The organism is Burkholderia sp. BCC1988, assembly GCF_905339895.1.
Lineage (GTDB): Bacteria > Pseudomonadota > Gammaproteobacteria > Burkholderiales > Burkholderiaceae > Burkholderia.
Map to the genome: position 1 here is coordinate 1 of NZ_CAJPHA010000037.1, position 57,091 is coordinate 57,091.

The 57,091-nt window shown below is 68.0% G+C and carries 52 protein-coding genes and 1 pseudogene; 31 read left to right on the forward strand and 22 right to left on the reverse strand.

Features of this window, described 5'->3' with window-relative positions:
* The first annotated feature begins 29 nt into the window (after positions 1 to 29).
* From U4012_RS33755 to U4012_RS33770, 4 genes are all read left to right on the forward strand, one after another.
* Positions 30 to 998, forward strand: coding sequence for an ABC transporter substrate-binding protein (locus U4012_RS33755; protein WP_321804090.1), 969 nt, complete (start codon positions 30 to 32; stop codon positions 996 to 998).
* Positions 999 to 1,059: 61 nt separating this feature from the next.
* Positions 1,060 to 1,680, forward strand: coding sequence for a nicotinamide riboside transporter PnuC (pnuC, locus tag U4012_RS33760; protein WP_321804094.1), 621 nt, complete (start codon positions 1,060 to 1,062; stop codon positions 1,678 to 1,680).
* 71 nt (positions 1,681 to 1,751) lie between these two features.
* Positions 1,752 to 2,930 carry a phosphotransferase enzyme family protein gene (locus U4012_RS33765; RefSeq protein ID WP_321804169.1) on the forward strand — a complete coding sequence of 393 codons (1,179 nt, stop codon included), beginning with the start codon at positions 1,752 to 1,754 and terminating at the stop codon, positions 2,928 to 2,930.
* Entirely contained in the window at positions 2,927 to 3,841 is a 915-nt protein-coding gene (locus tag U4012_RS33770; RefSeq protein WP_321804096.1) for a sulfurtransferase, read from the forward strand. The genes U4012_RS33765 and U4012_RS33770 overlap by 4 nt, the downstream gene beginning before the upstream one ends.
* 91 nt (positions 3,842 to 3,932) lie before the next feature.
* Here the strand turns inward: U4012_RS33770 and U4012_RS33775 are convergent, their stop codons facing one another.
* From U4012_RS33775 to U4012_RS33805, 7 genes are all read right to left on the reverse strand, one after another.
* The gene (locus U4012_RS33775) at positions 3,933 to 5,267 is read right to left on the reverse strand and encodes an LLM class flavin-dependent oxidoreductase (protein ID WP_321804098.1); all 1,335 of its coding nucleotides are present in this window, start codon (positions 5,265 to 5,267) and stop codon (positions 3,933 to 3,935) included.
* A gap of 29 nt (positions 5,268 to 5,296) precedes the next feature.
* Complete coding sequence (locus U4012_RS33780; protein WP_321804100.1) at positions 5,297 to 6,982, reverse strand: ABC transporter ATP-binding protein; 1,686 nt, start codon at positions 6,980 to 6,982, stop codon at positions 5,297 to 5,299.
* Positions 6,979 to 7,848, reverse strand: a complete 870-nt coding sequence (locus U4012_RS33785; RefSeq protein ID WP_321804102.1) for an ABC transporter permease — start codon at positions 7,846 to 7,848, stop codon at positions 6,979 to 6,981. The genes U4012_RS33780 and U4012_RS33785 overlap by 4 nt, the downstream gene beginning before the upstream one ends.
* Positions 7,849 to 7,861: 13 nt before the next feature.
* Positions 7,862 to 8,872, reverse strand: a complete 1,011-nt coding sequence (locus U4012_RS33790; protein WP_321804104.1) for an ABC transporter permease — start codon at positions 8,870 to 8,872, stop codon at positions 7,862 to 7,864.
* Between the two features lie 59 nt (positions 8,873 to 8,931).
* Positions 8,932 to 10,572, reverse strand: a complete 1,641-nt coding sequence (locus tag U4012_RS33795) for an ABC transporter substrate-binding protein (protein WP_321804107.1) — start codon at positions 10,570 to 10,572, stop codon at positions 8,932 to 8,934.
* A 63-nt stretch (positions 10,573 to 10,635) separates the two neighbouring features.
* Entirely contained in the window at positions 10,636 to 11,211 is a 576-nt protein-coding gene (locus U4012_RS33800) for a GNAT family N-acetyltransferase (protein WP_321804109.1), read from the reverse strand.
* Positions 11,208 to 12,377, reverse strand: coding sequence for an MsnO8 family LLM class oxidoreductase (locus U4012_RS33805; RefSeq protein WP_321804111.1), 1,170 nt, complete (start codon positions 12,375 to 12,377; stop codon positions 11,208 to 11,210). Before U4012_RS33805 ends, U4012_RS33800 begins: the two co-directional genes overlap by 4 nt.
* 339 nt (positions 12,378 to 12,716) lie before the next feature.
* On the opposite strand from U4012_RS33805, the gene U4012_RS33810 reads away from it, so the two are divergent.
* The 11 genes from U4012_RS33810 to U4012_RS33860 all read left to right on the forward strand — a co-directional run bounded on the left by U4012_RS33810 (position 12,717) and on the right by U4012_RS33860 (position 25,013).
* A complete protein-coding gene (locus U4012_RS33810; RefSeq protein ID WP_044848616.1) occupies positions 12,717 to 14,024 on the forward strand; it encodes an NtaA/DmoA family FMN-dependent monooxygenase in 1,308 nt (435 codons plus the stop codon).
* 183 nt (positions 14,025 to 14,207) lie between these two features.
* Positions 14,208 to 15,011, forward strand: coding sequence for a transporter substrate-binding domain-containing protein (locus U4012_RS33815; protein WP_059496937.1), 804 nt, complete (start codon positions 14,208 to 14,210; stop codon positions 15,009 to 15,011).
* Positions 15,012 to 15,015: 4 nt separating this feature from the next.
* Positions 15,016 to 15,750, forward strand: coding sequence for an ABC transporter permease subunit (locus U4012_RS33820; protein ID WP_321804117.1), 735 nt, complete (start codon positions 15,016 to 15,018; stop codon positions 15,748 to 15,750).
* The gene (locus U4012_RS33825; RefSeq protein ID WP_321804119.1) at positions 15,747 to 16,514 is read left to right on the forward strand and encodes an ABC transporter permease subunit; all 768 of its coding nucleotides are present in this window, start codon (positions 15,747 to 15,749) and stop codon (positions 16,512 to 16,514) included. The genes U4012_RS33820 and U4012_RS33825 overlap by 4 nt, the downstream gene beginning before the upstream one ends.
* A gap of 21 nt (positions 16,515 to 16,535) precedes the next feature.
* A complete protein-coding gene (locus U4012_RS33830) occupies positions 16,536 to 17,915 on the forward strand; it encodes an NtaA/DmoA family FMN-dependent monooxygenase (protein ID WP_321804121.1) in 1,380 nt (459 codons plus the stop codon).
* Positions 17,916 to 18,026: 111 nt separating this feature from the next.
* Positions 18,027 to 19,571, forward strand: a complete 1,545-nt coding sequence (locus tag U4012_RS33835; RefSeq protein WP_321804123.1) for a sugar ABC transporter ATP-binding protein — start codon at positions 18,027 to 18,029, stop codon at positions 19,569 to 19,571.
* On the forward strand, positions 19,568 to 20,623 hold the full coding sequence (locus tag U4012_RS33840) for an ABC transporter permease (protein ID WP_321804125.1): 1,056 nt from the start codon (positions 19,568 to 19,570) through the stop codon (positions 20,621 to 20,623). The genes U4012_RS33835 and U4012_RS33840 overlap by 4 nt, the downstream gene beginning before the upstream one ends.
* A 166-nt stretch (positions 20,624 to 20,789) precedes the next feature.
* Positions 20,790 to 21,860, forward strand: coding sequence for a substrate-binding domain-containing protein (locus U4012_RS33845; RefSeq protein ID WP_321804127.1), 1,071 nt, complete (start codon positions 20,790 to 20,792; stop codon positions 21,858 to 21,860).
* A gap of 60 nt (positions 21,861 to 21,920) precedes the next feature.
* Positions 21,921 to 22,451, forward strand: coding sequence for an OsmC family protein (locus U4012_RS33850; RefSeq protein ID WP_044848610.1), 531 nt, complete (start codon positions 21,921 to 21,923; stop codon positions 22,449 to 22,451).
* Positions 22,452 to 22,800: 349 nt separating this feature from the next.
* A complete protein-coding gene (locus tag U4012_RS33855) occupies positions 22,801 to 23,520 on the forward strand; it encodes a response regulator transcription factor (protein WP_124524332.1) in 720 nt (239 codons plus the stop codon).
* Positions 23,520 to 25,013, forward strand: a complete 1,494-nt coding sequence (locus U4012_RS33860; RefSeq protein WP_257774842.1) for a sensor histidine kinase — start codon at positions 23,520 to 23,522, stop codon at positions 25,011 to 25,013. Before U4012_RS33855 ends, U4012_RS33860 begins: the two co-directional genes overlap by 1 nt.
* A 221-nt stretch (positions 25,014 to 25,234) precedes the next feature.
* Here the strand turns inward: U4012_RS33860 and U4012_RS33865 are convergent, their stop codons facing one another.
* The gene (locus U4012_RS33865) at positions 25,235 to 25,624 is read right to left on the reverse strand and encodes a hypothetical protein (RefSeq protein WP_052664835.1); all 390 of its coding nucleotides are present in this window, start codon (positions 25,622 to 25,624) and stop codon (positions 25,235 to 25,237) included.
* A 144-nt stretch (positions 25,625 to 25,768) separates the two neighbouring features.
* Positions 25,769 to 26,869 (reverse strand): AraC family transcriptional regulator, encoded by a 1,101-nt coding sequence (locus U4012_RS33870; protein ID WP_321804133.1) that lies wholly within the window; start codon positions 26,867 to 26,869, stop codon positions 25,769 to 25,771.
* A 321-nt stretch (positions 26,870 to 27,190) separates the two neighbouring features.
* Here U4012_RS33870 and U4012_RS33875 point away from each other — a divergent pair, with 321 nt between their 5' ends.
* Positions 27,191 to 28,825, forward strand: a complete 1,635-nt coding sequence (locus tag U4012_RS33875) for an AMP-binding protein (RefSeq protein ID WP_321804135.1) — start codon at positions 27,191 to 27,193, stop codon at positions 28,823 to 28,825.
* Between the two features lie 305 nt (positions 28,826 to 29,130).
* Positions 29,131 to 30,192: an AraC family transcriptional regulator gene (locus U4012_RS33880; protein WP_321804171.1), complete on the forward strand. Its 1,062-nt coding sequence runs from the start codon at positions 29,131 to 29,133 to the stop codon at positions 30,190 to 30,192.
* A gap of 264 nt (positions 30,193 to 30,456) precedes the next feature.
* Here U4012_RS33880 and U4012_RS33885 read toward each other — a convergent pair whose 3' ends face one another.
* The 8 genes from U4012_RS33885 to U4012_RS33920 all read right to left on the reverse strand — a co-directional run bounded on the left by U4012_RS33885 (position 30,457) and on the right by U4012_RS33920 (position 37,801).
* Positions 30,457 to 31,713 carry an MFS transporter gene (locus tag U4012_RS33885; protein WP_321804173.1) on the reverse strand — a complete coding sequence of 419 codons (1,257 nt, stop codon included), beginning with the start codon at positions 31,711 to 31,713 and terminating at the stop codon, positions 30,457 to 30,459.
* 136 nt (positions 31,714 to 31,849) lie between these two features.
* Positions 31,850 to 33,277 (reverse strand): MFS transporter, encoded by a 1,428-nt coding sequence (locus U4012_RS33890; RefSeq protein WP_321804137.1) that lies wholly within the window; start codon positions 33,275 to 33,277, stop codon positions 31,850 to 31,852.
* Between the two features lie 207 nt (positions 33,278 to 33,484).
* Complete coding sequence (aroQ, locus tag U4012_RS33895) at positions 33,485 to 33,928, reverse strand: type II 3-dehydroquinate dehydratase (protein ID WP_044848489.1); 444 nt, start codon at positions 33,926 to 33,928, stop codon at positions 33,485 to 33,487.
* A 19-nt stretch (positions 33,929 to 33,947) separates the two neighbouring features.
* Positions 33,948 to 34,781: a shikimate dehydrogenase gene (gene aroE, locus U4012_RS33900; RefSeq protein WP_321804139.1), complete on the reverse strand. Its 834-nt coding sequence runs from the start codon at positions 34,779 to 34,781 to the stop codon at positions 33,948 to 33,950.
* Entirely contained in the window at positions 34,781 to 36,001 is a 1,221-nt protein-coding gene (locus tag U4012_RS33905) for a CoA transferase (protein ID WP_321804141.1), read from the reverse strand. Before U4012_RS33905 ends, aroE begins: the two co-directional genes overlap by 1 nt.
* Entirely contained in the window at positions 36,001 to 36,459 is a 459-nt protein-coding gene (locus U4012_RS33910) for a MaoC family dehydratase (RefSeq protein ID WP_044848448.1), read from the reverse strand. Before U4012_RS33910 ends, U4012_RS33905 begins: the two co-directional genes overlap by 1 nt.
* A gap of 2 nt (positions 36,460 to 36,461) precedes the next feature.
* Entirely contained in the window at positions 36,462 to 36,854 is a 393-nt protein-coding gene (locus tag U4012_RS33915; protein ID WP_044848449.1) for a VOC family protein, read from the reverse strand.
* Complete coding sequence (locus tag U4012_RS33920; protein WP_321804143.1) at positions 36,851 to 37,801, reverse strand: 2-dehydropantoate 2-reductase; 951 nt, start codon at positions 37,799 to 37,801, stop codon at positions 36,851 to 36,853. The genes U4012_RS33915 and U4012_RS33920 overlap by 4 nt, the downstream gene beginning before the upstream one ends.
* A 132-nt stretch (positions 37,802 to 37,933) precedes the next feature.
* On the opposite strand from U4012_RS33920, the gene U4012_RS33925 reads away from it, so the two are divergent.
* The 12 genes from U4012_RS33925 to U4012_RS33980 all read left to right on the forward strand — a co-directional run bounded on the left by U4012_RS33925 (position 37,934) and on the right by U4012_RS33980 (position 48,778).
* Complete coding sequence (locus U4012_RS33925; protein WP_044848491.1) at positions 37,934 to 38,854, forward strand: LysR family transcriptional regulator; 921 nt, start codon at positions 37,934 to 37,936, stop codon at positions 38,852 to 38,854.
* Positions 38,855 to 39,081: 227 nt separating this feature from the next.
* Positions 39,082 to 39,762, forward strand: a complete 681-nt coding sequence (locus U4012_RS33930) for a hypothetical protein (protein ID WP_321804145.1) — start codon at positions 39,082 to 39,084, stop codon at positions 39,760 to 39,762.
* A gap of 31 nt (positions 39,763 to 39,793) precedes the next feature.
* Complete coding sequence (locus tag U4012_RS33935; protein WP_044848452.1) at positions 39,794 to 40,291, forward strand: Lrp/AsnC family transcriptional regulator; 498 nt, start codon at positions 39,794 to 39,796, stop codon at positions 40,289 to 40,291.
* 150 nt (positions 40,292 to 40,441) lie between these two features.
* Positions 40,442 to 41,521, forward strand: coding sequence for a homoserine dehydrogenase (locus U4012_RS33940; RefSeq protein WP_321804147.1), 1,080 nt, complete (start codon positions 40,442 to 40,444; stop codon positions 41,519 to 41,521).
* Complete coding sequence (locus U4012_RS33945; RefSeq protein WP_321804149.1) at positions 41,518 to 42,948, forward strand: aldehyde dehydrogenase family protein; 1,431 nt, start codon at positions 41,518 to 41,520, stop codon at positions 42,946 to 42,948. The genes U4012_RS33940 and U4012_RS33945 overlap by 4 nt, the downstream gene beginning before the upstream one ends.
* Positions 42,949 to 43,028: 80 nt before the next feature.
* On the forward strand, positions 43,029 to 43,826 hold the full coding sequence (locus U4012_RS33950) for an ABC transporter ATP-binding protein (RefSeq protein ID WP_044848454.1): 798 nt from the start codon (positions 43,029 to 43,031) through the stop codon (positions 43,824 to 43,826).
* A 31-nt stretch (positions 43,827 to 43,857) separates the two neighbouring features.
* Positions 43,858 to 44,637 (forward strand): transporter substrate-binding domain-containing protein, encoded by a 780-nt coding sequence (locus U4012_RS33955; protein ID WP_124489178.1) that lies wholly within the window; start codon positions 43,858 to 43,860, stop codon positions 44,635 to 44,637.
* A gap of 72 nt (positions 44,638 to 44,709) precedes the next feature.
* Positions 44,710 to 45,387, forward strand: coding sequence for an ABC transporter permease (locus U4012_RS33960; RefSeq protein WP_124489177.1), 678 nt, complete (start codon positions 44,710 to 44,712; stop codon positions 45,385 to 45,387).
* A gap of 13 nt (positions 45,388 to 45,400) precedes the next feature.
* Complete coding sequence (locus U4012_RS33965) at positions 45,401 to 46,096, forward strand: ABC transporter permease subunit (protein ID WP_321804152.1); 696 nt, start codon at positions 45,401 to 45,403, stop codon at positions 46,094 to 46,096.
* A 44-nt stretch (positions 46,097 to 46,140) separates the two neighbouring features.
* Positions 46,141 to 47,310 (forward strand): aminotransferase class I/II-fold pyridoxal phosphate-dependent enzyme, encoded by a 1,170-nt coding sequence (locus U4012_RS33970; RefSeq protein ID WP_321804154.1) that lies wholly within the window; start codon positions 46,141 to 46,143, stop codon positions 47,308 to 47,310.
* Between the two features lie 104 nt (positions 47,311 to 47,414).
* On the forward strand, positions 47,415 to 48,344 hold the full coding sequence (locus tag U4012_RS33975) for a homocysteine S-methyltransferase family protein (protein WP_321804156.1): 930 nt from the start codon (positions 47,415 to 47,417) through the stop codon (positions 48,342 to 48,344).
* The gene (locus U4012_RS33980; RefSeq protein WP_321804158.1) at positions 48,341 to 48,778 is read left to right on the forward strand and encodes an Lrp/AsnC family transcriptional regulator; all 438 of its coding nucleotides are present in this window, start codon (positions 48,341 to 48,343) and stop codon (positions 48,776 to 48,778) included. The genes U4012_RS33975 and U4012_RS33980 overlap by 4 nt, the downstream gene beginning before the upstream one ends.
* A gap of 129 nt (positions 48,779 to 48,907) precedes the next feature.
* On the opposite strand, the gene pntB is transcribed toward U4012_RS33980, so the two are convergent.
* From pntB to U4012_RS34005, 5 genes and pseudogenes are all read right to left on the reverse strand, one after another.
* Positions 48,908 to 50,323, reverse strand: coding sequence for a Re/Si-specific NAD(P)(+) transhydrogenase subunit beta (gene pntB, locus U4012_RS33985; RefSeq protein ID WP_321804160.1), 1,416 nt, complete (start codon positions 50,321 to 50,323; stop codon positions 48,908 to 48,910).
* Positions 50,324 to 50,336: 13 nt separating this feature from the next.
* Positions 50,337 to 51,941 carry a Re/Si-specific NAD(P)(+) transhydrogenase subunit alpha gene (locus tag U4012_RS33990; RefSeq protein WP_321804162.1) on the reverse strand — a complete coding sequence of 535 codons (1,605 nt, stop codon included), beginning with the start codon at positions 51,939 to 51,941 and terminating at the stop codon, positions 50,337 to 50,339.
* 457 nt (positions 51,942 to 52,398) lie between these two features.
* Complete coding sequence (locus U4012_RS33995; RefSeq protein WP_321804164.1) at positions 52,399 to 52,989, reverse strand: dimethylsulfoniopropionate lyase; 591 nt, start codon at positions 52,987 to 52,989, stop codon at positions 52,399 to 52,401.
* Positions 52,982 to 53,413: pseudogene (locus U4012_RS34000) on the reverse strand (M24 family metallopeptidase); the annotation flags it as partial. The pseudogene U4012_RS34000 and the gene U4012_RS33995, both read right to left, overlap by 8 nt.
* A 13-nt stretch (positions 53,414 to 53,426) precedes the next feature.
* Positions 53,427 to 54,557, reverse strand: coding sequence for a hybrid-cluster NAD(P)-dependent oxidoreductase (locus U4012_RS34005; RefSeq protein ID WP_321804166.1), 1,131 nt, complete (start codon positions 54,555 to 54,557; stop codon positions 53,427 to 53,429).
* A 558-nt stretch (positions 54,558 to 55,115) separates the two neighbouring features.
* On the opposite strand from U4012_RS34005, the gene U4012_RS34010 reads away from it, so the two are divergent.
* Entirely contained in the window at positions 55,116 to 56,906 is a 1,791-nt protein-coding gene (locus U4012_RS34010; protein ID WP_044848464.1) for an acyl-CoA dehydrogenase, read from the forward strand.
* 34 nt (positions 56,907 to 56,940) lie between these two features.
* Positions 56,941 to 57,091, forward strand: a 151-nt coding sequence (locus U4012_RS34015; protein ID WP_124636892.1) for an FAD-dependent oxidoreductase, incomplete at its 3' end; no start/stop codon positions are given.

A 57,091-nucleotide genomic window follows, 5' to 3' on the forward strand; every position in this document is an offset into this window, starting at 1 on the left:
GCCGCGCACCGCGCGCGTGTCGTTGACCTATGATTTCTGATCGACGGCGTCGATCAGCCAATGGAGAACCTGGCATGACTCGCATCACTCTGATGCTCGAGTACTTTCACCCGTGGACCAATGCAGCGGGCTTCTATTTGGCCCGCGACGAGGGGTGGTTCGCGGAAGAGGGGCTCGACGTCGAAATCGTCGTTCCCGATCCGGCGCGCGGTGACGCGCTCGGGCATCTCGCGCGACACGACGTGGACTTCGGCGTGTTTCCGAGCAATCGCCTTTTCGTGCAGCGCGAGGCGGGTCACCCGCTCGTGAGCATTGCGGCGATCAACCATCGGGCGCTGGAGACGATCCAGACCGTGGCCGCGACGGGCATCGCCCGACCGCGTGACCTCGCCGGACGACGTCTGGCAATGAATCCGACGCCGCGCGGGATCGCGATGGTGCGCCATCTCGTGGCACATGACGGCGGTGATCCGGATGCGGTGACGATCGTCGACAGCGGCGTGCGTGAACTGCCGCCCGAGAGCTTTCTCGAGGGCGTGGCCGATGCGTCGTTCGGCAGCTATTGGGCATGGGATACGCTATTCGCATCGAGCGTACCGGACGGCGAACGCCGCATCTGGCCCGTCGATGAAATCGGTGCGCCGGCCTATCACAGCTACCTGCTCGGCGCGCACGAGGATACGCTGGAAACTCGCGGCGAGCTGGTGCGCGGCTTTCTGGCGGCGGCGCGACGCGGCTATCTCGCTGTCGCGCGGGAGCCGTTGCGAGGACTGCCGTCGCTCGAGCGCGTCATTCCTTATTTTCCGACATCGCTGCTGTGCCGCTCGCTGCCGCTGATCGGTGCGACATGGACGCACGAGGGCGTGTGGGGCGTGCAACGCGAGGCGCTCCTGAATCCCTACGCGCAGTGGCTCGGCACACATGGCGTCTTGCGCGATGCCTCGCAGAGCCGTTACGCATTCACCAACGCGTTCCTGCCCGACGACACCGGTCGCTAAGCTTGGGCCGCGCCAGGCGGCCGCCGGCGTTTTATTCAAGACAAGGTAACTGACACATATCATGTCCGCACTCGAAATCATCGGCGTCGCCGTCAGCGCGCTCGCCATCTGGCTCACGGCGCGTCGCAAGATGCTGTGCTGGCCGATCGGGCTCGCGTCGGTGGCGCTGTATGGCTGGATTTTCTTCGACGCCAGGCTGTATTCGGATGCGCTGCTGCAAGGCGCGTTCGCCGCGCTTCAGCTGTACGGCTGGTGGCGCTGGCTGGCGCAGCAACGGCGCGGCGACGATGCGGGGCGCGATGGCCCGCGAACCGTCGCGCCCGTCGGCGGCGTGCGCTTCGCACAGCTCGCGCCCGACCTGATCGCGGCGGTGAGCCTGAGCGCACTGCTCGGCGCGGCGATGGCTCGCTATACCGACGCCGCGCTGCCGTGGATAGACGCATCGCTCGCGGCATTCAGCCTCGTTGCACAACTCTGGACCGCGCGACGCTACATCGTTTCATGGACGTTGTGGATCGCCGTGGATGCTGTCTATGTCGGTGTATTCATCTACAAGGGCCTGTATCTCACGTCGGGGCTCTACGCGTTGTTTCTGGTTCTGGCGGCGCTCGGCTGGCGTGACTGGTCGCGTGCGGACACCGCACGGGAGACGTCGTACGTTGCATCGGGAAGCCGCATCTGATGGCATGCGATAGGACGAATCCAATGAAGTACCACACCGGACGCGCTCCGACGCCTTCCGTGAAGGCAGAGATGAACACGGGCGCACGCGATACGGGCGTGCTGGACGTACCGCCGCAATTCACCGTCGACGGCGAGACGTCGGTGCGCGATTGGCCACTCGTTACGCGTGATGACGTCGAACGGCTGTTCGCGGATTACGCAGACCTCGCGCCGCTCGCGAAGATTGCCTGGCATAGCCCCCGGCCGTTTTCGGCAGCCGTGCTTGCGCATACGCTCGATGGCCGCACATGGTTCGTGAAACGTCACCACGCCCGTCTGCGCAGCGCGCGTGGCCTCGCAGAGGAACACGCATTCATCGCGCACTTGCGCAACCGCGGCATGCCGGTACCCGACGTGCTGGCGGATCGTGCGGGCCGCACGGCGATTGCGTGTGGCGACTGGACGTGGGAGGTTCACGCGGCTGCGCCAGGGATGGACGCGTATCGCGGCGTGATGTCGTGGAAACCCTTCTTTCATCCGACCCACGCATGGTCGGCCGGCCGCACGCTTGCGCGCTTGCATCGGGCCGCGGCCGACTACGACGCCCCCGCCCGCGCATTGCAGCCGCTCCTGTCGAGCTTTCGCGTCCTTGGCAGTGCGAGCCTCGACGCCGCGCTCGACCGGTGGGTGGACGCCCAACCGGGACTCGCGCGGTCACTGGCATCGCGCGACTGGCGTGCCGATGTAGCCGAAACCATTGCGCCTTTGCACGCACGGCTCGTGCCGTTGCTGCCGGCGCTGCGACCGCTTTGGACGCACGGGGACTGGCACGCGTCGAATCTGCTTTGGACCGATGCATCTCCCGGCGCACAGGTACGTACGGTACTTGACTTCGGCCTGGCGGACCGGACTTGCGCCGTCTACGATATCGCACTCGCGATCGAGCGCAATACGATCGACTGGCTCGCCGCGCCTGCGGCACGCGTAGTCCAGTACGAGCATATCGCCGCGTTGCTCGACGGATACGAGTCGCTGGCGCCGTTGAGCGAGGCGGAGCACGAAGCGCTGGTCGCGCTGCTGCCGATCGTCCATACGGAATTCGCGTTGCTTGAAGTCGAGTATTTCGAGGATATTCTGGCAGACGCCGCAGGTGTCTCTGCCGCGTATGACGGCTATCTGATCGGTCACGCACGCTGGTTTCGGAGCCACGACGGGCAGCGGCTGCTCGCATGGCTACGGGCGCGGCGTCACAAGGAGGTGGGCAGATGAGCGGTGGAGCGTCCTTTGGACTGGAAAACCCGGCGGCAGATGCCGCTCGACGCGCACGTATCCTGGTCGGCCCGGACGAGCTTGCGGCTTGTCTCGATGAACCGGACGTGGTCGTGCTGGATGCCCATGTGGAGTTGCCGCCGCCGCGCTTCGACGGAGATTACCGGGTGACGAGCGGCCACGACGGTTGGCTCGCCCAGCGCATTCGGGGCGCACGCCATGCCGATTTCACGAGTGGTTTGAGCGCGCCGCACGAGACGCTTTCGTTCATGCGACCCGCGCCGGCGGTGCTCGCGCGCGAACTCGCTGCGCTTGGCGTGACCAGCACGTCGCGCGTGGTGGTGTACGACCGTGGCGACGGCTTGTGGTCTGCGCGGCTCTGGTGGATGTTGCGCTGGATCGGTCTCGATGCCCGGGTGCTCGATGGCGGCTGGCGAGCGTGGCGAGCGGCGAACCTGCCGGTCGATACGGGGCCAGCGAGCGCGGTGAAGCGCGGCCGCATCGACGTGCGCGAGCGTGCGGGCATGTGGGCCGACCGTGCTGACGTGGAAGCAATGCTCGCAGGCTCGGTACGCGCCTCGCTTGTTTGCGCGCTGTCGGCCGAGGTCTATGCCGGAACGGCGCCGAGCCGTTATGCCCGGCGCGGACATATTCCGGGGAGCGTGAACGTCCCCGCGCGGAGTTTGCTCGACGCTACCGGGCGTTACGAAACGGCGCCCGGTCTGCGGCGCGCGCTGGGTTCGCTGGATGCCGCGCACCCTGTCTGCGTGTACTGCGGCGGCGGCATTTCCGCCGCGGTGAATGCCCTCGCACTCACGCTGGCGGGGTACGACAAGGTCTCCATCTACGATGGTTCGTTACAGGAATGGGCAGCAGATCCCGCTTTGCCGCTCGTCTCGGTATTCCGATAACGCTCGGCATGCGCGAGATGCACTCGTCGAGTCAATTGACGAGGGCAGGGTCGCATTGGCGCGCCCGGCCACGCACACGATGCTCGCCCGCTCATGCCGCGCGGGCGTGCCGGTTCGGCGGATACGGCAGCCCGAGATGATCGCGCAGCGTCGCGCCTGCGTAATCGCGCCGGTACACGCCGCGCTCCTGCAGGATCGGCACGACCCGGGCAGCGAACTCGGCGAACGCGGCGGGCGTGCCGCCGCGTACGATGAAGCCGTCCGTCGCACGCGCGTCGACCCACGCCTGCAACCCGTCGGCGACCTGCTCGGGCGTGCCCGCGAAACTCGGGCGCGGCGTGGCGGCCTCGAGCGCGACCTCGCGCAGCGTCAGGCCGCGTTCGGCGGCGTCGCGCTTGATCGAGTCGGTCGTGCTGCGGAACTGGTTGCTGCCGAGGTCGCCGAGGTCGGGAAACGGTGCATCGAGTGCGTACTGCGAGAAATCGTGGTGATCGAAGTAGCGGCCGAGATAGTCGAGCGCGTTGTCGATCGTCACGAGCCGCGCGGTGTCCTGGTATTGCGCTTCGGCGTCGGCGGCCGACGCCGCGACGATCACGCTGATGCCCTGGAACACCTTCAGGCTGTCGGGCGCGCGGCCGCGCGCGGCGAGCCGTCGCTGAACGTCCGCGTAGAACGCCTGCGCGAGCGGGATCGTCTCCTGGCGCGTGTAGATGGCGTCCGCGTGTTCTGCCGCGACGCCCTTGCCGTCGTCCGACGCGCCGGCCTGGAACAGGATCGGGCGCCCTTGCCGCGAGCGGCCGATGTTCAGCGGGCCGGCCACCGAGAAGAATTCGCCGACATGATTCAGCGTGTGCAGCTTGGCCGGATCGAAGAACACGCCGCTTGCCTTGTCGCGCACGAATGCATCGTCTTCCCACGAATCCCAAAGCCCTTTCGTCACCGTCAGGAATTCCGACGCGATCCGGTAGCGCAACGCGTGCTCCGGGTGTGCGCCACGCGAGAAATTCTTCGCTGAACCTTCGAGCGGCGACGTGACGACGTTCCAGCCGGCGCGGCCGTCGCTCAGATGATCGAGGCTCGAGAACTGCCGCGCGACGGTGAACGGATCGCTGTACGACGTCGACAGCGTGCCGACCAGCCCGATCCGCTCGGTGACGAGCGCGAGCGCCGACAGCAGCGTGAGCGGCTCGAAGCGGTTCAGGAAATGCGGAATCGACTTCGCGTTGATGTGCAGCCCGTCGGCGACGAACAGCAGGTCGAATTTGGCCGCCTCCGCCTGCCGCGCGAGCGTGCGGACGAAGTCGACGTTGATGCTCGCGTCGGCGACCGCATCCGGATGGCGCCACGCGGACATGTTGCCGGATGCGCCCTGGATGATGGCGCCGAGATGGATCTGGCGGGGAGTAGTGTGGATCGGTTGACTCATGGTGGCGGTTCGGTGAGGACGGTCAAGGTTCATGCGAGCGCGGCGAGCGGCGGCGCGGCATGCGCGCCGGCCAGCGGCGGCAGTGTCGGCAGCGCATCGAGCAGCGATGCGGTGTACGGGTGCGACGGCGCGCCGAACACGCGCTCGACCGGGCCGCTTTCGACCACGCGGCCGCCGCGCATCACGAGGATCCGGTCGGCGACGTGATGCACGACGCCGAGATCGTGCGAGATGAACAGCATCGCGGTGCCGTGCTCGGCCTGCAGATCGGCAAGCAGATCCAGCACCTGCGCCTGGATCGACACGTCGAGCGCGCTGACGGGCTCGTCCGCGACGAGCAGCGCCGGGTTCGACGCGAACGCGCGCGCGATCGCGACGCGCTGCCGCTGCCCGCCGGACAATTCGCGCGGGTAGCGGTCGATGCAGCCGGCGCCGAGTTGCACCTCGTCGAGCAGTTGCAGCACGCGGCGGCGGCGCGCATCGCCGCGGATACCGGCCGCGTCGAGGCTTTCGCCGACGATCTGCCCGACCGGGTAGCGCGGGTCGAACGAGCTGTACGGGTCTTGCGCGATCAGCTGCAGCCGGGCGCGCCGGGCGCGCCGCGCGGCTTCCGGCACACCGCTCCACGGCTGGCCGTCGAGCGCGACGGAGCCGCTGTCCGGCTCGACGAGCCCGAGCACGATGCGCGCGACCGTGGACTTGCCGGAACCGGATTCGCCGACGATGCCGAGCGTCTCGCCGCGTGCGAGCGTGAACGACACGCCGTCGACCGCGGCCGGCGCGGTGCGATCGCCGTAGCGTTTCGTCAGCGCGTCGACGGCCAGTACCGGTGCATGCGCATCGATGCGCTTCGGCGGCAGCGGAACGCGCGCGGCAGTCGCGAGCCGGAACCCGCGCGATGCCGCGGTGGGAATCGCCGCGAGCAATTCGCGCGTGTACGGATGCGCCGGCGCGGTCAGCACGTCGCGCGCCGGCCCCTGTTCGACGACCTGGCCGGCGCGCATCACGAGCACGCGATCGGCGAGCTCGGCGACGACCGCGAGATCGTGGCTGATCAACAGCACCGCGTCGCCGGCATCGCGGCGCGCGCGCAGCAGCGACAGGATCTGGCGCTGCACGGTCATGTCGAGCGCGGTGGTCGGCTCGTCGGCGATCAGCAGCGATGCGCCGCCCGCGATCGCGGTGCCGATCAGCACGCGCTGCCGCAAGCCGCCGGACAACTGGTGCGGATACTGCGGCAGCCGCCGCTCGGGGTCGTCGATGCCGACCGCGCGCAGCAGGTCGGCGCTGCGCGCCGCGACGTCGCGCCCGCGCGTGTCGCGCAGCGCCTCGGCCACGAGGTCGCGCACGCGCCACAGCGGATCGAGCGACACCAGCGCGTCCTGCAGCACGTAGCCGATCCGGCGCCCGCGTATCGCGCGCCAGTCGCGCTCGCGATGGCCGCGCGCATCGGCGCCGGCGATCTCGAAGCGGGCGGCGTCGAGCACCGCGTGTGGTCCGTTCAGCCCGACGAGGCTGCGTGCGGTGACCGACTTGCCGGAACCCGATTCGCCGACGAGCGCGACGCATTCGCCGGCATGCACGGCGAGCTCGAGCGGCCCGACGACGGGCCGCGTGCCGTGCGCGCCGCGAAAGCCGATCGTCAGGCCTTCGATGCGGACCAGTGGCGCGGCGCGCGCCGGCGTTGCCGGCGCAGTGGATGCAATCGTGCTCATGCTGCCTCCCGGCGTTCGAAGCGGGCCTGCCAGTAGCCACCGAGCGCATTCACGGCGATCACGGCCGTGGTGATCGCGAGGCCGGGCCACACCGCGATCCACCACGCGTTGTACAGATAGTTGCGGCCCTCGGCGAGCATCAATCCCCATTCCGCCGCGGGCGGCTGCGGCCCCATGCCGAGGAAGCTCAGTCCCGACGCGCCGATGATCGCGGTGCCCAGTCCGATCGTCGCGAGTACCGGAACCTGCGCGATCGCATGCGGCAACACGTGCCGCCACACCAGCACCGCCGGTGCGAGGCCGAGCGTGCGCGCGTGCTCGACATGGCCGGATGCCGCGACGACGAAGGTCTGCGCACGCACCACGCGTGCGAAGCGCGGCACCGACGCGACGCCGAGCGCGAACACGAGATTGACCGCGCCGGGGCCGGTGAACGAGATCAGCATCAGCGCGAGCAGCAGGTCGGGGAAGGCGGACACGACGTCGAGCACGCGCGTGATCAGCTCGTCGAGCCAGCCGCGCGCGAGGCCGGCGAACAAACCGAGCACGGTGCCGAACACGGTCGCGACGCCGATCGCGGCCGCGCTGATCGACAGCGAGTAGCGGGCGCCGTACACGACCCGCGAGAATACATCGCGGCCGAGCTGGTCGGTGCCGAGCCAGTGCGCGGCGCTGCTGCCGAGCTGCGCGGACAGCGGATCGGCCGCCAGCGGGTCGTAGTGTGCGAGCCATCCGGGTGCGACGACGGCAACCACGTTCAGCAGCAGATAGACGGCGGCGAGCGCGAGGCCCGGGTGGCGGCGCAGCCAGCCGGCGGCGCCGGATGTCGCCGGGGCGCGCAACGCGAGATCGACGGGAGTGGACATCGAAGCCTCCGGTTCAGCGGGCTGCGCGGCGATCGCGCAGCCGGGGATCGATCAGCAGGTACAGCAGGTCGACGGCGGTGCTGAGCGCGACATAGATCGCCGCGGACAGGAGCGCGATCGCGAGGATCACCGGCATGTCCTTCGACAGCACGGCGTCGACCGTCACCTTGCCGAGGCCGGGCCGGCCGAACACCTGTTCGGTGATCACCGCGCCGCTCAGCAAGCCGCCGACGAGCCATCCGGCGAGCGTGACGGCCGGCAGCGCCGCATGGCGCAGCGCATGGCGCACGCGCAGCGCGAGCCCGCCGACGCCCCACGAACGCACCGTGAGCGCGTACGGTTCGTCGAGCGCGCGCTCGATGCCTTGCCGCAGCACGCGGCCGATCACCGCGCCCTGGGCGAGCCCGAGCGACAGCGCGGGCAGCACGAGCGACGCGAAGCCGCGATCGCCGGCCACCGGGAACAGCTTCAACGTGAAGCTGAACACGAACAGCAGCATGATGCCGAGCCAGAACGAAGGCGTCGACGCGAGCAGCAGCTCGACGCCGGACGCGGCACGCCCGGCCCAGCGGCGGCCGGCGGTCAGCACCGCGAGGCCGACCGAGAACGCGATCGTCACGACGAGCGCCGCGCCCGTCAGCTTCAGCGTCGGCCACAGCTGGCCGAGCACGAGCGGCGCGACGTCGGTGTTCAGGATGTACGAGCGGCCGAACTCGCCGTGCAGCACGCGCCACAGGTAGTGCACGTATTGCAGCGGGAGCGGCTCGTCGAGTCCCCATTCCTGGCGGATCGCCGCTTCGATCTCCGGCGTGCTCAGCTGCTCGCCGATCAGGATGCTCACGATATCGCCCGGTGCGAGATGCACGGCCGCGAACGACAGCGTGACCGCGGCCCACAGCACGAGCGCGCCGGTCGCGAGCCGCGTCGCGACCGGCGAACGCGGCCAGCGGCGCCAGGCAGCCGGCGGTCGTGCGGCCGGCCGCGCGTCCGGCACGGGGACGGGAGCGGAAGGCGAAGGGTTCATGTGAAATCTCCTGTCGGTTCGGCGCGGTGTGCGGGGCAGCGTGGTCGACGCGCGCCCGCTTACTTCTTCACCCACACGTCGTACGGGTTCTCGGGCATCTGCGCGAACGAGCGGAAGCGCAGCCCCTGGACCGCCTTCGCGGCGGCGATCTGGTCTTCGGGCTCGTACAGCGGCACCGCGTACGCCTGCTCGTTGATCGCGAAGTGCTGCAGCTCGCCGTACAGCTTCCTGCGTTCCGCGACGTTCTGTGTGCGCGCGGCCGCCCGCAGCCAGCGGGTCAGCTCGGGCGCCGCGGCACGGCTGTAGTTCAGCGCGCCGCCGCGATCGACGGGCAGGTAGTGGCCTTCGATGTCGATGCCGTCCGGCGGCGTGTTCGAGTTCGCGATCGAGCCGAACTTGCCGCTCTTGCGCGCTTCGACGTACGTGCCGTCGTCGACGTACTGGATCTTCAGGTCGACGCCGAGTCGCTGCCGTGCCTGCGCCTGCAGTGCCTGCAGCAGCACGTCGCGCTGGTCGCGCACCGTCGCCTGCGCCTGGATCACCGCGATCGTCAGCCGTTCGCCGTTCTTCGTGCGGTAGCCGCCGCTGTCGCGGACGTTCCAGCCGGCTTCGTCCAGCAGCTGATTCGCGAGCTTCGGATTGTTGCCGTAGGTCTTCTCGATCGACGCGTCGTAGAACGGATCGATCGGCGACGTGATGCCCCATGCGCGCGTGCGTTCGCCGCGATAGATCGACTGCACGATGCCGCTGGTGTCGAGCCCTTCGAGCAGCGCGCGGCGCACTTTCACGTCCTGCGTGGGACCGTACGCGACATTCAGGAACAGCGAATAGGGCGTGCCGGTGTTCAGCGCGCGGCGGTAGGTGAAATCGGCGTTCTTGCGGATCAGCGCCGCGTCGTTGCCCGACACGCCTTCGATCACGTCGACCTGGCCCGACAGCAGCGCGCCGGTGCGTACCGACGATTCGGGCAGGAACCGGTAGACGACCCGGTCGAGATACGCGGGGCCCTGGTGACCCGCCGTCGGCGGCGCCCAGCGATAGTCGGGATTCTTCGCGAACTCGATTTCCTGTCCTTTCACGTAGCGGCGCAGGATGAACGGGCCGGTGCCCGCGATATCGGTGCCGCCCGACTTCAGGCTTGGCCGCTCGAACGCGTTCGGCGACAGCAGCGGCAGCCGGCCGGCGAACGTCAGGAACGGCGCATACGGCGCGTCGAGCGTGATCGCGACCGTGCGCTCGTCGGGCGTCTTCACGTCCGCGACGTGCGAGATCAGCCGCGCGAGCTGGCTGCCGGCCGAGTACGACAGTTCGCGCGCATTCAGGAAGTTGCGGGCGACGGCCTTCGCGTCGAACGGCGCGCCGTCGGTGAACTTCACGCCGTCGCGCAGCGTGAACGTGTAGGTCTTGCCGTCGGCGGAAACCTTGTAGCCGGTCGCGAGCCACGGCACGTAGCTGCCGTCCGGCTTCTGCGCGAGCAGGCTTTCGTACGCGTTGCGCAGCAGCAGCTCGACCTTGTCCTGGCCGTTCAGTTGCGGATTCAGCGTGCGCGGCTCCGTCTCGACGCCCCAGGTCAGCGTGCCGCCGGAGACGGGCGTGCCCTGTGCGAAGGCCGCGTACGGCAACGCGAGCGCGAGCAGCAGCGCGGCCGAAGCGGTGCGGCGCGAAGCGCGGAGAGTGGAATCCGGAAATGCGAATGTCATGCGTGGAAGCCTTTCACGAAGGAGGTAGCAGGGGGTGGTGTGCGAAGCCCGGCGGACGGGGCGTCACGCGTTCGCGTGGAGCGGCGCGCCGTGCGCGTTGGTATCGTCCGCCGCCGGGTCCGGACAGAGATCCGGGATCAGGATTTTGCGCAGCCAGACGAGCGGCGTGCCGAGCGCGTTCGTCGAGCGATCGAACGGCACGTAGCCATTGCGTTCGTAGTACGGCTGCAGCCACGGATGGTTGGTCGCGGTCGCGAGACAGGTCGCGGGTGCCTTGACCTGCGCCGCGAGGAACTGCGTCTCGACGTGCGCGAGCAGCGCGTGTCCGAATCCCCGCCGCTTGAGCGCGGGGGCGACCGCGAACCAGTGCAGGAACGGATACGGCGTGCGATGGCGTTCGCCGGATACCCACGGAAACCGCACGGTCAATGTGGCCGCGAGGGCCGGACGGCCTTCCGGTGTCGCGTGTTCGAGCACGAACGTGGTTTCGCGCGCGACGGTCTGCGCGACGCGTTCGATCGGCGAGCGCGTGATCGTGAAATGCACGCCCTGCGGCACGAGCGGCGCATACGCATCCTGCAGCAGCGCATAAAGGGCCGGGACGTCGGCGGCGCCGGCGATGCGGATCGTATCGGTCATCGCGCGGTGCCCTCGAAGTCGGGTTGCCGCGCCGTCGCGCGCTCGCGCGCATCGGGCCGGTGCCGCGCCGCCGCGCCGCGCTCGTCGGCCGACGCGCCGGCCAGCAGCCGCAGCGACGCAATTCGCGGTGCGGCATCGGCGAGCGGCGTGTCGACGATGAATTCGACAACGCCGTGGCGGCGATGCAATGCATCCAGTTCGTGCAGCACGTCGTCGCGCGTGCCGTGCACGATCCGCGTTTCGCGCGGATCGATCCGGTGCGGGCCGCCGCCGGCCTGGCGGATATAGGCGTGCGCCTGTTCGAGGCTGCCGACGTTGACGGCGGGCGTGTCGCCCACCTGCACGCGAAAGCCCTGATGTCCGTGCGCGAGTTGCGTGGCGGCGTCACGGGTTGCCGCGACGATCGCGGAGACCGCGAGCAGCGGCGTGCGGCCGCCGGACGCGCTTCGATACGCGTCGAACGCGCGTTCGAGATCGATGGCGGACGCATTCAGGTGCGACGCATAGACGAATGCCCAGCCGAGCCGTGCGGCGAGCTCCGCGCTTTGCACGCTCGCACCGAGCAGGAACGGTCGTGCGGGTACGGGCGGCAGCGGCGTCGCGTGCGGTGTCGTGCTGTCCGCGTCTGAGGTGTCCGATGCGTCGGGCTGTGTGCCGTCGTGTCGAAGATGACGATTCAGCGCGTCGGCCAGGTCGGCGAACGACGCGCGCCGGGCCGGATCGTAGCCGGCCTGCAGCGCGCGCGTCGACAGCGGCAGGCCGCCTGGCGCCTTGCCGATACCGAGATCGACGCGGCCCGGTGCGAGCGACGCGAGCAGGTTGAAGTTTTCGGCGATCTTGTACGGACTGTAGTGCTGCAGCATCACGCCGCCCGAGCCGACGCGGATGCGCCGCGTATGCGCGAGCACGTGCGCGATCAGGATCTCCGGCGACGGGCACGCGAGCGCGGCGGTGTCGTGATGCTCGGCGAGCCAGTAGCGGTGATAGCCGGCGGTGTCGGCGAAGCGCGCGAGCGATACGCTGCGCGCCAGCGCGTCGGCGGCCGTTTCTCCCGGCGCGACCGGGCTCTTGTCGAGCACGCTCACGCGGAACGGCAACGCGGACAGGGCGGACAGAGCGGACGGAGCGGACGAATCGGAGTCGGAGCGGATGGCGTCGAACGTCATGATGAAGCGATCGGCGCGAGTCGAAGCGGCCTGATCAACGGGTTTGGCATGCCGAATTATTTTGCGCCGCCGTTCGCACGGTCAAACAATCAAGAAGAATATCGAAAGCCGAAAATATTCGTTCCGGCCGACCGGGGCGCTTGCGTTATGGTCGGTGGCTGCGCGCCCCGCGGCGCGTTCCCGGCGCATGCGGGACGGTCCGGCGCGAGCGTGCTCGCCGTCGCGATGCCGGCATGCGGCCGCCGATCAAACGAAATCACGAGGAGTGCAGATGAACGATCCACGCGAACGAAACGCGACGCGCAGCGCACGCCATCGCGCGACGAGCGGAGCCGCGTCATGAGCGGCGCACGCAGACGACTGAAGACGCTCGTCGGCGCGGCGAGCGTGCTGTACGCGCCCGGCGACCCGGATGTCGCGCACGGTGTGCGACGCGCGGCGTCGCTCGCACGCAAGGCGGAGGCCGAGAAGATCACCGGCCTCTTTACCGCCGACCTGCTGCAGGCCGATGCGGCCGGCCTCGCCGGCACCACCGGCAGCCAGGAGCCGATCGTCGCGCTGGCCGCGCTGAGCCAGGCGACCTCGGCGATCGGGCTCGTCGCGACGGTATCGACCACGTATCACCATCCGTACAACCTCGCGCGGCTGATCGGCACGCTCGATCACGTGAGCGGCGGGCGGGCCGCGTGGAACGCGGTCACGTCGTCGGTCGGCGAGGAGAATTTCGGCGATGCGGCGCTGCCCGACCCCGAACGGCGTTACGCACGGGCGGCCGAATTCGTCGAAGTCGTCAACGCGCTGTTCGATGCGAACGATCCGGGCGCGACGCGGCGCGCTCAGGGCGGCGGCATTTCGGTCGACCCGCGCAAGCTCGGCGCGATCGACTACCACGGCGAGCACTTCCAGGTGCAGGGCCCGCTGAACGTGCCGCCGTCGCCGCAGCGCAGGCCGGTGCTGTTTCAGGCCGGGCAGTCGGCCGGCGGCGTAGCGCTTGGCGCGCGGTACGCGGAGGTCGTCTACACGTCTCAGCCGACGCACGACGATGCGCGCGCGTTCGTCGCCGCGCTGCATCGGCAGGCTGCCGCGTTCGGCCGCGGCGACCGGCTGCCGCTCGTGATGAACTCGTTTCATTCGGTGATCGGCGAATCCGATGCCGACGTCGCGCGACGGCTGCGCGACAAGCATGAACGCATCGATTACGAACAAGGCAGGCTGAAGCTCGCCGACATGCTCGGCGGCGTCGTCGACCTGCGCGGCCTGCCGCTCGACCAGCCGTTGCCGGCGTCGCTGCTGCCGGCCATCGACAGCGTGCATCGCCGGCGCGGGCGGGTTGCGATCTTCGTCGGCTATGCGCGCCAGCGGCTGACGCTGCGCGAGCTGATCGTCCGCGCCCAGGAGACCGGCCACTGGTTCGTCGCCGGCACGCCCGAACAGCTCGCCGACGCGATCGAGGCGCGCTATCGCGCGGGGCTCGTCGACGTGCTGTCGCTGCACGGGCTCGGCCAGCCCGACCAGGAAGACCTGCTGCTCAACGGCTTGCTGCCCGAGCTGCGGCGTCGCGACCTGCTCGATACCGACTACGTGGGCGGCGATTTCCGCGCGAACCTGGAGCTGCCGGCTTTGCAGCGCGAAACGGCGCTGGCGTGAGCGGGCGAACGGCCGAACGGTGCACCGTGCTTCGCGTTCGGCGGTGCGCCGTTGCGCCATATCGCGCAATCAGATATCCATCGAAAAAATAACCATTTGGTACACGCTTGCGCGCGCTTTACAGTCTGGCCTCCTGCCGGCTGCAACGCCGGTCGTTTCGACGTTATTTCAGAAATGCGCCACATGAATCGTTTGATGCGTTCCAGGGTCCGCCGTGCCGCGGCCGCGCTGTTCGTACTCGGCCTCGTGCCGGCTTCCCATGCAGCCCAGCCGACGTTGCGCGTCGGCATCGACGCCGAGTCGTATCCGCCGTTCTTCTCGAAGGACGCGGCCGGCAAGTGGAAGGGCTGGGAAATCGACCTGCTCGATGCCGCGTGCGGCAAACTGAACGTGCGCTGCGAGCTCACCGACATTGCGTGGGACGGCCTGATTCCGGCATTGCAGAACCGCAAGATCGACGTGATCTGGTCGTCGATGACGATTACCGGCGAACGGCAGAAGGCGATCGATTTCAGCCGTGCCTATTACGAGTCGCCGACGGTGTTCGTCGGCGCGAAGAGCGACCGGCGCCGTGTCGATTGCGCGGTGCCCGCGAGCTTCAAGGGCCGCGTGATCGGCGTCGAGGCCGGCACGAACTTCTCGGCGTTCCTCGACTCCCGCTTCAAGCCGGACGCGCAGATCAAGGCCTTCGACAAGTTCGACAACGCGCTCGCGGACCTGGTGTCCGGCCGGGTCGACTACGTGCAGGAAGGCAAGGGGCTGTTTACGGCATTCCTCGCGTCGCGCGACGGCAAGGACTTCGAGGTCAAGGCGACCTGCGCGGACAATCCGGTGCTGGGCCTCGGCATCGGCGCGGGCGTGCGCCAGGGCGATGCGCTGCGCGGCAAGCTGTCGACCGCGATCGCGCAACTGCAGCAGGACGGCACGTGGGATGCGATCACCGCCCGCTATCCGAACCTGAAAGGCACGATCGAGAAGGGCCGCTGACGCGATGGCCGCGGACGATTCGCTGCTCGCGTTGCTCGCATTCGGCGACGGCGGCTATGGCCGCGTGTTCGCGGGCGCGTTCGCGCTGACGTTCGGCGTCGCGGCAGCGTCGTTCGGCACCGGCGTGCTGCTCGGCATCGCCGGCGCGCTCGGCAAGCTGTCGCGCCACGCGCCGCTCGCGTGGCTCGCGCGGCTCTACACGACGCTGGTGCGCGCGCTGCCCGAGCTGTTGTGCCTGCTGCTCGCGTTCTATGCGCTCGCGCCCGCCGTCGAGGCCGCGCTGCACCGCGGCGGCCTCGCGCCCGACGGCTTCGCGTTCCCGCCGTTCCTCGTCGCGGCGCTGTCGCTCGGGTTCATCCAGGGTGCGTATCTGACCGACATCTTCCGCGCGGCGCTCGTCAACGTGCCGGTCGGGCAGATCGAAGCCGCGCACGCGTACGGGATGACGCCGTGGCAGACGTTCGCGCGCATCCGGCTTCCGGCCGCCGCGCGGCTCGCGTTGCCGGGCACGGGCAACGTGTGGCTGAACGCGACCAAGGATGCGTCGTTCATCAGCGTGCTCGGCTCGTTCACGGATCTGCTGAAGGCGAGCCAGCTCGCGGCCGGCGCGACGCGCCACTACGTATTCTTCTATCTCGTCACGGCCGCGCTGTTCCTGTTGCTGAGCATCGCGTCGACGGGACTCTTCGCGGCGCTCGAGCGCCACGCGAACCGTGGCACGAGGCGCGCAACCGCATGATCTTCTCGCTGCCATTCCTGCTCGACACGGTGATGCCGAAGCTGCTCGCCGCGGTGCCGACGACGCTTGCGCTGACGCTCGTGTCGGGCGCGGCCAGCGTGCTGCTGGGCGTGCCGCTCGCGCTCGCCGCCGGCGCGCGCCATGCGCCGCTGCGCTGGTCCGCGCGCGGCTGGCTCATGCTGATTCGCGGCACGCCGCTGCTCGTTCAGCTCTATTTGCTTTACTACGGATTCGGGCAGATCGTGCCGCGCGAATGGATGCGCGACAGCTGGGCGTCGCCGCTGCTGCGCGACGCGTTCTGGTACGCGATCGTCGCGTTGAGCGTGAACGAGAGCGCGTATGTCGCGACGATCCTGCGCGGCGCGATCGCCGGCGTGCCGGCCGGCGAGATCGAAGCCGGGCACGCGTACGGCATGACGCGCGTGCAGGTGCTGCGCCGCATCGTCGGCCCGCGCGCGTGGCGGCTCGCGCTGCCCGCGCTCACCGGCGAGGCGATCCTGCTGCTGAAATCGACCGTCCTCGCGTCGACCGTGACGGTGTTCGACGTGATGGGAACGGCCAATACGCTGCGCTTCGAGACGTTGCGCGTGTACGAGCCGCTGGTCGGCGCGGCTGTCGTCTATGTCGTGCTGGTCGCGCTGCTCACCATTCCGGCCGCTCGTCTCGAGAGGCATGTCAATCGCCATCTGACGCGCATCCCCGACGCTCGCGTCCCCGTACGCCGCCGCCGCGCGTCGCCGGACGCGTGGGCGGCCCCCAACTGATTCCTGGTAACGAACCTGACGATGTCCGATCCTCGCCCCTTGCTGTTTTCCCTGTATGAACAAGCCAGCGTCGGCTGCGGCGGCGCGCCGAGCCTGTGGACCCATCCCGCCGACGAACGGCTGCGCGCGAATACGCTCCCGTTCTGGTCGAACCTCGCGCGCACGGCCGAGCAGGCCGATCTCGACATGCTGTTCTTCGCGGACGTGCTCGGCCTGTACGACGTCTATGGCGGATCGGCCGACGCAGCGGTCCAGTGGGCGGTCGAGGCGCCCGCGAACGATCCGATGATGCTGATTCCGGCGCTCGTCGCGCAGACCGAGCGGCTCGCGTTCGGCGTGACGGCGAGCACGACCTACGAGCACCCGTTCGCGCTCGCGCGCCGCTTCAGCACGCTCGATCACCTGAGCAACGGCCGGATCGGCTGGAACATCGTGACGTCCTACCTGACGAGCGCGGCGCGCAACTTCGGGCTCGACCGGATGATCGGCCACGACGAACGCTACGCGCGCGCGGAGGAGTTCCTCGACGTCGTGTACAAGCTGTGGGAAGGGAGCTGGGCGGACGATGCGGTGGTCGCCGACAAGCACGCGCCGCGCTATGCGCGCGGCGACCGCGTGCGGCCGATCGCGCACGAAGGCACGCACTACCGCGTGCAGGGGCCGCACGTCTGCGCGCCGTCGCCGCAGCGCTCGCCCGTGCTGATCCAGGCCGGCTGGTCCGGGCGCGGGCGCGAGTTCGCGGCGAAGCACGCGGAGGTGGTGTTCGTCGCGAAGTCGAATCCGCACGAGATTCGTGCGGGCCTCGACGAGATTCGCCGGCTCGCGACGGAGCGCGGCCGCGCGGCGGACGACGTGAAGTCGCTGACCGTGCTGCGGATCGTGACCGCGCGCTCGTCGAGCGACGCGAAGGAGAAATACCACAGGCTGCAGCAGCACTATCACCAGCACGCGCAACTCGTCAGCTATGCGGGCGACACCGGCATCGACATCGACCGCTATGCGGACGACGAACCGCTGACGACGCACACGGAAGGGCTCACGTCCTACGTGGTGCGGCCCGACGGCAGCGGCAAGCCGCTCACCGCCGGCGACGTGCGGCGCAAGTTCGCGAGCGTCACGCGCGGCACCGACCTGATCCTCGTCGGCTCGCCCGACGAGGTCGCCGATCAGCTCGCCGAGCATGCGCGCCAGTCGACGACGAGCGGCTACATGCTCAATCCGCTGATCAGCCCGGGCACGCTCGACGATTTCGCCGAGCTGATCGTGCCGGAACTGAAAAAGCGCGGCCTGTACCGCACGACGGCGCCGGCCGGCACCTTCCGCTCGCGGCTGAGCGGCCGCGACCGCCTGCCGGACACCGCGCACGGCGCGTCGTTCCGGCAATCCGCCATCCGCATCTGACGGACGGTGACGCGCCGGTCGATACGGACGACTATCAGGGGAGGGGCGTGACGTGAACCACGACGTGCTGTTCCGGCTGCAACCGCGCCGTGCCCGACAGGGGAGGCCGGCATGATTACGACGGCGAACGAGGTTGCCGGCGCGATGCACGCAGGTCGATCGGCGTCGTCGCCCGTCCTGAGCGTCGCCGGCATCGCGAAGCGTTTCGACGCGACCGTCGCGCTGTCGGCGTTGAACCTGACGATCGACGCGGGCGAAGTGGTCGCGCTGATGGGCGCGAACGGCGCGGGCAAGTCGACCTTCGTCAAGATCCTGAGCGGCGTGCTGCGGCCGGACGGCGGCACGCTGACACTGCGCGGCCAACCGTATCGGCCGGCGTCGCCGCACGCGGCCAAGCGGCTCGGTGTCGCGACCGTGCACCAGTCGGTCGCCGACGCGGTCGTGCCGACGCTGTCGATCGCCGACAACCTGCTGCTCGACCGGCTGTGCGATCGGGCGTCGCCGTGGCGCGCGACGCCGGCCGCGCGGCGTGTCGCGGCGCGACCGCTCGCCGCGCGGGTCGGGCTCGACGTCGACCTGGCCGCGCCGCTCGCGTCGCTGTCGCTGGCGGACCAGCAACGCGTGACGTTGGCGCGCGCGCTCGGCGCTCAGCCGTCGCTGCTGATACTCGACGAGCCGACCGCCAGCCTGTCCGCCCCGGAGGCCGAGCGGCTCTTCGCGCTGCTGGACGCGCTGCGCCGCGATGGCGTGGCAATCCTGCTGGTGTCGCATCGGCTCGGCGATTTGCGCCGCATGGCCGATCGCGTGGCGATCGTCCGCGACGGCCGCATCGTCGCGGACCTGCCCGCGCCCGTCGATCTGGATGCGGCGGTGCAGACGATGATCGGGCGGCCGTTGCCGAACACGCGTGAGCCGGTGCCGGCCCGCGCCGCGCCGCGCGAACCGGACGCGGCATTCAGCATGCGGCGCATCCGGCTGACGCCGGCCAGTACGCCGTTCGACCTCGACGTGCGGCGCGGCGAGATCGTCGCGATCGCGGGGCCGGTGGGCGGCGGCAAGTCGCGCCTCGCCAATACGATCTTCGGCGCCGCGCGCGCGGTGGCCGGCGACATGACGCTCGACGGGCGGCCGTGGCGGCCGCGTTCGCCGGCGGATGCGATTCGCGCCGGCGTCTTCCTGGCCGGCGAGGACCGCTGGCGCACGTCGCTGTTTCCCGACAGCGTGCCGTTCGCATCGATCGCGGGCACGATCGGTTTTCCGTTTCTGGCGCGCTGGTTCGCGCGCGGCCCGGTGGGCAGGGCGCGCGAACGCGCGGCCGCCGCGGCGGCGATCGCGCGGTTCGGCATCCGCTGCACCGGCCCGGACGATCGCGTGGCTCACCTGTCCGGCGGCAACCAGCAGAAAGTCGTGCTCGCACGCTGGCATGCCGAACCCGCGCGGCTGTTGCTGCTCGATGAACCGTTTCAGGGCATCGATGCCGGCGCGCGGGCCGATATCGTCGATACGCTGCGGCGTCATGCGCAGGCGCGCGCGACGATCGTGTTCGTCAGCGATCTCGAGGAAGCTGCCGAGATCGCGGATCGTATCGTACGGTTCGATCGAGCGACGCTCGATGACCCGCCTCCGACGTCCTCCACCTTGCGTGACTGCTCATGAAAACCGTGACTTCTTCCGCCGGGCACGATGCCGCGCCCGTCGAACGACCGCGCGCCGCGGCGGCCCGCGTCCGCGACACACTCGAGCGCACGGGTATCCTGCTCGTGCTGATCCTGCTGGTGATCGGGTTTGCGCTCAGGGAGCCTGCGTTCCTGAACGTCGACAATCTGTTCAGCATCCTGCAGTCGGTGTCGATCGTCGCGTTGCTCGGCATCGGCGTGACGATCACGCTCGCCGCCGGCGGTTTCGACCTGTCGGTCGGCAGCGTGGCCGCGACCGCGCAGATGGCCGCCAGCTATGTGCTGGTCGTGTGGCACGGCGGTACGCTGGCGGCGGTGATCGCCTGCGTGACGCTCGGCGTGGCCGCCGGGTGGTTCAACGGCGTGCTGATTACGCGCCTGCGCGTGCCCGACCAGCTCGCGACGCTCGGCACCTTGTTCCTGATGGCCGGCCTGCAATTGATTCCGACCGGCGGCCGTTCGCTCGCGACCGGCTCGGTGCTGCCCGACGGCACGGACGCGACCGGCGTGTTCCCCGACGCCTTTCTCGCGCTCGGCCGGCTACGCGTGTTCGACGTGGTGCCGCTGCCGGTGCTGCTGCTCGCAGCGGTCACGACAGTTGCCTGTGTCGCGATGGAGGCCACCCGATGGGGCCGCGTGATCTACGCGATCGGCGGCAACGAAACGGCCGCGCGGCTCGCCGGCGCACCCGCCGCGCGCTACCGGGTCGCCGCGTACGTCGTCTCGGGGGCGATCGCGTCGCTGGGCGGCGTATTGATCGCCGCGCGGGTCGGTCGCGGCGACGTGAGCGCCGGCCACTCGCTGCTGCTCGACGCGGTGGCCGCCGCGCTGATCGGTCACGCGGTATGGGGCGCGAAGCGGCCCAACGTGTTCGGTACCGTCGTCGGCGCGGTGTTCGTCGGCGTGCTGCTCAACGGGCTGACGATGCTGAACGCGCCGTACTACATGCAGGATTTCATCAAGGGCGCGCTGCTCGTGCTCGCGCTGGCGTTTACGTTCGGCATCGGGCGCCGCACGGATGCGCGAGCGTGATGCGCATGCCGCGATGCGCCGCAGCGGCTCGCTTTGATCGGCCGGCTAACCGAACCGGAACGGTTTGTCATCCTAAGTCATATCTATTTCCGAATCGCTCGGTTTGAGTTCGCGTGCGGCGCTGATAGATTGGGCCGATATCGTCCTATCTGGAGACAGGCCCGCCATGCGCTCGTTGCTTCGCCGGAAATCGCGCGTCGATCTGAAGATCGGTGCATGCATGCTGTGGTTCGCGACTGCGCTGGGCGTGCCCGCCGCGCAGGCCGGTCCGCTCAAGGGCGCGCCCGCGCCGTTCGACAGGGGCGGCGTGAAGATCGCGCTGGTCAACTATCTGTCGACCGGCGACTTCTTCCAGGCCTACGAGGCCGGTGCGCAGAAGCAGGCGCGTGCGCTCGGCGTCGATCTGCGCATTTACGAGGGCCGGCAGGATGCGGCCGAACAGCGCGAGCAGATCCAGCAGGCGATCAGCGTCGGCGTGTCCGCGATCATCGTCAATCACGGCCTGCCGGAATCGCTGAAGGACGTCGTGCAGCGTGCGCTGGACAAAGGCATCAAGGTCGTCGCGTTCGACGTCGACCTCGGCAACCCGAAGGTGCCGCAGATCGAGCAGAACGATCGCGACCTCGCGAACCTGCTGCTCGGGCAGGCCGTCAAGGACAACGGCGACGCGTTCTCGGCCGGGTACGTCTACGTCGCCGGTTTTGCGCCGCTCGACCGGCGCGATGCCGCGTGGCGCGACTTCAAGCGCGCGCACCCGAAGGTGCGGGAGAAGGCGCGCTGGGGCACCGTCGACAATCCGATCGCGCAGTCGGTCGCGAATCAGGCGGCCGCGGCGTATCGCGCGAATCCGGATATCCGTGTCGTCTTTGCGCCTTACGACGAGTTCGCTCGCGGCGCGAAGCTCGCCGCGGACGAAGCGAAGCTGGCGTCGAAGATCCGCATCTACAGTGCCGACATCTCGACGGCCGACATCGAGGCGATCCGCGCGCCGAACAGCGCGTGGGTCGCGACGGCCGCGACCAATCCCGCGGTCGTCGGCGCCGTGTCGGTGCGCGCGGCGGCACTGCTGGTGGCCGGCCAGGACCCGGGCGCGCGCATCGCGGTCCAGCCGACGCTGATCACGCGCGACGATCTCGTGAAAAACGACATTCGCACCGTGGCCGAACTCGGCGCGAAGTTTCCTGCGTTCCGCGCAAGCGACGCGGCGACCGCCGCATGGATTCCGGCGGCCGACTGATCGCCTCGGCACGCGGCGAATCGATCCGTCGCGCGCGTGCAGCCTACCCCTGACTCGACCATGACGACACTCAACGACTATCTCGCACAAAAACGCGATGCGTGGCACGCGAAGCAGCAGGCAGCCCGCAACGATCCCGATTTCAAGGCGACGCCGCTGAAGGCGACCGTGCGCGCGCTCGGTCGCAGCGGCGTGCGCGAGATCCGTATTCGCGACTTCCAGGTGATCAGCGACAGTCCGCCCGACTTCGCGGGCTACAACCTCGGGCCCGCGTCGCCGGAGCTGCAGCTTGGCGTGCTCGGCAGTTGCCTCACGCATATCACGTTGATCCAGGCGGCCGAGCGCGGCCTGAAGATCGATTCGATCGCGGTCGAGGTGACCGGCGACCAGCATCCGCTGGCACAGCAGCCGGGGTTCGAGCATGTCCCGGTATTCCCGCACAACATCCGCTATACGCTCGACATCGTGTCGCCGGAGCCGTCCGAGGCCATCCGCGCGCTGCATCAGGCGGTCGAGGCGGTCTGCCCGATCTTCAACCTGCTGAGGCTGCCGCAGGAGATCGACGGCGAATTGCGGCATACGCAGGGTTGACGCGCGGGAGCGGCGATGCGTCTGCGGGCCATTCCTGCCTTTTGATTTGCCTTCAGCATGAAGCAAGAAATCTGGCCCGATTTTTAACGTCCATTGGGTGTTCGGCCAGGACAACGCAGATCCAGGTTTAGAGGACGGGGCAGCAAGCCTTGCGGGCATTGGCTCACGGGACGGGCACGATCCAAACTTAAACGAATTGTGACCCCTTTCCGCCGCAAAATTTTGCACAATGGCGGCAGCGCGGCATTGCGCCGCGATTCGCCCCGGACAGGCCGGCTTGCCGGACCTGGCCGGCCGGAACCGCCGTTCGAGACCGAAGACCGCCGCCGCCGCGCCGCCGCCGACCGCCATGGACCACCCCAAACGCATCCTGATCGTCGAAGACGACGCCGACATCGCCGACGTGCTGAGCCTGCACCTGCGCGACGAGCGCTACGAAGTCGTGCACAGCGCGGACGGCACGGAAGGGCTGCGCCTGCTCGAGCAGGGCAACTGGGACGCGCTGATCCTCGACCTGATGCTGCCCGGCGTCGACGGCCTGGAAATCTGCCGGCGCGCGCGCGCGATGACGCGCTACACGCCGATCATCATCACCAGCGCGCGTTCGAGCGAGGTGCACCGGATCCTCGGCCTCGAACTCGGCGCCGACGATTACCTGGCGAAGCCGTTCTCGGTGCTCGAACTCGTCGCGCGGGTCAAGGCGCTGCTGCGGCGCGTCGACGCGCTCGCGCGCGATTCGCGGATCGACGCCGGCACGCTCGACGTCGCCGGGCTGTCGATCGACCCGATCGCGCGGGAAGCCGCCGTCGACGGCACACGCATCGACCTCACGCCGCGCGAGTTCGACCTGCTGTATTTCTTCGCGCGGCATCCGGGCAAGGTGTTCTCGCGGATGGACCTGCTCAATGCCGTGTGGGGCTATCAGCACGAAGGCTACGAACACACGGTGAACACCCACATCAACCGGCTGCGCGCGAAGATCGAGGCCGATCCGGCCGAGCCCGTGCGGATCCTCACCGTGTGGGGGCGCGGCTACAAGCTCGCCGCGCCGGACCAGCGGGACACGTGATGAAGCTGACCCTCACCCAGCGGCTGTCGCTCGTGTTCTCGATCCTGCTGCTCGCGTGTTCGGGCGCGTCGGCGTGGCTGCAGATCCGCGCGAACGACATGCGCGAGAAGGAAGTCGTGCAGGGCCTGTCGCGCGATCTCGCCGCGCACATCGCCGGCAGCACGCCGCTGATGGACGCGAACGGGCTGCGCCCGGACGCCGTGCGCACGCTGTTCGGCCAGTTGATGGGCGTGAACCCGAGCGTCGAGGTGTACCTGCTCGACAACGCGGGGCGCATCAAGGGCGACGACGCGCCGCCCGGCCACGTGAAGCGCGAGCGCGTCGATCTCGCGCCGGTGCAGCGCTTCATCGCGGGCGAGCCGCTGCCGATCCTCGGCGACGATCCGCGCAGCCCCGACGCGCGCAAGGTGTTCAGCGCCGCGCCGCTGCAGCGCGCGGGCCAGCCGCCGTCCGGCTATATCTACGTGGTGCTGCTCGGCGAAGCGCACGACCGGCTGGCCGCGCGCGTCGACGCCGGCAACGTGCTGCGCACGACGCTGTGGTCGATGGCGGTCGTCGCGTTGCTCGGCCTGCTCGCGGGCCTGATCGCGTTCAGCTTCATCACGCGCCCGCTGCGCCGGCTGACCGATGCGATGCGCCGCTTCGACGCGAACGCCGCGCCCGATGCGCAGCCGCCGGTGCCGCGCTCGCCGCCGGGGCGACGCGGCGACGAGATCGCGGTGCTCGAATCCGCGTTCGCGCAGATGGCCGACCGGATCGGCGACCAGTGGCGCGCGCTGACGCGCCAGGACCAGCAGCGGCGCGAACTGATCACGAACATCTCGCACGACCTGCGCACGCCGCTGACGTCGCTGCACGGCTATCTGGAGACGCTGTCGCTGAAGTCCGACACGCTCGCCGAACCCGAGCGTCGCCGCTACCTGTCGATCGCGCTCGCGCAGAGTTCGAAGGTCGGCCGGCTCGCGCAGGCGCTGTTCGAGCTCGCGCGGCTCGAGTCGGGCGGCGTGCAGGCCGAGCGCGAGCCGTTCTCGCTCGTCGATCTCGTGCAGGACGTATTCCAGAAGTTCGAACTTGCCGCGCAGTCGCGCGGCATCGCGCTGCATGCGCGGATCCCGCCGCGCGTGCCGGTCGTGTCGGCCGATCTCGGGATGATCGAGCGCGTGCTGACCAACCTGCTCGACAACGCATTGCGGCACACGCCGCAGCACGGCGAGGTCGAGGTCGCGCTGACGCCGCTCGACGATCGCGTGGTGGTGACCGTGTCGGATACCGGCGAAGGGATTCCGCCGGCGCGGCGCGAAGGGCTGTTCCGGCGGCCGCAGCGGCCGATCAGCGGCGGTGCGGCGACGAGCGGCGGGCTCGGGCTGCTGATCGTGCACCGGATGCTGGCGCTCAACGGCAGCGGCATCCGGCTCGTCGATCGGGACGGGCGCGGCGCGGTGTTCGAGTTTGCGCTGGCGGTGGCGAATCCGGCGGCGGGTGACGCGCGCTGAAGCCGACTGAAACCGACTGAAGCCGACCCGCGCCGTTGGTGCGATTTCCGCCCGAATGCATGCTCGGAAATCGCGGCGGGCCGGCACCCGCTCGTCGGTCGTCCGTGGCTTCGGACGATGGGGCGATCAACGCGTTTCGGTCGAACGATGTCGCGATTTCAGCATCGGGATGTCACGCTGAAAGCGCTCGGTGCCGAGCGCTGCCGTGCGAGTCGCTAACGTCAAGGCATCCTGAGCAATCGCTCGAATTCCGCCGATATGGCCTCGAACTTGTTCACGCCGTCTGGCGGCCACGAATCGGGGCTGCAATCGCCGAGATCCACTTGGGATGGCGTCGCGGCGGGCCGGTAGCCGCGCAGGGTCAACGGCAAGTCGGTGCCGTCGCAGCGCAGGCGTGCAAGCAAGACGCCGGTACGCTTGTTCACCACCGCAGCCTCCCAGCATTCATCGGCACAGCCGCGCGACTGGTAGACGAGCTTCTCGCCTGGATGGGTCCACTTCAGTTCGAACGGCCCGGAAGTCTGCGCATGCGCGGATGCGCAGACGAGCAGCCAGGCAACAGACTTGACGCCACCGAGAAGTGCCAGGCAACGGCTATGAAACGGTTTCATGATTCTCCCTGTTCAACGCGCAAGATCGGCACGGCGGCTGGCGAAAGCGCGCCTTCTTTCGGCTGAAAAAAGAACACGGCCGGTTTGCGCTGCCTCGGTGACGACTTCACCGATCCTGGTCCACGCCACCGGCGGTGCTCGCCGTCACCCGCCACGCTTGCGCCGCACCTCGCTCGGCGTCGTGCCGGTCCAGCGCTTGAACGCGTGGCGGAACCCCACCGCGTCGCTGAAGCCGAGCGTCAGCGCGATGTCCTCGGTGCTGAGCGTGGTGGTGCTCAGGTAATCGATCGCGAGCGCCTTGCGCACACTCGTCAGCAGTTCGCTGTACGACGAGCCTTCGGCGTCGAGCTTGCGGCGCAGCGTGCGCGACGTCATGCACAGCGTATCGGCGATCGCGTCGATGTCCGGAAACTGCCCGGGCGTGCGCGTGAGTTCCTGGTAGACGCGCCGCGTGACGCCGGCCTGGCTGCGCAACTCGTCGAGCAGGCGCGCGCAGTGCGATGACACCTGCGCGGCGGTGATCGGGTTCGCGAGCTGCGGCGCGCGAGCGAGCCACGCGGCCGGGTAGCTCAACGCATGGTGCGGCTGGTCGAACGCGATCGGGCATTCGAGCGCATCGGCGAGCTGCGCCGCGTGCGCCGGCTCCGGCTGCGCGAACTGCGCGCGGGCCGGCACGCACCACGCGCCCATCACGTCCTTGATGATCGTCACGTGCAGCGCGAACTGCATGTCGATCAGGAAGCGGTACAGCGGCAGGTCCGGCCCGGGCAGCGCGGCTTCGTGCGGATCCGGGAACAGCCACGACGCGGTGTCGCCCTGTTCGACCCAGCGGATCGCGAGCATCCCGTTGGCCAGCTGGTGATATTTGACGGCGGAATCGAACACATGCGCGAGCGATTCCGAGCACAGCATCGCGTAGCCGTACATCCCGTAGCTCGACGCATGCAGCCGGCGGCCGACCTGCACGCCGAGATCGGTGCCGTCGTAGCGGCCGATCGCGTTGCGCGCGGCGGTCAGGAACTGCAGCGGCGACGTGAGCGTGAACGGGTCGGCGACGGCGTCCGGCGCCAGGCCGGTGCCGTCGAGCACCGCGGCCGGGTCGAGGCCGAGTTCCTGCGCGACGCCGACGAGCACGGCCAGCTTGGCCGGCGAGAAGCGTTTCTCGCGCGACGCGGGGGCGAGCGGCGCGTCCGGCAGCGGGGCGGCGCCGGCGGCCGTCGGGGTCAAGAGCGCACTGCGCGGCATGGCTGGTTCTGCGTCCGATTCGATACCGTTCCGGGTTCGCGATTCTGCGCCGGAACACGCGGGCGCGCCATAGGGTTCACCCTGATGCGTACGGGCTTGCACGGTCCGGCAAGGGCAAACCGTCGCGCGAGCGCACGCCGCGGCTGGTCGCTCGCCGCGCGTCCGCGTGTCCGTTTCGATCATCTTTTCGACCGCCCGGATCATTTTCAAAGCGCGGTTGGCGCGCGATAGTTCCCGCTCAGGCGACGGCCCATGCGCATCCGGTGCGCGGGCCGCCGTGCGAACGGCGCTGCCCGGTGCCGTCCCCCGAGGAGCAGGACAATGACGAAGAGACACTGGATCGGCTCGTACGGCTCGATCCCCGCCGAGATCGACCCCGATCGCTTTCCTTCCGTAACCGCGCTGCTGGACGACGCGATGCGCCGCTTCGCCGAGCGTCCCGCGTTCCGCGCGCTCGGCCGCACGCTGACCTACGCCGACGTCGACCGCCTGTCGGCCGCGCTCGCCGCGTACCTGCAGCAGGTCGTCGGCGTGCGCAAGGGCGACCGCGTGGCCGTGATGCTGCCGAACGTGCTCGCGTTTCCGGTGGCGACCGTCGCGCTCGCGCGGCTCGGCGCGATCCAGGTCAACGTGAACCCGTTCTATACCGCGCACGAACTCGAGCACCAGCTCAACGACGCGGGCGTCGAAGTGGCCGTGGTGTGCGGCGGCTCGATGGGCACGTTCGCCGACGTGGTCGGCAAGACGCGCATCCGGACCGTGCTGGGCGTGGGCCGCGGCGATCTCGGCGTCGTCGATGCGCCGGCCGGCGCGTGCGACGCGTTGCCGCCGGGCTCGATCCCGCTCGCCGATGCACTCGCCGCCGGCGAAGCGCTCGCATTCGAGCCGGTCGCGCTCGGCGGCGCCGATCTGCTGCTGCTGCAATACACGGGCGGCACGACCGGGCTGTCGAAGGGCGCCGCGCTGTCGCACCGCAACCTGGTCGCGAACATCGAGCAGTTCGCGGCGATCGTGTCGGGCGCACGGCAGCCGGGCGAGGAGGTCGTCGTCACGGCGATCCCGCTGTATCACATCTTCGCGCTGACGGTGAACTTCCTGTCCTACTTCGCGATCGGCGCGGAGAACTGGCTCGTCGCGAATCCGCGCGACATGGACGGCTTCATCGACGTGCTGAAGGCCGCGCGGCCGACGGTGTTCGTCGGCGTCAACACGCTGTATGCGGGGCTCGCGGGCCATCCGCGGCTGAAGGAAGTCGACTGGTCGCGGCTGAAGCTGTCGGCCGGCGGCGGCGCGGCGGTGATCGACGTGATCTCCGCGCGCTGGAAGGCCGTGACGGGCAACTTCATCCGCGAAGGGTACGGGCTGTCGGAAACGTCGCCGGTGGTCACCTTCAACCCGCAGTCGATCGACGCGTTCACCGGCACGACCGGCCTGCCGCTGCCGTCGACCGACGTGAAGCTGCTCGACGACCAGGATCGCGAGGTCGCGATCGGCGAAGCGGGCGAGATCTGCGTGCAGGGGCCGCAGGTGATGGGCGGCTACTGGCAGAAGCCGGAAGCGAATGCGGCGGCGTTCACCGCGGACGGCTACTTCCGCACCGGCGACATCGGCGTGTTCGACGCGGCCGGCTTCCTGAAGATCGTCGACCGCAAGAAGGACATGATCATCGTGTCGGGCTTCAACGTGTATCCGAACGAGGTGGAAGCGGTTGCCACCGCGCTGCCGGGCGTGGCCGAATGCGCGTGCATCGGCGTGCCGGACGCGCGCACCGGCGAGGCCGTGAAGCTGTTCGTGGTGCTCGCGCCGGACGCGGCCGTGACCGAAGCGGAGCTCGTCGCGCATTGCCGCGCGAACCTCGCGGCGTACAAGGTGCCGAAGCTGATCCGCCTGGTCGAGCGGCTGCCGAAGTCGACGGTCGGCAAGATCCTGCGCCGGGAACTCAGCCGCGCCGACTGATGGCGCCGAAACGCCGCGCGCCCGGCGGCGCGCGGGCCGGCGCGCCGAAAGCCGAGAGAGCCGAGAGAGTCGAGAAAGTCGAGAAAGTCGAGAAAGTCGAGAAAGTCGAGAAAGTCGAGAAAGTCGAGAAAGTCGAGAGAGCCGAGAGAGCCGAGAGAGCCGAGAGAGCCGAGAGAGCCGAGAGAGCCGAGAGAGCCGAGAGAGCCGAGAGAGCCGAGAAAGCCGAGAAAGCCGAGAAAGCCGAGAGAGCCCCAAAAGCCCCAAAAGCCCGGCCCGGGCCGCTCAAGTACAATGCGAGCGGTTCGATCGACGGGGACGCGATGACCGGTTCAGACTCACCTTCCGCCCGGCCCGGGCAGGCGCTGCCGTCGCCGAGCGCGACGGTGCCGATTTCGCTCGTCAACGGCTTTCTGGCGAGCGCGGGCGCGCAGCGCGACGTGGTCGAGCGTTACCTGCGCGGGGCCGGCATCCCGCTCGAGCTGCTCGGCGAGCCGCACGCGCGCGTGACGGAAGAGCAGTTCTCGACGCTGTACCGCACGCTCGCGATCGACCTCGACGACGAGATGCCCGGCATCTTCTCGCGCCCGCTGCGCGGCGGCACGCTGAAGTACCTGTGCCTGAGCCTGCTCGATGCGCGCAACCTCGAAACGGCGCTGCACCGTTTCGGCCAGTTCTTCCATATCCTGCTCGACGACTTCTTCGTCGAATCGAAGCGCGACGGCCTCGTCGCGCAGGTGCTGCTGCGGCCGAACCCGGCCGTCGGCCCGATCGGCGCGCTCGGCCAGGAGCTGATGCTCAAGCTCGTGCACGGCGTGTGTTCCTGGCTGATCGGGCAGAAGATCCCGCTGCTGCGGATCGAGTTCGCGTGCCCGCGGCCGCGCCATGCGGTCGAGCACCTGTACTTCTTCACCGGCTCCGTGCAGTTCGACTGCGAACGCACGCTGATGCGCTTCAGCGCCGACTACCTCGACGCGCCGATCCGGCAGAGCAAGCGCAACCTGCGCAAGTTCCTCGCGCGCGCGCCCGGCGACTGGATCTTCGAATCGTTCAGCGAACAGCTCGTGTGCCATCGCGTGCGGCAATACCTGTCGGCGGCGCTGCCCGACCTGCCGGTGATCGAGCAGGCAGCCGAGCATCTGCATTGCTCGGTGCGCACGCTGAGCCGCCACCTGGCCTCGGAAGGTACGACGTTCCAGGCGCTCAAGGACGAACTGCGGCGCGACATCGCGATCCAGCGGCTCACCGACACGCTCGACACGATCGCGGCGATCGGCGCCGATATCGGTTTCGACGATCCGAGCGCGTTCCATCGCGCATTCCGGCACTGGACGGGGAGTACGCCGGGGACTTACCGGCGGCGCGCGTAGCGCGGGTCGTTCAAACCCGGTTTCGATCCCGCTCCCATAACCGGCATCCTTCGCGCGCTCCCATGGACGGCTCCCCGTCGTCAGGCGTCAGCATGCGTGCGGTGTGTCGTTTTGCTTTTCGTATCGGCAATAGCGCATCGCGAAGATTCTCCACATCGCGTCGTTCGAGGTCACGAGCTGGCGGCGTCACATCGCGCGCGACGCATTCGACGGACAGGGCGAGCGAATCGGCCGCGCGCTTCGCACGCAAGCACGGCGGCCCGGTCAGCTGCTCGAACTCGCCGATACGCCGGATTGCCTGACGACCGAAGTCGTGTGGATGATTGTCGGCAGCCACGCAAACGCGATCGTGACCAGCGTCACGCCGACGACGAGCATCGGCACCACCATCGGCCACGCGCCCAGTTGATAGCGCGGATCGGTGAAGACCGCTGCCGTCTGTCCCACGCTGAAAGCGAAGAACATCATGATGAAGCCGGACCACGATACCGCGCGGCCCGCCAGATGAGGCAGGCTGCTGACCGCCCCTGCCTGCCCGCAGGGCTGATGGATGCCGTGGCCGAGGCAATACACGCCATGCCCGAGGAGCAGCGGCCAGATGCTTCCGGGAAGCAGCGCACACCCCAATGCCTGAATCACCGCGCCGGTGAGGCTCAACGTTGCGCCTTGTCGCACCGTTCGCAGCATGCTCTGACGTCGCAGCAACAGGCGGCAGCCATACGTACTCAGCACATAGACGAACGTACCGCTCGCCGGTATCCAGCCATATCGCTGGGGCGACAGGCCGAGATGCCGGATGTAGATCGCGGGCGAGAGCAAGAGAAAGCAGAACATGCCGGTGTACGTCGAGGCGGCCAGCAGCGCCCATACCCTGAACGTGGCATTGCCGAATATCTCGCGCACGTCGCGGATCGAGCCGCTTATCGAGCCGCGTATCGAGCCCCGGCCCGAAGCGACTCGGGTGAAGCTTTCCTCGAAGCCGTACCAGCACATGACGAGCAGCCCGAACGCATACAGGCTCATCCCCGCGAGCACCCATCGCCATCCGGCCTGCTGCGTGACATACGCACCGAGAATCGGCGCGAGGAACGCCATCATCCCCATTCCCATGAAACCGCGCGCCATCACGTACGGGCCTTCGGCCGCCGAATACCGGTCGCGCACCGTCGCGCGCGCGCATACCAGGATCGCGGCCATCGCAAAGCCCTGCATCGCGCGAGCGGCGACCAGCATCGCCGCGCTCGACGCGAGCGCAGCCGCGAGCGCTGCCAGCGTATAGAGCGCAAGACCGCTCAGCAACACGGGGCGGCGGCCGTACCGGTCGGCAAGACTGCCCATCGGCAATTGCCCGACACCGAATATCAATGCGAAAACCGTCAGGCTGACGCTGGCGGACCCCAGCGTTGCGGCGATTTCAGGCAGCGCCGGCAGGTAACTGTCGGTCGCCACCGGCTGGGCCGCCAGCAGAAGCGGCAACATGAGCGCGAAGTTCAGGCGGGCAGGGCGCGTGGTGTCCGGCATGACGGTTTTCGGCACGGTATCAGGCATCGGGTGAAGACAGCGGCAAAGCAAGTGCGCTCTGCCGGCGAGGGTGCAGCAGCAAGCCGGAACTGCCCGGCGGACGGGGCGCCGGACACGATGCCCCGTCGAGCGCCGGCTAGCTGCCCAGCGATCCCGGCACGTGTTCGTGCGCGACGCGATGGCGCGCCATCGCAGCGACGCGCAGCCGGTCGTATTCGGCCTTGTCGACCGGTCGAGCGTTCGCTTGCCCCAGGTCGTTCATATGGACACGATGGGTCTCGCGTGCGCTCGCGGCTGCGAGCGACGCAATCACGGTGATGCCGAACGCGATCCCGCCGACGATCAGCCACACGTGGTGTGCGCCGGGCGGCGCGACTGCGGTGAACAGCGCGGGCAGCATCGCCGTGGCCGCGGTGCCGAGGTTCTGCGCGATCGCCATCGCGGAGACGCGCGTGCGGGTCGGGAAGAGTTCCGGGTAAAAGCACGGAAATACCGCGTTGTAGCCCTGGTACACGACCCCCCACATGAGCATCGACATCGCGAACGCGAGCGGCACGTTGCGGATGCTGATCGCATACAGGTAGGCGAACGCGAGCAGGCCGGCCGCCAGCGCGCCGACGATGATCGGCGGCCGGCGTCCGACCTTGTCGGACAGGTTGCCGACGAACGGAATCACGATCATCGCAACGATATTGCCCATCACCGTGATCCAGAGATAGATGTCTTTCTGGAAGCCGATGCCATACGCCGGCTGGACCGCATAGGCTGCGCCGAAGATCGTGGCGACGACCGGAATCACGTTCATCATCGACATGCAGGCCACGCGCACCATGTCGGGAAAGTGATGCCGGAAAGCGTCGGCGACGGGCGAGCCGGCTTGCGCCTGGTTGCGTACCGCTTCATCGAAGGCCGGCGATTCGTCGACCTTACGGCGAATGATCAAACCCGCGACGATGACCAGCGCACTCAGCAGGAACGGAATGCGCCAGCCCCAGCTGTCGAATTGCGCGGACGGCATGTAGTAGGCGAGCGGCAGGAACACGGCGGCGGCCAGCACCTGGCCCGCCTGCACGCCCTGCAGCGTGAAGCTGACGAAGTATCCGCGCCGACCGAACGGCGCGTGTTCCAGGATCATCGAGCTCGCGCCGGTGATCTCGCCGGCCACGGCGAAACCTTGCAGCAGGCGAAGCGTCACCAGCAAGGCCGGCGCGATCAGCCCGGCTTGCTGATAGGTCGGCAGCAGGCCGACGCCGACGGTCGAGATGCCCATCAGGAACATGCAGAACAGCAGGACGGTTTTGCGTCCGCGCGTGTCGCCGAGATGGCCGAGCACGAACGCGCCGATCGGGCGCGACACGTAGCCGACACCGTAAGTGGCCAGCGACGCGATGATGGCGGTCGTGGGGCTGCCGTGCGGAAAGAAGATCTGCGGGAAGATCAGCGCCGATGCCGTGGCGTAGATGAAGAAATCGTAGTATTCGAGCACCGAGCCGATCCAGCCGCTGATGGCGGCTTTTCTCGATTGGTGCCTGCCGCGAGGCTCGTCTCGCAAGGTCGTGGTCATCGTCGTCTCCAGATATTGATATGTGTGCCGGGCAACGCGGGTGATGCGGGGAGTCGTCACTGCCCGATGTGGCGACTCCGGTGTGTGACCTGACCGGGGCCCGTCGATCCGACGCACGGCGAACCAGCGCGGTGCGCCACGCCGCGCACCCGGGAACGGTTGCGCATGGGCGTCGGTCCCGCATCGGCGGCCGATGCGGGAATCGGCCTATGCGTCGCCGAGCGCCGAGACCGCGGCCCGCAGCGCCAGCAGATAGCTCTGGACTCCGAAACCGCAAATCTGTCCGCTGACGATTTCAGCCAGCACGGAGTGATGCCGGAACGGCTCGCGCGCATGAATGTTGGACATGTGCAGTTCGACGATCGGGCACGTGAGGATGGCGAGGGCATCGCGAATGCCGTAGCTGTAATGCGTCCATGCCCCGGCGTTGATCAGCACCGCATCCTGGCGTTCCTCGAAAGCGCGATGAATGCGCTCGCACATCGCGCCTTCGCTGTTCGTCTGGAACGATTCCACCTGTACACCCAGTTCGCTCGCCAGCCCTTGCAGCCGCGCATCGATCTGCGCGAGCGTGATCGTCCCGTACTGTGCCGGGTCGCGTTTGCCGAACATGTTGTGATTGATGCCATGCAGCATCAGGATCTTCTTCATGCGAATCTCCATCGCGTGTTCAATCAAAGGGCACGGCCAGCCGATCGATCACCGAGCTGGTCTCGGGGCGTACGCCGCGCCACCACGCGAACGCTTCGGCCGCCTGCTCGACCAGCATGCCGACGCCGTCCGCAATGCCGTGTACGCCGGCGTTTTTCGCGAGCCGGAGAAACGGCGTCAGACGCTTGCCGTAGGCAAGTTCGTAGGCCGTGCCGGCCGGACTGAACACGCTCGGCGGAACCGGCGGCAGGTCGCCGGTCAGGCTCGCCGACGTCGCGTTGACGACCAGGTCGAAACGCCCCATGCGTGCGAGGTCCGCGTAGCCGCCGGCAACGAGCGGACCGCGTCCGGCGACCTGCGCGACCAATGCGCGCGCCTTGTCGACGTCGCGATTCGCGATGACCAGTTCAGCCGGTCCGGCTTCGAGGAACGGCAACAGCGCGCCGCGTGCCGCGCCGCCCGCACCGAGCACCAGGACACGCTTGCCGGCCATCGGCAGCCTGAGGTTCGCCTCGATATCGCGAACCAGGCCGATGCCGTCGAAGTTGTCGGCCAGGATGCGGCCGCCGTCGAACTTGAGCGCGTTGGTCGCGCCCGCGAGCTGCGCCCGCTCGCTGCGTTCGTCCGACATCGCGAACGCGTCGAGCTTGAACGGCGCGGTGACGTTGATGCCCTTGCCGCCGCCGTCGAAAAACGCGCGAACCGTGGCAGCGAAAGCGCCTGCCGGCTCGACGGGCCCCTCGATCGCCGTATAGCTGAGGTCCTGCTGTGTCTGCTGCGCGAAGAGGCCGTGAATCAACGGGGATTTCGTGTGCCCGATCGGATTGCCGATCACCGCGTATTGGTCGGTCATCATTGGCTCGCTTTTGAATAGAGGACGCCGTCGGCCTGCATCGCGTCGATTTCGGCCGCATCGAACCCGAGGGCGCGCGCGACTTCCGCGTTGTGCTGCCCGAGATCGGGCGCGACGTCGCGTATCGTCGTATCGCAATCGGAAAACCGGAACGGCAGGTTGGGCAGGCGCAGCGTCCCGTAGCGCGGATGCTGTTGTTCGACGACCATGCCTCGCGCCTGGATCCGCGGATCGTTCAATACCTCGTCGATGCGCTGCACCTTCGCGCACGGAACGTCGATGCCGTCGAGCAGTTCCAGCACCGACGCGACGGAACGCGCGGCCACCCACGGCTCGACCACCGACAGAATCTCCGCGCGGTGCGCGTTGCGCCCGGTGCTGTCGTGAAACCGCGTGTCGGCGCCGAACTCCGCCGGGCCGCCGTGCGTCGCGATCAGCTCGGCGAAGCGTTTCCACGCGTCGTCGACCTGCGCGGCGATCACGAGATCGCCGTCCGCGGCGCGGAATACGCCGTAGAGCGTCGAGGTCGGCATGTCGTGGCCGGTCTGCTCGGGCAGCACGCCCTGCAGCGTGTAGCACTGCACCGCGTATTCGTGCATCGATACCAGCGTGTCGTACAGCGCCATGTCGATGTGTTGCCCGCGGCCGCTCTTCACGCGCCCGAGCAGCGCGGCGTTGATGGCCGCGACCGCATGAATGCCGGTATACATGTCGCCGAGCGAGATGCGCAGCAGCGGCGGCCGCTCGCCGGGCGTGCCGACCATCTGCATGATGCCGCTCTTGGCTTCCGCGATCAGCCCGAAGCCTGCGCGATGCGCATCGGGACCGGTGTGCCCGTACGCCGAAATCGAACAGTAGACGAGCCCCGGATTGCGCGCGGACAGTTCGGCATAGCCGAGCCCGAGCTTGTCCAGCGCGCCCGGCCGATAGTTCTCGATGAACACGTCGGCCGAGTCGCACAGCCGCTGCATGAACGCCTTGCCGCGCGCGTCCTTCATGTTGACGCTCACGCCGCGCTTGCCCATGTTGAGCTGCAGGAAGTAGCCGCTTTGCTGGTCGTCGAGCACGGTCGCGTGCTGGCGTCCCGCGTCGCCCGAGCCGGGGCGCTCGACCTTGATGACTTCGGCGCCGAGCGCCGCGAGACAGCGCCCGACGTACGGCCCGGCAAGGAAGTGGCTGTAGTCGACGACGCGAATGCCTTCGAGTGGGCGAGCCTGCATCACAGTGCCTCCGGGCGGCGCGGCACCATCAGGCGATGCTCGCCGCGTTGAACGACCTGACCGTCCTGATTGATCAGCTCCGACGGCAGCACGACGATGCCCCAGTCCGGGCGACTCTTGCTCGCCCGCATCGAGCCGACGCGGAACGTCACGTGCAGCACGTCGCCGACCTTGATCGGCAGCAGGAAATCCCAGCTCCAGCCGAGCGACATGCCCGGCAGAAAGCGATAGTCGCTCTGCGTCTTCAGGCCGTCGGCGATGGACAGGCCGAACAGCCCGTGCGCGACGAGGCACCCGAAATGGCTCGCGTTCGCGTATTCCTCGTCCACGTGGACGGGCGTATGGTCGCCGGTGAGGTCGGCGTACGCGAGAATGCGCTCCTTGGTCACGGTGTAGCTCGGGCTCGTGCACGTGTCACCCTCGCGGGCGTCGTCCCAGTATTTTTCGACGATCGTCATGGTCATGCCTCCGCGCGCGGGTTGATCGCCAGCGCCTGCGCGACGCAGGAAGCCGGCCTGGCCTGGATCAGCTCGACGGCGAGCCCGTCGGGCAGGCGAAGCCAGTTGCGCCCTTGCGGCATCTCCGTCACGCCGAAGCGTTGCGCCGCGGCCAGCGCGGCCTCCAGGTCTTCGCACATCACGCCGAGATGCGCGAGCCGGCCTTCCGGGCCATCGTGTTCCGGCGCGTGGATGAACTGCAGGCCGCCGAGCGTCCAGTACTGCCGCGGCGCGTCGAGCGTGCCGTCCACTTCGCGCAGGGTCATGCCGAGCACGTCCTCGAAGAAGCGGATGTGCCAGCGGATGTCCTTGACCCAGATCGCAACGTGTTCGAGATAGGCTTTCGTGGCATTCATGCGGCGGCCTCCTGCTGTTGGCGGTCGGCCATCGCGCGTTCCAGCCCCTTGATGCAGGCGACGAGCGTTGCATTGACCGGGGTCGGCACGCCGTAGCGCTGCCCCCAGCGCACGACCGAACCGTTGATGAAGTCGATTTCGGTGATCGAGCCCTTCTCCAGGCTTTGCAGCATCGACGTCTTGAAGGACGCGGGCAGCCCCTCGGCGGCGAGCGTCCAGGCCTGCTCGGGATCGGTCATCGACAGCTTGACGCCGGCCGCCTGCGCCGCCGCGATCGCCTCGGCCACGGCCGCGAGCGACGTCGCCTTCAGCAGCGGTTCGTCGTAAAGCTGCCCGTAGGTGAGGCCGGTCAGGCCGGTCAGCGCACCCGTCGCGACGTTCACCAGCAGCTTGTCCCACATCGTGCCGACGATGTTGTCGCTGATCGTCGTGGCGAGGCCGGCGGCATCGAACGCGGCGGCGATCGCCTGCACGCGCGGCGTGATGCGGCCGTCGAGTTCGCCGATATAGGTGTATTTGCCGATCACGCCGGATTCGATATGGCCCGCGCCGCGCAGCACGCCACCGACGTAGGTCTTGCCCGCGAGGACGCGCTCGCGGCCGACGACGTCGATCAGGATGTCCTCGTGTCCGAGGCCGTTCTGCAGCGACAGCACGGTGGTATCCGGCCCCACCAGCGATTGGGCGCCGCGGATGGCCGCGTCGGTGTGGAACGACTTGACCAGCACCACCACCAGGTCGGCCACGCCGACTTCGGCAGCCTGGGTCGTCGCGTGGACGCGCACGTGGCGGGTGCCGGCCGCGTCGTCGACGCGCAGGCCGTCACGGCGCATCGCATCGACGTGTGCCGGCGAGCGGTCGATCAGCCAGGTCTCGTGGCCGCCTTGGGTGAGGGTGGCGCCGATCGCGCAGCCGAGTGCGCCGGCGCCCAGAATTGCTATTTTCAATGGCTTCTCCTTTGTCGACCAGAGTTGGCGCTTTGGCGCCTTACTCTGGTCCCATGCAAAGCTGACGTATGGCATCACGATAGGAGTCGCCGCTCATGCCGACAATGCAATGGATACAATGTCGTCATTGCCCTGGACAATAACGCCACGATGCCCGCCGACCTGCCCGACCTGAAGCTGCTTCAGCTTTTCGATCTCCTGTACGACGTGCGCAGCGTCACGCGCGTCGCCGAGCAACTGGGCCAGAGCCAGCCGACGGTCAGCATCTGGCTCGGGCACTTGCGGGAACACCTGCACGATCCGCTCTTCATCCGGACGCCCGGCGGCATGGCGCCCACGCCGCAAGCCGACGCGCTGATCGGGCCATGCCGGGAAATTCTCGAATCCCTGCGGCGCTTCACCGCATGGGAGATCGCGTTCGATCCGGCGACGGCCCAGCGACGCTTTCGCATCTGCATGACCGACGCGAGCCACATCACGCTGCTGCCAAGGCTGCTGGCCCATGTCCGGGCGCAGGCGCCCGGCGTCCGGCTGGAAGCCGCGCGGATCGACGGCAATACGGAACGCGCACTCGAATCCGGCGAAGCCGATCTCGCGATCGGCTATGTGCCGTGGCTGGGTGGCGGCATTTATCAGCAGAAGCTGTACGACCAGGACTGGGTATGCCTGGCCAACCGGCATCATCCGCGGATTCGCGGCCGCCTCGGGGCGAAGCAGTATCGTTCCGAAGGACATGTCGCCATCACCGCGGGAACCGGGGCGCAACTCCTCGAACAGGCGCTGCGGCAGGCGCGCATCGAGCGGGACGTCGTGCTGGAGCTGCCGGGTTTCCTGGGCTTGGGGGCGATCGTCCAGACGACCGACCTGATCACGACGCTACCCCGCCATATCGGCCAGACACTGGCCCAGGCGAGCGATCTGGCGGTTCATGCGTGTCCGATCCCGGTCGACGGGTTTGCGGTACGACAGCATTGGCATGCGCGATATCACCATGAGGCCGGCAACCGCTGGCTGCGCGGCGTCGTGATTCAACTGTTCGGTGCATCACATTGACTTGCGGGTTCGGCGGTCGTGATGGCCGGCGGACTGGCCGGCGCTCGATTGGATGCGAAACGTCCGGTAAGGCGTGTTTTTCGACGTTTTACGTCGAGGTTCGGCGCGGTTGAGATTTTTTCAGTCGCATCGAGGCGATATGATTTCTCCAGCCCCAACACCGTCGGCCGATCCATGAAGCGCGCCAGCATCGCTGCGACGCGGCCCAGCAAGCACAAGAGAGTCGTATGCCGGACACGCCAATCGTCATCGTCGAATACGCCCGCAGGCGAGCCGCTCAAGTCCGGGCCGGCGACGTCCCCGCCGCCTTGCAGGGCGGTCCCAAGTGGGTGTGCAGGATCGTGCCGGATCACGCACCGAGGTCCTGCGAAGGGCACCGATCCGCCGCAGGCACGGCTGAAACGCTCGGCCGACTAAAGCCTGCGAACGTCGCGTTGACGGACCCTGTCCCGAGCGCCGGCGGCTGGCTGGCGCGCTCGTCGACCGACGGAGCCGGCCGGTGTCGCGCGTATGCGCATCTCGGTGCGAACCGGATCCTCGAGATGGTCGGCATGCCGGGCGTCGGCCCGTGGCTCGACGAGCACGACACCTGGTGGCCCGGCGCGTACGAGTTGCCGCTGCTCGAACAGTTGTCCGCGAGCGAGTCGCCTCTGCGCGACCTGCTGGGTGCGACTGCACCCGCCCATCTGCTGATGAGCCTCACCGAAGTCGACGGCACCGCGCTCGTGACCGAATCGGACGATGGCATCGAGCGTCCGTTCCGAATTCCTGCGGGTGTGGATACGATCCATTTCGCGCCCGTACGTATCAGCGGGCCGGTGGCGCAGTGGCGCGAAACGCTCGTCACCGCGTTCGACCGTGTCCGGCATCTGGTCGGGCTCAGGTCGGCCCGCCCTTTCTATCTTTGACGCAAGCACCCGTTCTCCGGCAGACCACGCGATGACCGACGCACTCGACTCCTTCGACCGCAAGATCCTGAATATCGTCCAGCGCGATTGCAGCGCGACCGCGGATGCCATCGCCGAACGGATCGGCCTGTCCACGTCGGCCGTGCAAAAGCGGCTGAAGCGCATGCGCACCGAAAAGATCATTTCGGCGGAAATCGCGGTGGTCGATCGTGCGGCGGTCGGCCGGCCGATGACGTTCATCGCGGCAATCGAGATCGAACGCGAAAACTACGAGACGGTCGCGAGGTTCCGCGAGTGGTCGAAGGCGCACGACGAGATCCAGCAGATCTACTACGTGACCGGCTCCGCCGACCTGATCGCGATCATCACCGCACGCGACGTCGAGGCGTACGACCGGCTGTCCGCGCGGATCATGCAGAGCAATCCGATGATCCGCCGGATCAACACGAATGTCGTGCTGAGCGCGGTCAAGGTCGGGCTGTTCGTGCCGGTCGACAAGGACGGCGACGACGAACCGCCGGCCGCCTGACGGACTGGTTTCGCGCGGGACGGGCGATCCGTCCGTCCCGCATGACGAATCGCAATGAGTGACGGCTTGAATCGGGCGAAACGCATAATTTGAAAATCGATTCGCATAACTAACCTGTGTCGTGTAGTCAATGAACAGGAGATGATCGAGATGGAACTCAAACTGGCACTGGTCGGTTTCGGCGGAGTCAATCAGGGACTGGTCGAACTGCTCAAGAAGAAGCGCGCGATGCTGGGTGCGGCGGGACTCGACGTATCGGTGACGATGGTCGCCGACCTGCGGCTCGGGATCGCGACGAATCCTCGCGGTATCGCGCTGGACGTCCTCGACGAAACCGCCCGGCGGGGCGTCGATACCGAAGCGCTGCGTCGCGATCCCGGCACGCTGGTGTCGCCGGACGTCGGCCTCGGTGCGGTGCTGAAGGCCATCGCGTCGGAGCACGTGGATGTCGTCATCGAGGCGACCTTCACCGATCCGAACACCGGTGAGCCCGCGCTGTCGCATTGCCGTACCGCGCTCGAATGCGGCAAGCACGTGATCACGACCAACAAGGGGCCGATCGCGCTCGCGCAGCCGGCACTGGCGCGGATCGCCGCGCAATCGGGTGCGTGCGTGATGTACGAGGGCACGGTGATGAGCGGCACGCCGGTGCTGCGGCAGCTCGCGACCTCGCTGCGCGGCTGCGACATCCGCGGCTTCGCCGGCATCCTGAACGGCACGTCGAACTACGTGCTCGGCGAGGTCGAGGTCGGCGCGAGCTTCGATGCGGCGATCCGGGATGCGCAGCAGCGCGGCTATGCGGAGGCGAACCCGGCGGCCGACGTCAACGGTTCGGACGTACAGCTGAAGGTCGTCATTCTGGCGAACGCACTGTGGAATGCCGGCCTCGAGCGCGCCGACGTGACATGTCGCGGCATCGTGGAATTGACCGAGCAAGACGTGCGCGCGGCGGCGGCGGAGCGCATGTCCTGGCGGTTGATCGGATCCGCCACCCGCCATCCGGACGGAACCGTTACCGCGAGCGTCGAACCGCGCAAGCTGCCGGCCGGCCATCCGCTGCTGGCCGCCAGCGGCGTGACGAACGCGATCACGTTCGACACCGACGTGCTCGGTGGCGTGACGATCAGCGGGCCGGGTGCCGGGCGCGAGGAAACGGCGTTCGCGATCCTCTCCGACCTGATCGAACTGGCGGACCGGATTGGCGCGGCCTCGCACGAGGTGGCGGCATGAGCGCGCGCGATGCGGTGATGAGCGACTGCACGGGAGCCGGCGTGGCCGATGTGCGGTCGCCGTATGACGGCTCGATCGTCGGCCAGGTTCGTCTGTCGCGAGCCGATGCGGCGCCGCTCCTCGTCGAGCGCGCGCTCGACGGCGCGCGCGCGGCCGCCTCCATGTCGCGCAGTCAGCGGGCCGACCTCCTGTTTCGCGCGGCCTCGAGCGTGGAGGCACAAGCGGAGACATTCGCACGCACGATCGCGCTGGAGGCGGGCAAGCCGCTGCGGCAGGCCCGCAAGGAAGTCGCGCGCTGCGTCAACACGCTGCGCCTGTCGGGCGAGGAAGCGAAACGACTCAACGGCGAGACGATCCCGTTCGACGGGTATCCCGGCTCGGAGGATCGCAGCGGTTACTACACGCTGGAGCCGCTGGGCGTGATTCTCGCGATCACGCCCTTCAACGACCCGCTGAACCTCGTCGCACACAAGCTCGGGCCGGCGCTCGCGACCGGCAATGCGGTCATCCTGAAGCCCTCGTTGCTCGCGCCGCTGTCCGCACAGGCGCTCGTCGAGGTCCTGTGGGAAGCCGGTGCGCCGCGCGCCGCGCTGCAGATCGTGCACGGCGGCGCGGATCTCGCGTCCGCGCTGGTGCGCGACCGGCGGATCCGGATGGTGACCTTTACCGGTGGCCCGCAGACCGGCGAGGCCATCACGCGCGATGCGGGACTCAAGAAGATCGCGATGGACCTGGGCGGCAATGCGCCGGTGATCGTCATGGCCGACTGCGACCTGAAGGATGCCGCCGAATCGTGCGTGTCGGGCGCGTTCTGGGCGGCGGGACAGAACTGCATCGGCACGCAGCGGATCTTCGTCGCCGAGGCCGCGTACGAGCCGTTCGTGCGGTATTTCGTCGAACTGACCGGCAGGATGGTCGTCGGCGATCCGCTGGACGATGCGACCGACATGGGGCCGATGATCGGCGAGGAACAGGCGATCCGCATCGAGCGCTGGGTCGACGAAGCCGTGTCGTGCGGTGCGACGGTGCTGACCGGCCATCGGCGACGCGGGGCGCTGTATGAACCGACGGTGCTCGCGGATGTGCCGCACGACGCGCGTGTCTGGACCGACGAGGTATTCGCGCCGGTCGTGACGATCGAGAAATTCACCGACCTGCAGCAGGCGCTCGACGCGGCCAACGCGTCGGAGAGTTGCCTGCATGCAGGCGTGTTCACCAACCGCCTGGAGGTGGCGCTCGGCGCGGCCGAGCGCCTGCAGGCGGGCGGCGTGATGATCAACGATTCGTCCGATTACCGCTTCGACGGCATGCCGTTCGGCGGATTCAAGCATGGGTCGCTGGGCCGCGAAGGCGTTCGGTTCGCGATGACGGACATGACGCAGCCGAAGGTGGTCTGCTTCAGGCGCAACCGGCGGCTGTCGGGCTGATGCGCGAGCGCGGGCCCCTCGCGGGCCGGCGCGGCGCGAACCGCAGCGGTATGAGCAACGTATCGAGGAAGGAGTCGAGGATGCCAGCAGCAATTCCTGCATGCAAACCGGCGGCGGACGCGCTGGTGGTCGAGGATATTCACAAGTCGTTCGGCGGTGTCGAGGTGCTGAAGGGCATCTCGTTGACCGCGAAGAATCACGAGGTCGTGTCGATCCTCGGCAGCAGCGGGTCGGGGAAAAGTACCTTCCTCAGGTGCATCAACCTGCTGGAAATGCCCGACCGCGGCCGGATCTGCGTGAATGGCGAAACGCTCGCGCTGAAACAGGCGGGCCGCGACGGCGCGCTCGTCGCGGCCGACGCGCGGCAGGTGATGCGCGTGCGCCGCAGGCTCGCAATGGTGTTCCAGCAGTTCAATCTGTGGGCGCACATGACCGTGCTGCAGAACGTGATGTTCGTGCCGGTGCGCGTGCTCGGCGTGCCGAAGCGCGACGCCCGCGACAAGGCGATCGCGATGCTCGAACGGGTCGGGCTCGCCGGCAAGTGCGAACACTATCCGAACCAGCTGTCGGGCGGCCAGCAGCAGCGCGTCGCGATTGCACGTGCGCTCGCGACCGACCCCGACGTGATGCTGTTCGACGAGCCGACGTCGGCGCTCGATCCGGAACTCGTCGGCGAAGTGTTGAAAGTGATGCGCTCGCTGGCCGACGAGGGACGCACGATGCTCGTCGTCACGCACGAGATGGGGTTCGCGCGCGAAGTCGCGAACCGCGTCGTGTTCGTCCATCAGGGGCGAATCGAGGAAGACGGCAGTCCTGACGAGGTGTTCGCGAGCCAGAAATCGCCGCGGTTCCAGAAGTTTCTGTCCAGCATCATTTGATGCGGATTCAATGCCAACCGGAGAGGAAACCATGAAAAAGCTGCTTCAGTCGCTGTGCGTGGGCGCGGCATTGCTCGGATCGGTCGCGCAGGCCGAGCAGGTCGTGCGGGTCGGCACGCTCGCCGATTACGCGCCGTTCGAATACAAGGATGCCTCCGGCAAGCTGCAGGGCATGGAGATCGACATCGGCAAGAAGATGTGCGACACGATGAAGGTCAAGTGCCAGTGGGTGACGATGGATTTCGACGCGCTGATTCCGGCACTCAAGGCGAAGCAGATCGATGCGGTGCTCGCGCAAATGTCGAAGACGCCGGAGCGCGAGCAGTCGGTGGACTTCACGCGCATCGTCACGACGGCGCCCGTGCAGCTCGTCGCGAAGCAGGGCTCCGGCATCACGGACAACGCCGCCACGCTGCGCGGCAAGACGATCGGCGTTCAGACGGCCTCGACGCACGAATCCTATCTGCGCCGCCGCCTGCCGGCGAGCAAGTCGGGGATCGACGTGAAGGTCTATCAGACGCTCGACGAGGCCTGGCTCGATCTCGAGGCCGGGCGCGTCGATGCGGTATTCGCCGACAACACGGTCGCGTACGACTGGCTGACGAAGGCCGGCAGGAAGGCAGGCTTCGACTTCGTCGGCAAGCCGATCGCCGATGCGGAGATCTTCGGCGACGGTACGGCGATCGCGGTGCGCAAGGGCGACGCGCCGCTGAAGGCGCTGTTCGACAAGGGCATCGCGCAGGTGCAGGCGGACGGCACGTTCGCCGCGGCCAACAAGCGCTATTTCCCGTTCAGCATCGCGCCGCAATAACCGCGCAGCGGGACCGCGCGGGCGCCGGACGGCGGCCCGCGCGATTCCGGTCTTACACGGAGCGACATTACGATGGATATCCTGGTGAACTACGGCGCGCAGATCGCGGCTGGCGCGCTCGTCACGCTGGAGCTGGCGGTCGCCGCGCTGTGCGTCGGCATGCTGCTCGGCATCGCCGGTGCGTCGGCAAAACTGTCGAGCCTCGGGTGGCTCAGGCATGCGACCTATGCGCTGACCAATTTCCTGCGCGGCATTCCCGAGTTCCTGATCCTGTTGATCTGCTACTTCGGGCTGTCGCATTTTCTCAACGCGCAATTCGATGGCGCCGTTGTCATCAGCCCGTTCTCCGCCGGCGTGATCGCGCTCGCCGTGGTGTTCGGCGCGTACTCGTCGGAGATGTTCCGCGGCGCGTTCAGCGCGGTGCCGGCCGGCCAGATCGAAGCCGCGCGCGCGTACGGGATGACACGCCTGCAGACGCTGTGGTACGTGCGCCTGCCGCAGGCGTGGCGCATCTGCCTGCCGAGCCTGAACAACATGTGGCAGAACCTGCTGAAGGACACGTCGCTGGTGTCGATCGTCGGGCTCGAGGACATGTTGCGCAAGGCCAACATCGCCGCGCAGTTCACCAAGCAGCCGTTCGTTTTCTACGTGGCGGTCGGAGTCGTCTATTTCGGCTTTCTCGCCGCATCAAACCCCGTGTTTGCGTGGCTCGAGCGCAGCGCGGGCCGCGGTTACGCAAAACGCACCTGAGGAGGGCCATCTGATGAACGACTTTGTTTCCCTCATCGTGCAGTCCGGCCCGGACGTCGCGCGCGGCATCTGGATCACGCTCGAGCTGCTGGTGCTGTCGTGCACCCTGGCGTTCGCGCTCGCGGTGCCGCTGGCGGTCGCGCGCACGTCGGCGTGCCGCTGGCTGTCGACACCGAGCCGGCTGTTCATGTCGGTGTTTCGCGGCACGCCGCTGCTGGTGCAGATTTTCGTGCTGTATTACGGGCTCGCGCAGTTCTCGATCGTGCGTGCATCGCCTCTGTGGCTGCTGGTCGGCGGATCGTTCTCGTGTGCGTTGTGCGCGCTGACGCTCAATCTTGCGGCCTACATGGCCGAAGACATCCGCGGCGGGATCGCAGGCGTTCCCGCCGGCGAGAAGGAGGCCGCGCTCGCGTTCGGGATGAGCCGCTTCATGCTCACCTGGTTCGTGATCGTGCCGCGCGCGATCGGCATCGTCGCGCCGACGCTCGGCAACGAGATCGTGCTGCAGCTGAAATCGACCGCGCTTGCCAGCACGATCACCGTGCTCGACCTCACCGGTGTCGCGCGACGCATCTCCATCGAAACCTATACGACCGACGCGCTGATGCTGGCCGGCATCGTCTACGTCGGTATCACGGCGGTGCTTTCGACCGTGCTCAAACGCGTCGAAGGTCTGCTGAATCGCCATCTGGGCAGCGTGCGTGCCTGACGGGCGCCGCATGAACGCGACACAACGAACGATCCGAGGACGACATGGGATACAAGCTTGAAACGCTGGCGCTCGCCGCGGACCGCGACGTGACCGACGAGAAGTCGGTCGCGCCGGCGATCCACTATTCGGCGGTGTTCAAGGCAGCCGGCAGCGAGGAATTCGCGGAGATGTCAAGCGTGCCGCAGCATCCGCGCAACTACACGCGCTACGGCAATCCGGTTCACGAGCGCGTGAAGGCGGTCATGGCGGAGCTCGAGGGCACCGAGACCGCGCTGGTCACGGCATCCGGCATGGGCGCGATCGCGACCGCGATCCTCAGTGTCGTGAAGGCCGGCGATCACGTCGTCGGCCAGACGCGTCATTACATGAGCACTACGAAGCTGCTCGACGACATGCTGCGCCGGTTCGGCGTCGAGGTGACGTTCGTCGACCAGACCGACGTGGCCGCGTTCGATCGCGCGATCCGGCCGAACACACGGCTGATCGTGCTCGAGTCGCCGGTCAATCCGCTGCTGCTCGTGACCGACATCGCCGCGGTGACCGAGATCGCCAGAGCCCGCGGCATCCTCACGCTCGCGGACAACACGTTCGCGTCGCCGATCAACCAGCAGCCGCACCGGCTCGGTGTCGACATCGTCGTGCACAGCGCGACCAAGTACCTGGGCGGCCATCACGACCTGACGGGCGGCGTGATCTGCACGAGCCGCGTGCTCGCCGAGCAGATCTGGCATACGCACATCACGCTCGGGTCGGTGCTGTCGCCGATGGACGCGTGGCTGCTGCTGCGCGGGCTGCGCACGCTGCCGATGCGCGTCGAGCGGATCAATGCGAACGCCCAGGCGCTGGCCGAATTCCTCGAAGCGCACGCGAAGATCGAGCGCGTGTTCTATCCGGGCCTGCGCAGCCATCCGCAGCATGGGCTCGCGTGCCGGCAGATGCGCGGTTTCGGCGGCGTGGTCGCGTTCGGCGTGCGGGGAAGCTACGGCGAAGCGCAGCGCTTCGTCGAGGCGCTGCGCCTGCCACTGAATGCAGGCAATCTCGGCGGCGTCGATTCGCTCGCGATCCATACGGCATCGATGTGGGCGGGCACGATGTCGGCGGAGCAGATGCGCGCTGCCGACATCCCGCTCAATTTCATCCGCTATTCGGTCGGCATCGAGCACATCGACGACCTGAAAAGCGATATCGCGCAAGCATTGGAGCAGATCTGAAACGGACCCGCGCGCACGCTCGGTCGACGCCCCACGCGCGTCGCGCCGACCTTTGAATCGATGCGGGCACGAGCCGCGCGGATTGCAACGACGGAGCACGGACTATGCAAGACATCACAGTACTCGACGGCGGCATGGGGCGCGAACTGGCGCGGATGGGGGCGCCGTTCAGGCAGCCGGAATGGTCGGCACTCGCGCTGATGGAAGCGCCGCATTACGTCAGCCTTGCGCACGACGCGTTCATCGCGGCGGGCGCCGACGTGATCACCGCGAACAGCTATGCGGTCGTGCCGTTCCATATCGGCGAAGCGCGGTTCCGTCGCGATGGAGTCGCGCTCGCGGCCCTTGCCGGACAACTCGCGCGGCAAGCGGCGGACCGCGCAGCGCGGCCCGTGCGCGTCGCGGGATCGCTTCCGCCGACCGGCGGTTCCTACCGACCCGACCTGTTCGACGCGGCGCGCGCGGATGCGATCCTGGCGACGCTCGTCGACGGGCTCGATCCCTACGTCGACCTGTGGCTGGCCGAGACGCAGAGCCTGACCGACGAGATCGGCGCGGTCCGGCGTGCGCTCGGTGCGAATCCGAAACCGCTCTGGGTCTCGTTCACGCTGCGCGACGACGTCGACGCAGGCGCCACGCCGGTACTGCGATCGGGACAGACGCTCGACGAAGCGATCGACGCCGCCGTGTCCGCGCGCGCGACCGCGCTGCTGTTCAACTGCAGCCAGCCGGAGGTGATGGGTGTGGCGATCGAGACGGTGCAGCGCACGCTCGCGAACACCGGAACGTCGCTCGCGATCGGCGCCTATGCGAACGCGTTTCCGCCTCAGCGCGCCGATGCGCGCGCGAACGAGGAACTCGACGGCCTGCGCGGCGACGTCGATCCGCCCGGCTATGCAAGATGGGCGGAGCAGTGGCTTGGCCTGGGCGCGCGGATCGTCGGCGGGTGTTGCGGAATCGGCCCCGGCCACATCGCGGCATTGCGCAACGCGGTCGATGCGCGCGGCGCCGCGCACACCGGGTTCGGCCAATGAAGATCGACGGCCTGGACCAGAAGATCATCGACGCATTGTGTGCCGATGCGCGGATACCGCTCGCGGTATTGGCCGACCGGATCGGTCTGTCCAGGCAGGCGGTCCGCAACCGGATCGACCGGCTCGAAGCGCTGCACATCATCGCAGGCTATACGGTGCGGCTCGCATTGCCCGACGATGTCGTGCCGGTGCGCGCCGTGATGCTCGTGTATCGCCGGGACCGGATGCGCGGCGCGGACGTGCTCGCCGCGCTCGAGCGGATCGCCGAGGTGCGCGATTGCGCGGTCCTCAGCGGCGAGGTCGATTTGCTGGTGCAGATCGAGGCGGCCACGCACGAGCGCATCAGCGACATCTGGGCAACGATCAGCGCGCTGGACGGCGTGCAAAACATGACGACCAGTTTCGTGCTCGACTCCGTCGTCCACAAGCGCTGACTGAACCGGCGCAACGGGAAAAGGGCAGGCGGGGGAGGCTGCGCGTCGTCCGGTTCGGCGTCCGCGACGGCGTATCGAAGCCACGCGGCGCTGGAGCGGCTTGCTGCCGCTCCACGCGCGTGGCCGTACTCAGGCTTTCAGTGCGCCGAAGATTTCATTGAGCATCGACTTCGCATCGCCGAACAACATGCGGTTGTTGTCCTTGTAGAACAGCGGATTGTCGACGCCCGCATAGCCGGACGCCATGCTGCGCTTCATCACGATCGACGTCTTCGCCTTCCACACTTCCAGCACCGGCATGCCGGCGATCGGGCTCGACGGGTCGTCCTGCGCGGCCGGGTTCACGATGTCGTTCGCGCCGATCACCATCGACACGTCGGCTTCGGGGAAATCGCCGTTGATCTCGTCCATCTCCAGCACGATGTCGTACGGCACCTTCGCTTCGGCCAGCAGCACGTTCATGTGCCCCGGCATGCGGCCCGCGACCGGGTGGATCGCGAAACGCACGTCGACACCCTTCTCGCGCAGCAGCTTCGTCAGCTCGAACACCGTGTGCTGGGCCTGTGCGACGGCCATCCCGTAGCCGGGCACGATGATCACGCGCTTCGCTTCGCGCAGCAGCTCGGCCGTCTCCACCGCGCTCACCGCGACCGCTTCGCCGGCCGGCTGAGCGGCGCCGCCGCCGGCTGCCGCCGGTGCGCCCGCGCCGCTGCCGAAGCCGCCCGCGATCACGCTGATGAAGTTGCGGTTCATCGCGCGGCACATGATGTACGACAGGATCGCACCCGACGAGCCGACCAGCGCGCCGATCACGATCAGCAGGTCGTTGCCGAGCATGAAGCCGGTGGCGGCTGCCGCCCACCCCGAGTAGCTGTTGAGCATCGACACCACGACCGGCATGTCCGCGCCGCCGATCGCCATCACCATGTGCACGCCGAACAGCAGCGAGATCACGGTCATCACGACGAGCGGCAGCATGCCGTCCTGGATGCTTTCCGCATGCAGGAACGCGCGGCCGTAGTAGATCACGATCAGCAGCGCGGCCAGGTTCAGCCAGTGCCGTGCCGGCAGCAGTAGCGGCTTGCCGCCGATCTTGCCCGACAGCTTGCCGAACGCGATGATCGAGCCCGCGAAGGTGACGGCACCGATCAGGATGCCGACATAAATTTCCACTTCGTGGATCGCCTTCTCGGCGCCGGTGAACTGCAGCGACGTGTCGATGTAGCTCGCGAAGCCGACGAGGCAGGCCGCGAGACCGACCAGGCTGTGCATCAGCGCGACCAGTTCCGGCATCTGCGTCATCTGCACCTTCTTCGCCGCGTACAGGCCGACCGCGCCGCCGACGACGAGCGCGGCGATCACGTACGGAATGCCCGCGGCCGACACGCGCGGCCCGGCCACGGTGGCCAGCACGGCGATCAGCATGCCGATCATGCCGAGCAGGTTGCCGCGGCGCGCGGTTTCGGGGTTCGCGAGGCCGCCGAGGCTCAGGATGAACAGGATCGCGGCGCCGATATAGGAGACGGTGGTCAGGTTGGAAGTCATTATTGTCGTCCCCTTATTTGCGGAACATCGCCAGCATGCGGCGCGTGACCGCGAAGCCGCCGAACATGTTGACGGCCGTGAGCGTGAGCGCGCCGACCGCGAGACCGAGGATCAGCCCGGACGGACGATCGCCGGCGTTGGCCAGCTCACCGAGGGGCGGTGCGACCTGCACGAGCGCGCCGATCGCGATGATCGACGAGATCGCGTTGGTCACGCTCATCAGCGGCGTGTGCAGCGACGGCGTGACGTTCCAGATCACCATGTAGCCGACGAAGCACGCGAGCACGAACACCGTGAAGTGCGACAGGAAGCTCGCCGGCGCGAACTGGCCGACCAGCAGGAACGCCAGCGCGCCGATCGCGAACACGATCGCGAGCGCCTTGGCCGACATCGGCTCGCCGCTGTGGCCATGACCTTTCGACTTCGCCGGCGCCGCGACTGCCGCGGGTGCGGCCGCTGCAGGCTTGGGCGCGACGGCCGCCTGCTTGATCGGCGGCGGCGGCCACGTGACGTTGCCTTCCTTGATGACGGTGAGGCCGCGGATCGCGTCGTCGTCGAAGTCGACGTTGATCGTGCCGTCCTTGGCCTTGCACAGCTCTTCGATCACGCGCAGCAGGTTGGTCGCATAGAGCGTCGACGACTGCCGCGACAGGCGCGACGCGAGATCGGTATAGCCGACGATGGTCACGCCGTGGCGCACCACGGCTTCGCCGGGCACCGTGAGTTCGCAGTTGCCGCCCTGTTCGGCGGCCATGTCGACGATCACGCTGCCGGGCTTCATCGACTGCACCATCTCGGCGGTGATGAGCTTCGGCGCCGGCTTGCCGGGGATCAGCGCGGTCGTGATGATGATGTCGGCGTCCTTGGCCTGCTGCGCATACATCGCGCGTTGCGCCTGCTGGAAGCCCTCGCTCATCACCTTCGCGTAGCCGCCGCCGCCCGAGCCTTCCTCTTCGTAGTCGACCTTGACGAACTCGCCGCCCAGCGACTTGACCTGATCGGCCACTTCCGCACGCGTGTCGTTCGCGCGCACGATCGCACCGAGGCTCGCGGCCGTGCCGATCGCGGCCAGACCGGCCACACCGGCGCCGGCGATGAACACCTTCGCCGGCGGGATCTTGCCGGCCGCCGTGACCTGGCCGTTCAGGAAGCGGCCGAACGCATGCGCGGCCTCGATCACCGCGCGATAGCCGCTGATGCCGGCCATCGACGTGAGCGCGTCCATCTTCTGCGCGCGCGACAGCGTGCGCGGCAGCGAGTCGATCGCCAGCACGGTGGCGCGCTTCGCGGCCAGCTGCTGCATCAGCTCGGGATTCTGCGCGGGCCACACGAAGCCGATCAGCGTGCCGCCTTCGCGCATCAGCGCGACTTCGTCCGCACTCGGCGGGCGCACCTTGAACACGATGTCGCTGCCGGACCAGAGCTCGGCCGCCGTGGCGGCGATGCTCGCGCCGGCCGCGCGATACGTGTCGTCGTCAAAGTTCGCGCCGGCACCGGCGCCGCTTTGGACGGCCACCGAAAACCCCAGCTTGATCAGTTTCTCGACCACCTCGGGAACGGTCGCAACGCGCCGTTCGCCGGTGGCTGTCTCCAGAGGAACCCCAATCTGTAATGTCATAGTGTGAAAGATGGGTGATGGCCATCGCGAAGCGCTCGGGCCGGTGCGTCAAGGTAACAGAATCATGTGCGTATTTAGTGGCTCGCGCGAGGGTTCGCATTAAAAATGGAACGACCGTTCGCTGGGCGCGAATAGAGTATGCCCGATAACAAAGGCGCCATCGAGGACACAAAATCGTCGAACGCGTCTTCTGCCGTGCTGTTGCGTTTTATCCACGCGCGGGCGATATCGCGTCGACCGAATGGAGGTTGACGATGCGGTCGGAGCGCGACTTCCGCCGTGCGGCGCGGCTGCGGGAGCCGGCCGTCGCGCGGCGGGACTGCATGGGCTTCCCATAACCGGCTTCTTGCTCGGGTTCCCATGGCCGGCTCCCATTGATGATTCCGACCGGCCGGTAGGTCAATGGCCGGCCGCTTGTCGCAGGCGAATCCGTCGGCACCCCGCGTCGATCGTCTGATCAATTCAGCAGACACCATATCGCGAGGAACGGCGCGTTGCCGGACCGCATCGCATGCAGCGCGCCGGGCGGATTGTGGATGCCGCCGCCGATCCCGGGATCGAACCATGCGCCGTTTTGCTGCCGGAATTCGCCGGCGGTCATGAGCACGTACGCTTCCTCCGGTGCGTGACCATGATCCGGATATCTGACGCCGGGCATCATCAACGAGAAGCCGAGCTGAATGTCGTCGCGGCTTTCGGCGCCGCCGGGCCCGGAGATCATCCCGTTTACGTGCCCATCGATGTAGTTCGGGCTGCCGTCCTTGCCCGACGTGCGACGCGACCAGCCGATCTCGGGTTCGAGCGCCTTGATCAGCCGTGCGACGGTGGCGAACGTCGGGTCGACGCGTGCGACCGATTCGAGCGCCGGGTCGAGCCATTCGCAGGCGGGGTAGCGCATCGCGAGCCGCGTGCCGTTATCCGACGGGGTCTGCAGCCGCGCGAATACTTGCGGTGCGAATGCACGCGCGGCGGGCGGAAGCTTGTCCGATTGAAACAGGTCGCCGGCGACCCGGATGAAATCCGCGATGTGCTTCGGGCGTTCACTCATCCTGATCTCTGCTCCGGTGCTCGCTTGGCGTGATGAGATGGAAGTCTACGGAGAAACGTGCCGACCCGGACAGCGAAAAAGGGCGGCCGATTTGGTGCTGGCCGCCATGCGCGTGCCGCGGTTGCCGTCCGGCCAGCGGCACGCGCCGCAATCGACGGCACATCACGCTGCCGCCTTCGGACTGCCGGGGCCGCAGCAGATTCATATTGAAATGGATCTGTGCGTATGCGAATTCGTACAGGTTGCGCTGTTCGTCCGACGGACGGCCGTCGCCGACGATCCAGGTGCGGGAGATGTCCGAGCAGTAACCGTGCGGCCCGACCAAGTCGGTGTCGAACGCGAGCAGGTCGCCCGCCTGCAGCACCCGCGACGAACACCGATCCGGACACGTGCGAACAAGGCCCGTGAGCGTGCCGTGCGCGTCGTCTGCCGCCGGACTAGAGCTCCAGCACGAGGTCCGACGTCGGGCGGCTGCAGCAGAGCAGCCGGAAACCCTTCTGCACTTCCCGGTCGCGAATCCCGCCGTTGTGCCGCATGTCGACCGTGCCGTCGAGCACCTTCGTTTTGCACGTGCCGCAGATGCCCTGGCTGCAGGATGACGGAATCGCGACACCGGCCTTTCTCGCTGCCGACAGCACGGTGTCGGCGGCGTTCATCGTGAACGTCTTCGACGAGCGCGCCAACCTGACCGTGAACGTTTCCGACGACGATTCGGCAGCGGGGGCGGCCAGTGTCGGCGCGACGCCGGCGCCGATGTCGAAGCTTTCCTGGTGATAGCGTGCGGGATCGTGTCCGCCGCTGCGCAGGACGTCGCGCACGGCATTCATGTAGCCCGCCGGGCCGCAGGTGAACGCTTCGCGCTCGGCGTAGTCGGGCACCTGTTCGGCAAGCAACGGCAGGCTGAGCCGGCCGGTCGGTCCCGGCCAGTGCGCTTCATCGCCGGCACCTTCACAGACGAAGTACGTGCGAAGGCGCGGCGACAGCGCCTCGAGCCGCTGCAGCTCCTTGCGGAACACGATATCAGCGGGCGTTCTCGCGCTGTGGACGAACACGATATCCAGGTCGAGCCCGAGATCGATGCTCGCACGCGTCATCGACATCAGCGGCGTCACGCCCGAGCCGGCGGACAGGTACAGCAATCTGGCGGCGGGTGCCGCCGTCGGCGTGAAGCTGCCCGACGGGCCGTAAGCCGGTAGCTGGCTGCCGGGCTTCATGTTGTCGTGCAGCCAGTTCGACATGATGCCGCCGGGCACGCGCTTGACCGTGATGGACACCAGATAGGGACGCGTCGGCGGCGACGAGATCGTGTAGCAGCGCTCGACCGGCTGGCCGTCGACGTTCGCCGACACCGTCATGAACTGGCCGGGTTCGAAGCGAACGGGCGAGCCGTCGCCTACACGAAACTCGAAGCTCCTGACGTCATGCGTCTCGTCGACGACGCGGCAGCACGTCAGCATCTGCTGTTCGCCGCTCGCCCAGGTTCTTCCGGTGCTGTCCCAGGTGCCGGGATCGGAGAGTCGGTCGTATGCTTCGGGTGCGGGATCGAACATGCTGTCTACGGAGTTCATGGCATCGCTTCCTTGGGGCGCGTCGCACGTTCGACGTGCGCGCAGTCGTTCGCGAAAGCCGGGCCTCGATGACGGGCGTGTATCGCGCCTCGTTCCGATGGTTCGCTCCGTACCCGGATTGCCTTCGCTGTGCGCCGAGTATTGGCGGGCCCTGAAACAGCGTCAATGCGCTTTATTTTCCGGGCGGCATTACATCAGGTTATGCGTGACGTGTGTCCATACGAACAGCGGCCCGGCCGTCAACGACGAGGCCGTTGCCGATGAATCCCTTGCATGCGATGTTGACCGAATAGAGGGTTAACCCCTGATTTTCTGCCGGTACGCCGATTGCGCGTCGCGTGTGCTGCAAACGGCACCCGAACCCCCGCCCGGACGCCCGTTTCCGCCATCGCCCCGTGCATCGTGTGGCCGGTTTTGTCACCATGTGGGCCGGATATGACAATGGAAAACCGCCGGCGCGGCATTACGATGGGCCACGACGTCGCCTGGCGCTGGCCGGTTTTGCCGCAGCCGCCCGGGCCGCGCGCCTCATTCACCGCCTGATTTGGAACATCGACCATGAGCTATAACGCCCCTGTCAAGGACATGCTGTTCGTGCTGAAGGAACTCGCGGGCATCGACACCGTTGCGCAGTTGCCGGGTTTCGAGGACGCCGGCTACGACACGGCGCAGGCCGTGCTCGACGAATCCGCGAAATTCTGCGACGAGGTGCTGGCGCCGCTGAACGTCGAGGGCGACCGCAACCCGAGCAGCTGGAAGGACGGCGTCGTGACCGCGACGCCGGGTTTCGGCGCCGCGTTCCGCCAGTTCGTCGAAGGCGGCTGGCAAGGTCTGCAGCATCCGGCCGAATACGACGGCCAGGGGCTGCCGAAGCTGATCGCGACGCCGTGCATCGAGATGCTGAACGCGGCGAACCTGTCGTTCGCGCTGTGCCCGCTGCTCACCGACGGCGCGATCGAGGCGCTGCTGACGGCCGGCACCGACGAACAGAAGCAGCGCTACGTGCCGAAGCTGATCTCGGGTGAATGGACCGGCACGATGAACCTGACCGAGCCGCAGGCCGGTTCGGACCTGGCGCTGGTGCGCTCGCGCGCCGAGCCGCAGGGCGACGGCACGTACAAGGTGTTCGGCACGAAGATCTTCATCACGTGGGGCGAGCACGACATGGCGGACAACATCGTCCACCTGGTGCTCGCGCGCACGCCGAACGCGCCGGAGGGCGTGAAGGGCATTTCGCTGTTCATCGTGCCGAAGTTCCTGGTCAACGACGACGGCTCGCTCGGCGCGCGCAACGACGTGCACTGCGTGTCGATCGAGCACAAGCTCGGCATCAAGGCGAGCCCGACCGCGGTGCTGCAGTACGGCGACAACGGCGGTGCGATCGGCTACCTCGTCGGCGAGGAGAATCGCGGCCTCGAATACATGTTCATCATGATGAACGCGGCGCGTTTCGGCGTCGGGATGCAGGGGATCGGCGTGGCCGACCGTGCCTACCGGAAGGCCGCGGAATTCGCAAAGGAGCGCGTGCAGAGCCGCCCGGTCGACGGGTCGGCCAAGCAGTCGGTGACGATCATCCATCACCCGGACGTGCGCCGCATGCTCGGCACGATGCGCGCGCTGACCGAGGGCGCGCGGGCGCTCGCGTATGTCGCGGCCGCGCACAGCGACATTGCCCACCGCCATTCGGACGAGGCGACGCGCACGCGTCATCAGGCAATCTACGAATATCTGGTGCCGGTCGTGAAGGGCTGGAGCACGGAGATGGTGAACGACGTGGCGAGCCTCGGCGTGCAGGTGCACGGCGGGATGGGCTTCATCGAGGAAACCGGCGCCGCGCAGTACTACCGCGACGCGCGGATCCTGGCGATCTACGAAGGCACGACCGCGATCCAGGCGAACGACCTGGTCGGCCGCAAGACGATGCGCGACGGCGGCGCGGTGGCGAAGGCGCTGATCGCGGAGATCGGCGACACCGTCGCGGCGCTCGGCAAGGTCGACGGCGCGGCGGCCGCGTCGATGAAGGCGCAGCTGGAGAAGGGTGCGCGCGCGCTGTCGACGGTGGTGGACTACGTGGTCGCGAACGTGAAGCAGGACCCGAACGCGGTGTTCGCGGGCAGCGTGCCGTACCTGAAGCTGGCGGGCGTCGTGCTGTGCGGATGGCAGATGGCGCGCGCGCTGCTGGCGGCGCACGCGAACCGCGCGAGCGACACGGCGTTCTTCGATGCGAAGATCGCGATCGCACAATGCTATGCGGAACACGTCCTCGTGCAGGCAGGCGGGCTCGAAGCGTCGATCGTCGGCGCGAAGGGCAACGAGAGCGTGCTCGCGTTGACGGAAGACCAGTTCTGACCGTAACGGTCGGGGCGCAGGAGGAGACAGGATTTTGACCACACAGGACTTGCTCGCGCAATACGGCCCGCGCGAATCGATGGAATACGACGTCGTGATCGTCGGCGGCGGCCCGGCCGGGCTGTCGGCCGCGATCCGGCTCAAGCAGCTGGCCGCCGAGAAAGGCACCGAGATCGGCGTGTGCG

Coding starts and splice junctions, on each gene's coding strand:
- U4012_RS33755 (WP_321804090.1), top strand. CDS start 30: ATGATTTCTGATCGACGGCGTCGATCAGCCAATGGAGAACCTGGCATG.
- pnuC (WP_321804094.1), top strand. CDS start 1,060: ATGTCCGCACTCGAAATCATCGGCGTCGCCGTCAGCGCGCTCGCCATC.
- U4012_RS33765 (WP_321804169.1), top strand. CDS start 1,752: ATGAACACGGGCGCACGCGATACGGGCGTGCTGGACGTACCGCCGCAA.
- U4012_RS33770 (WP_321804096.1), top strand. CDS start 2,927: ATGAGCGGTGGAGCGTCCTTTGGACTGGAAAACCCGGCGGCAGATGCC.
- U4012_RS33775 (WP_321804098.1), bottom strand. CDS start 5,267: ATGAGTCAACCGATCCACACTACTCCCCGCCAGATCCATCTCGGCGCC.
- U4012_RS33780 (WP_321804100.1), bottom strand. CDS start 6,982: ATGAGCACGATTGCATCCACTGCGCCGGCAACGCCGGCGCGCGCCGCG.
- U4012_RS33785 (WP_321804102.1), bottom strand. CDS start 7,848: ATGTCCACTCCCGTCGATCTCGCGTTGCGCGCCCCGGCGACATCCGGC.
- U4012_RS33790 (WP_321804104.1), bottom strand. CDS start 8,872: ATGAACCCTTCGCCTTCCGCTCCCGTCCCCGTGCCGGACGCGCGGCCG.
- U4012_RS33795 (WP_321804107.1), bottom strand. CDS start 10,572: ATGACATTCGCATTTCCGGATTCCACTCTCCGCGCTTCGCGCCGCACC.
- U4012_RS33800 (WP_321804109.1), bottom strand. CDS start 11,211: ATGACCGATACGATCCGCATCGCCGGCGCCGCCGACGTCCCGGCCCTT.
- U4012_RS33805 (WP_321804111.1), bottom strand. CDS start 12,377: ATGACGTTCGACGCCATCCGCTCCGACTCCGATTCGTCCGCTCCGTCC.
- U4012_RS33810 (WP_044848616.1), top strand. CDS start 12,717: ATGAGCGGCGCACGCAGACGACTGAAGACGCTCGTCGGCGCGGCGAGC.
- U4012_RS33815 (WP_059496937.1), top strand. CDS start 14,208: ATGAATCGTTTGATGCGTTCCAGGGTCCGCCGTGCCGCGGCCGCGCTG.
- U4012_RS33820 (WP_321804117.1), top strand. CDS start 15,016: ATGGCCGCGGACGATTCGCTGCTCGCGTTGCTCGCATTCGGCGACGGC.
- U4012_RS33825 (WP_321804119.1), top strand. CDS start 15,747: ATGATCTTCTCGCTGCCATTCCTGCTCGACACGGTGATGCCGAAGCTG.
- U4012_RS33830 (WP_321804121.1), top strand. CDS start 16,536: ATGTCCGATCCTCGCCCCTTGCTGTTTTCCCTGTATGAACAAGCCAGC.
- U4012_RS33835 (WP_321804123.1), top strand. CDS start 18,027: ATGATTACGACGGCGAACGAGGTTGCCGGCGCGATGCACGCAGGTCGA.
- U4012_RS33840 (WP_321804125.1), top strand. CDS start 19,568: ATGAAAACCGTGACTTCTTCCGCCGGGCACGATGCCGCGCCCGTCGAA.
- U4012_RS33845 (WP_321804127.1), top strand. CDS start 20,790: ATGCGCTCGTTGCTTCGCCGGAAATCGCGCGTCGATCTGAAGATCGGT.
- U4012_RS33850 (WP_044848610.1), top strand. CDS start 21,921: ATGACGACACTCAACGACTATCTCGCACAAAAACGCGATGCGTGGCAC.
- U4012_RS33855 (WP_124524332.1), top strand. CDS start 22,801: ATGGACCACCCCAAACGCATCCTGATCGTCGAAGACGACGCCGACATC.
- U4012_RS33860 (WP_257774842.1), top strand. CDS start 23,520: ATGAAGCTGACCCTCACCCAGCGGCTGTCGCTCGTGTTCTCGATCCTG.
- U4012_RS33865 (WP_052664835.1), bottom strand. CDS start 25,624: ATGAAACCGTTTCATAGCCGTTGCCTGGCACTTCTCGGTGGCGTCAAG.
- U4012_RS33870 (WP_321804133.1), bottom strand. CDS start 26,869: ATGCCGCGCAGTGCGCTCTTGACCCCGACGGCCGCCGGCGCCGCCCCG.
- U4012_RS33875 (WP_321804135.1), top strand. CDS start 27,191: ATGACGAAGAGACACTGGATCGGCTCGTACGGCTCGATCCCCGCCGAG.
- U4012_RS33885 (WP_321804173.1), bottom strand. CDS start 31,713: ATGCCGGACACCACGCGCCCTGCCCGCCTGAACTTCGCGCTCATGTTG.
- U4012_RS33890 (WP_321804137.1), bottom strand. CDS start 33,277: ATGACCACGACCTTGCGAGACGAGCCTCGCGGCAGGCACCAATCGAGA.
- aroQ (WP_044848489.1), bottom strand. CDS start 33,928: ATGAAGAAGATCCTGATGCTGCATGGCATCAATCACAACATGTTCGGC.
- aroE (WP_321804139.1), bottom strand. CDS start 34,781: ATGACCGACCAATACGCGGTGATCGGCAATCCGATCGGGCACACGAAA.
- U4012_RS33905 (WP_321804141.1), bottom strand. CDS start 36,001: ATGCAGGCTCGCCCACTCGAAGGCATTCGCGTCGTCGACTACAGCCAC.
- U4012_RS33910 (WP_044848448.1), bottom strand. CDS start 36,459: ATGACGATCGTCGAAAAATACTGGGACGACGCCCGCGAGGGTGACACG.
- U4012_RS33915 (WP_044848449.1), bottom strand. CDS start 36,854: ATGAATGCCACGAAAGCCTATCTCGAACACGTTGCGATCTGGGTCAAG.
- U4012_RS33930 (WP_321804145.1), top strand. CDS start 39,082: ATGCCGGACACGCCAATCGTCATCGTCGAATACGCCCGCAGGCGAGCC.
- U4012_RS33935 (WP_044848452.1), top strand. CDS start 39,794: ATGACCGACGCACTCGACTCCTTCGACCGCAAGATCCTGAATATCGTC.
- U4012_RS33940 (WP_321804147.1), top strand. CDS start 40,442: ATGGAACTCAAACTGGCACTGGTCGGTTTCGGCGGAGTCAATCAGGGA.
- U4012_RS33945 (WP_321804149.1), top strand. CDS start 41,518: ATGAGCGCGCGCGATGCGGTGATGAGCGACTGCACGGGAGCCGGCGTG.
- U4012_RS33950 (WP_044848454.1), top strand. CDS start 43,029: ATGCCAGCAGCAATTCCTGCATGCAAACCGGCGGCGGACGCGCTGGTG.
- U4012_RS33955 (WP_124489178.1), top strand. CDS start 43,858: ATGAAAAAGCTGCTTCAGTCGCTGTGCGTGGGCGCGGCATTGCTCGGA.
- U4012_RS33960 (WP_124489177.1), top strand. CDS start 44,710: ATGGATATCCTGGTGAACTACGGCGCGCAGATCGCGGCTGGCGCGCTC.
- U4012_RS33965 (WP_321804152.1), top strand. CDS start 45,401: ATGAACGACTTTGTTTCCCTCATCGTGCAGTCCGGCCCGGACGTCGCG.
- U4012_RS33970 (WP_321804154.1), top strand. CDS start 46,141: ATGGGATACAAGCTTGAAACGCTGGCGCTCGCCGCGGACCGCGACGTG.
- U4012_RS33975 (WP_321804156.1), top strand. CDS start 47,415: ATGCAAGACATCACAGTACTCGACGGCGGCATGGGGCGCGAACTGGCG.
- U4012_RS33980 (WP_321804158.1), top strand. CDS start 48,341: ATGAAGATCGACGGCCTGGACCAGAAGATCATCGACGCATTGTGTGCC.
- pntB (WP_321804160.1), bottom strand. CDS start 50,323: ATGACTTCCAACCTGACCACCGTCTCCTATATCGGCGCCGCGATCCTG.
- U4012_RS33990 (WP_321804162.1), bottom strand. CDS start 51,941: ATGACATTACAGATTGGGGTTCCTCTGGAGACAGCCACCGGCGAACGG.
- U4012_RS33995 (WP_321804164.1), bottom strand. CDS start 52,989: ATGAGTGAACGCCCGAAGCACATCGCGGATTTCATCCGGGTCGCCGGC.
- U4012_RS34005 (WP_321804166.1), bottom strand. CDS start 54,557: ATGAACTCCGTAGACAGCATGTTCGATCCCGCACCCGAAGCATACGAC.
- U4012_RS34010 (WP_044848464.1), top strand. CDS start 55,116: ATGAGCTATAACGCCCCTGTCAAGGACATGCTGTTCGTGCTGAAGGAA.